Origin of the sequence: Geodermatophilus sp. DSM 45219 (genome assembly GCF_900104025.1) — a bacterium.
GTDB lineage: Bacteria > Actinomycetota > Actinomycetes > Mycobacteriales > Geodermatophilaceae > Geodermatophilus.
The window spans coordinates 281373-339043 of the sequence record NZ_FNIQ01000002.1; the positions used below are offsets into that span (position 1 = coordinate 281373).

Here is a 57671-nt window from a genome sequence, read left to right on the forward strand (position 1 = left end):
GCCCGGGCGACGATCGAGGACAGCACCCCGCGCAGCTCCGCCCGGCGGTCCTCCCCGGTCAGCTCCAGGGACAGCGCGAGGTCCCCGGGGCCGACGTACACCCCGTCCAGCCCCTCGACGGCGAGGACCGCGTCGAGGTCGTCGAGAGCGGTCGCGGTCTCCACCATGACGACGACGAGCGGCCGGTCGGCCCCGCCGGAGAGCCGCCCGATCGACCGGCTCCCGGCCGGGGCGTACCGGGTGGCGGCGACGACCTCCCGGGCGTGCGCGGCGTCGCGCACGTTGGGCACGACCACCCCGCGGGCGCCGAGGTCGAGCGGTCGGCCGACGTCGGCGAACTGCGGGCTGCGGGTCCTGACCAGCGGCACCGAGCCCGCCGCGGTGACCGCCGCGGCCACCCCGGGCAGGTCGGCCTCGGCCAGCGCGCCGTGCTGCAGGTCGAGGACGACGTAGTCCGCCCCCGTCCGCGCCAGCACCTCGCCGGTCACCGCGCCCGGCAGCAGGCTCCACAGGCCGTGGCACGGTCGCCGCTCCGACCACCGCCGCCGCAGGTCGACCTCGCTGACCGCCATCCCGGTTCCCCCGTCCCGCCCGGCGACGGCGGCGTCATCCGGACACCGCCCCCGGGACCTGACCGGGATCCTGCCGCACGGAGCGGACCGGGCGGCGGCGCGCCGGGCCCGGGCGGTCGGCGCGCAGCGCGTCCAGCGTGCGGCGGACACCGTCCTCGTAGGGGGTGGCGGTCAGCCCGAAGGCGCGGGCCGCCCGGCTGCCGTCGACCTCGAAGGGCTGCTCGAACTGGTAGACCATCTCGGCCCCCTCGCGGGCCAGCGGCACGAGCAGTCCGGCCGCGCGCACCTGGGCGGTGCCGTGCGGCCACAGCCGCAGGCGGGTGCCGGCCTGCCGGCAGGCCTCGGCGGCCAGGGCCCGGCCGGTGGTGCCGCCCGGGTGCGGCACGTGCCAGACGCCGGCGTCCGAGGGGTCCTCCCGGCCGACGACGGCCAGCGCCCGCGCGAAGTCGTCGACGAAGGTGGGCGTCAGCGGCAGGTCGGGGTCGCCGAGCCAGTGCACGGTCCGGCCGCGCAGCGCCGCGGCGAACACGTTGCCGGCGACGAGCGAGCGGACGCCGGGGCCGTAGAGCTCCCCCGCCCGGACGACGCTCACCCGCAGCCGCCCAGCCGCGGCCGCGTGCAGCAGGCGCTCGGCGATCCAGGCACGCAGCACGCCCTTGCTGCTGACCGGGCGCCACGGGGTGTCCTCGGTCATGGGGCCGCGCACCCGGCCGTACATCCAGGTGTCGTCGGCGTAGACCAGGCGGGCCCCGACGGTGCTCGCCGCGTCGACCAGCGCGTCGGTCACCACCGGGAACAGCTCGGTCCAGCGGGCGAGGACCGGCATCACGCAGTGGTGGACGACGGCCGCGCCCCGGCAGGCGCCGGTGAGGGCCTCCGGGTCGGTCGCGTCCGCCGCGACCGGCTCCGCGCCCGGTGTGCCGACGTCCCGCCCGTCCCGGGTCACCGCCCGGACCGGCAGCCCGGCCGCGGCCAGCAGCGCGACGAGCCGCCGGCCGACCGCTCCCCCGGCGCCGACGACGGCGTGCAGGTCCCCGGTCGACGGCGGACGGGTCATCGGGCACCTCCCGGCGGCGAACGGCGGGGCCCAGCGTGCCCGGGATCCGGCGTCCGGTGCAGGTCCTCGCGCGCCCGCCGTGCGGCGGGCCGGGTCAGGAGGCGGGGATGACGGCGCCCTCGTAGGTGTCCTCGATGAACTGGCGGACCTCGTCGGAGTGCAGCAGCTCCTCCAGCTGCTGGATCCGCTCGTCGCCCTCGTCGCCGGTGCGCACGACGAGCAGGTTGGCGTTGGGGTTGCCCTCGGCCTCCTCCAGCGCGAGGGCGTCCTCGGCCGGCACCAGGTCGGCCTCGATGGCGTAGTTGCCGTTGATCACGGCGATGTCCACGTCGGCGAGCGACCGGGGCACCTGGGCGGCCTCCACCTCGGAGATCTGCAGGTCCTTCGGGTTGCCCTGGACGTCCAGCGACGTCGGCGCGGCGTCGCCGGTGTCGGCCAGCGTGATCAGGCCGTTGGCCTCCAGCAGCCGCAGCGCCCGGGCGGCGTTGGTCGGGTCGTTCGGGATCGCCACGGTCGCGCCGTCCGGGAGGGCGGCGAGGTCGGTCAGCGTGCTGGAGTAGATGCCCAGCGGCTCGATGTGCACCGGCGCCAGCGGCGTGAAGTCGTACCCGGCGCTGGCCTCCTGCTCCTCCAGGTACGGGACGGTCTGGAAGTAGTTGGCGTCCAGCGAGCCGTCGTCGAGGGCGACGTTGGGCTGCACGTAGTCGGTGAACTCGACGATCTCGAGGTCCAGCCCGGCGTCGGCGGCGAGCTCGTCGTCGATGTGCCGCAGGATCTCGGCGTGCGGGACCGGGGACGCGCCGACCCGCAGCGGCTCGTCGGCCGCGGACAGCTGCGCCTCGCCGCCGCCGCACGCGGTGAGCAGAGCGGTCGCGGCGGTGGCGGCCAGGAGCAGGGTGGGGCGGGAGCGCATGGCGGGAGTTCTCCTTCGAGGGTGGTGCCGGTGGCCGGGCGGCCGCCGGGGTGCGGGGATCAGACGTGCGCGAGCCGGCGCGCCCAGCGGTCGCCGGCCCACTGCAGGGCCTGGACGAGCACGAGCAGCGCGACGACGGTCAGCAGGGTGATGTCGGTGCGGAACTGCTGGTAGCCGAAGCGGATGGCGAAGTCGCCGAGGCCGCCGCCGCCGACGGCGCCGGCCATCGCCGAGTAGCTGACCAGCGCGACGACGGTGACGGTGACACCGGCGACGAGCGAGGGCCGCGCCTCCGGCAGCAGCACGGTGCGGACGACGTCCCGGCGGCGGGCGCCCATGGCCATCGCCGCCTCGACCTTGCCGGCGGCGACCTCGCGGAGGCTGGTCTCCACCAGCCGGGCGAGGAACGGGATGGCGCCGATCGTCAGCGGGACGATGGCCGCGGTGGACCCGATGGTGGTCCCGACGATGCCCCGGGTGACCGGGGCGACGAGGACCAGCAGGATGATGAACGGCAGCGCGCGGCCCAGGTTGACCCCCAGCCCGAGCGCGCGGTTCAGCAGCGGCCGCGGCGCCAGGCCGCCGGGTGCGGTGACGGTGAGCAGCACCCCCAGCGGGACGCCGAGCAGCACGGTGACCAGTGCCGCGACCCCCACCATGTAGAGGGTCTCGCCGGTCGCCTCGAGCAGCTGCGGCCACACGCGGTCCCAGTCGCTCACCGGTCCACCCCCGCTCCCGCGGCGACGCCGCCGTGCACGGGCACCCGCTCGACGAGGACGCCGTCGTCCCGCAGCCGGCCGACGGCGGCGTCCAGCTCCCCTCCTCCTCCGGTGACCCGCAGCAGCAGCCGGCCGTACCGCCCGCCCGCCACCGTCTCCACCGAACCGCCGGCGACCTCGACGGCCAGCCCGAGCTCCCCGACCAGGGTCTGCAGCACGACGGTCTCGGGGGCGCGGTCGGTGACCGTCACCCGGAGCAGGGCCCCGCCGTGCCCGGCGCCGGCATCGGCGACCGGGGCGGGCAGCAGCGCGTCGGCGAGCGGGGAGTGCTCCCGGGTCAGCACCTCCGACAGCCGGCCGCGGTCGACCACCCGGCCCCGGTCGAGCATCACCGCGCTGTCGCAGACGGCCTTGACCACCGCCATCTCGTGGGTGATGAGCAGCACGGTCAGGCCGAGCTCGGACCGGACCCGGCGCAGCAGCTCCAGCACGCTGGTCGTGCTGGCCTGGTCCAGGGCCGAGGTGGCCTCGTCGCAGAGCAGCACCTTCGGCCGGGCGGCCAGCGCGCGGGCGATGGCCACCCGCTGCTTCTGCCCACCGGACAGCTGCGCGGGACGGGCCTCGGCCCGCTCCCCCAGCCCGACCAGGTCCAGCAGCTCGGTGGCCCGGCGGCGGCGCTCGGCCCGGCCGACCCCGGCCAGCTCGAGCGGGTGCTCGACGTTGCCCGCGGCGGTCCGCGAGTCCAGCAGCTCGAAGTGCTGGAACACCATCCCGATCGACCGGCGGGCCTCGCGGACCCGGTCGTCGGGCAGCTCGGTGAGCACCTGCCCGTCCACGGTCACCGAGCCCGAGGTGGGCCGCTCCAGCAGGTTCACCAGCCGGACCAGCGTGCTCTTGCCCGACCCGCTGGGCCCGACGACGCCGGCGAACTCCCCGGCCTCCACGTGCAGGCTGACCCCGTCGACGGCGACCACCTCCCCGGCGCGTCTCCGGGCGGGGAAGACCTTGCGGACGTCGTGCAGTTCGATCACGGAGTCGTGTCCTCGGGTGGGCAGGCGGGGCTGGGTGGAGGTGGGGGGACGCGCGGGAGCCCGCGCGCTTCGACGGGCCGACCCCCGGCTGGCGGTCTGCTCCGGTCCGGCGTCCCCGGCGGCGGGGCGCGGCGGCCGGTCGGGCCGCGGGGAGGGGACTACCCGGACGCGCGGGTGGCGAGCCGTGACGGACACAGGTCCGTCGCCGTCCGGCACAGGTCGACGTGCCGGCGAGCCCACGTGAGCCCTGCGTGCGTCACCGCGTCCTCCATCGGTCCTGGCAGTAGCACCCTCGTCCGCCGGGGCGGGGGGTTGCTGCGACGTCGACGAGCCAGGTCTCTCAGCCGCTCCGGATGGTCCTCCCGGTCGACTCTACGCAGTGCCCGGGACGCAGGACCGCGCCCGCCCTGCGACTCCGCCCACAGGCCGCGCCCCGGGATCAGACGACGGCGGTGCCGATGAGCCCCTTGCGGGTGACGAGGCCGGCGAGCTGCTCCTCCGGGAGGTCCTCGGTGCCCGCGGGACGGCGCGGCACCACCATGTAGCGCGACTCGGCGCTGGCGTCCCAGACCGAGATCCGCGTCCGGTCGGGCAGCTCGACCCCGAACTCCCGCAGCACGCCGCGCGGGTCGCGCACGACCCGCGAGCGGTAGGCCTCGCTCTTGTACCAGCCGGGCGAGGGCCCGAGCAGCGCGATCGGGTAGCAGGAGCACAGGGTGCAGACGACGACGTTGTGCTCGTCGACGGTGTTGGCGACCACCTTCAGCCGCTGCTCCTGCAGCCCGCCGGCCATCGTCAGCCCGAGCTCGCGGATCGCGCTGTTGGCGTCGGCCAGCAGGCGCTCGGCGAAGCCCGGGTCGACCCAGGCGCGGGCGGCGATCCGGGCGCCGTTGACCGGCGACCCGCCGGCGAGGAACTCGTCGATCCGGCGGTCGATCTCGCCGTCGTCGAGCAGGCCTCGGCTCTCCAGGAACGCCTCGACGGAGCGCACCCGCGCCGAGACGGCCGAGCTGGTGTGGTCCCCGCTCACGCGTCCTCCTCGATCGGGGTCAGGTAGTCGGCCCACAGCTCCACGGTCACCGTGTGGTCCCCCGCGCCGAACAGGTCGGCGGCGGCGAACCGCACGTGCCACACCGGCTGCGGCGCGCCGGCCCGGCCGCGGGCCCGGTCGTCGGCCAGCGGGTGCACGCCGGCCTCCTCCACGAGCACGCCGACGGCGCCCCGGGCGTACCGCGGCAGCCGGGTGTGCCCGTCGGGGTCGGTCGTGCGGGTGCGCACCCGCACCCCGGGGGCCAGCTCAGCCATGCGGGCTGTCCAGCTCGTCCGCCGTCGCCACGCCCTTGGCGACCAGCAGCGCGGTGATGGCGGTGAACCAGCGCTCGTAGTACGAGGCGGCGAGGTACTCCTCCGGCGGCATCCGCTCGATCGCGTCGCGGAACTCGTCGAGGTTGTAGACACCGCGCCGGATCAGCGCGCCGTTGAGGGCCAGCACGTGCGCCTCCCAGTCGGCGTGGAACGGCGGCTCGTCGGGCTCCTCGGCGATCGGCGGGAACCCCGACATCCCGCCGACGTCGTTGATGCGGCTCACCGCTCCTTCCTACCGTGCTCCCGGCGGTGTGGCGCGGTGCCCGTCACCGGCGGCCCGGGACGGACGGCGTCCCCGTGGGCCGCGTGCGGGTGAACCGCCAGCCCGCCCGCTCGAGCAGCGCGATGCACTGGTCGACGACGGCCTCGAGGTCGTACTCCTGCGGCACCTCCGGCGGCATGGCCCGGTCCAGTGCGTTGGCCAGCGCCACGTGGAAGTCGCTCCGCGCCATCGCCCCGCCTCCCGTCCCCGGCTGCGCACCTCCTCGACCACGCCCGGTGTGCCCGCCGGCGCCGTCCCGATGATGTCCCGCGCGACGCCGCACGGCAGCACGGTCCGTCCTCCGGCGTCGTCGGGCGGCTCCCCTGGTCCTCGGCCGCACCCGCTGCGAGGCTCCTCCCATGACCGGGCAGCTGCCGCGGCGGGCCCACACCGTGCTCGCGTCGGCCGACGACCGCGGGTTCTCCTCGTTGCGGCACAGCGGCCCGCCGCGCGCGGCCCGGTACGCGCTCGGCCGTGGGCTGCGCGGACGGGCACCACGGTCCGCGCTCGGGGACTGGGCTCCCGCACCGGACCGCCCGGACGTCGTCGACCAGGTGGTCCGCTCGCACGAGGGCCGGCTGGACTGGCTGGTCCCCGTGCGCGTCGGGCGGATGACCGCCTCCCCCTACGCCTACCTCCGCGGCGCGGCCAACGTGCACGCCGCGGACTTCGCCGCGCTGCCGGCCACCGGGATCACCCCGGTCGTGTGCGGCGACGCGCACCTGGGCAACTTCGGCTTCTACGCCTCCCCCGAGCGCGACCTGGTGTTCGACCTCAACGACTTCGACGAGGCCCACCCGGGCGCCTGGGAGTGGGACCTGCGCCGGCTCACCACCAGCGTCTGGGTGGCGGGCCGGGAGAACGGGACGTCGGAGACGGCGTGCGGCGAGGCGGTCGCGCGGTGCGTGAAGGAGTACCGGCAGCACATCGCGGCGCTGGCCGAACGGCCGCTGCTGGCCCGCTCGTACGAGCACCTGGACGTCGACCGGCTGCTGCGGACGGCGCCCGGCACGGGCCTGCGCCGCGAGATCGAGACGTCGGCCCGCCGGGCCCGCAGGCGGACCAGCGACCGGGCGCTACCCCGGATCACCGAGGAGCACGAGGGCGCGCGGCGGATCGTGGCCGAACCGCCGCTGCTCACCCGGCCGCGGCCGGCCGAGGCGGAGCAGCTGGCCGAGGCGCTGGACGCCTACCTGACCACCCTGCCGCCGCACTGGGCCCGGGTGGTGGGCGGCTACCGCGTCGTCGACGTCGCGCACAAGGTGGTCGGCGTCGGCTCGGTCGGGCTGCGCGCCTGGGTCGCCCTGTGCGAGGGCAGCAGCGCCGACGACGTGCTGTTCCTCCAGCTCAAGCAGGCCCGGCGCTCGGTGGTCGCACCGTTCGTGCACGGCGAGTCGGCGTGGCACGCCCACCAGGGCCAGCGGGTCGTGGAGTACCAGCAGGCGGTGCAGACGGTCAGCGACCCCCTCCTCGGCTGGACCGGCGTGGGCGACGTCCAGTACTACGTCCGCCAGTTCCGGGACATGAAGGGCGCGATCCCCCTGACCGGCGTCGACGCCCGCGCGCTCACGTCGTACGCGGGCATCTGCGGGTACCTGCTGGCCAAGGGGCACGCCCGCACCAGCGGGGCGTCGATGATCGCGGGCTACCTCGGCAGCGGCACGAAGGTGCGCGCGGCCCTCTGCCGGTTCGCCCGCGCCTACGCCGACCAGACCGAGCGCGACCACGCCGACCTGGTGCGCGCCGTCCAGCGGGGCGTGCTGCCGGCCGAGACCGGCATCTGAGCGCGGGGAAGACGTGCGGGTCGTCGTCATCGGTGCCGGGATCGGGGGCCTCGCCCTCGCCCAGGCCCTGCACCGCGCCGGCGTGGACGTGCGCGTCCACGACCGCGACGCCGCGGTCTCGGCCACCGGTGGCTACCGGCTGCACCTCGACGCGACCGCGTGCGCGGCACTGCGCCGCCACCTGCGACCGGCGCACTACCAGGCGGTCCTGGCCAGCTCCGCCGGATCGGGCGGCTTCCGCCAGTTCGCCGTCACCGACCACCGGCTGCGGCCGCTGCTGGTGGCGCCGCAGGACCCCGGCGAGGAGCGGCTGCTGATCGGCCGCGTGCCGTTGCGCCGGCTGCTGGCCCACGGCCTGGACGGGCGCCTGTTCCTCGGCCGGGAGTTCACCCACCACCGGGTGGACGGCGACGGGACCGTCACGGCCCACTTCGCCGACGGCAGCGTCGATTCCGCCGACCTGCTCGTGGGGGCCGACGGTGTCGGCTCGCGCGTGGCCCGGGCCCTGGCCGGCCGGCCGACCTCGGCGCCGGTCGGCATCAGCGGCATCGCCGGACGCACCCGGCTCGACCCGGGCACCGACCGGCGGGTCCCGGAGGTGCTCCGCGCCGGACCGGCCCTCGCGTTCGCGCCGGGCGGGGTGGGTGCCTTCCTGAGCCTGCACGACCCACTCCGCGCTCCGGCCGTCGACCCGGCCACCTGCCGGGAGGTGCCGGCGATCGTGGAGGCACCGCAGCTGGTGTGGGGGCTCATCGCACCCGACCGGCTGCTGCCCCGTGACCTGCGGGAGCGCTCGGGCGCCGCCCTCGCCGAGGTCGCCACCGACCTGCTCGCCGGCTGGTCCGGCGACGTGCGGTCCGTGGTCGGTGCGGCCGACCGGGACGACCTGGGCGCCTACCGCTTCCACGCCGCCGACCCCGACGCCGAGCTGACGCCCTGGCCGGCCGGCCCGGTCGTCTGCCTCGGCGACGCGGTGCACGCGATGCCGCCGACCGGCGGGATGGCCGCGGCCACCGCGATCCGGGACGCCGACCTGCTCGCCGGGCACCTCGCGGCGGTCCGCGCCGGCACCTCCTCCCTCGCGCTGGCCGTGCACGACCACCAGCGGCAGATGGCCACCTACGCGCCGGCCGCCGTCCGGGAGTCGCTGGCGCCGCTGCGGTGGATCCGGGCGGCCGGCTCGCCAGGCGGGCGGCTGGTCGCGCGCGGTCTGCTCCCCGTGGCCGCGCTCGCTGCGGGCACCCACCGGGCGCTGACCGGGCGCGGCCGGCCGGCCCCGACCGACGGCACGTCCGGCCCCTGAGGAGCTCGGGCGTGCTGCCGCGCCGGGGCCGCACCGATGACGCGGCCCCCTCGGGTCCTGCACCCGGCCGACTGCCGACTACGGTCGCCCCATGCCGCTGGTCTTCCACTGGGGCGGCCCCCGGCACGGTGAGGTCGACGAGGTGCCCGCCGAGTCGCTCGCGTCCTCGGTGCTGGTCTACGACGGGCCACGCTGGTTCGGCGTCTACCAGCGGTTCGAGCCCCGGCAGCTGCGGACCACCGCGCAGGGCCTGGCCGAGGTGTGGGTCGTCCGCGAGTAGCCGCGGCACCTCGTCGAGGGGCGTCGTCGTCAGGCGTCGGCACCCGGCTGGTGACCGGGCACCCCGACCTCGCGCAGGTCGGTGACCGCCAGGACCCGGCCGGCCGGGTAGAGATCGATCTGGGCGTCCTCGGTGAGGGCCGACACCACGGTCAGCCAGCCGGCGGGGCCGAAGCGGACGATCCTCCCCGGCAGCTCGACCGGGCGGGACGCATCCGACGGGTCCTCGACCACGACCCGGCCCTCGTACAGGTGGCGGTCGTTGACGGTGGTGATGTCCATCGGACCATCCTCCTGCTCGCGACGCCCGCCATCGGACGCTCATCGGCGAGGAGATCCACCCCTCATCGGGGGGACCGGGCCCTCGTCGCCGCCGGTGACCCGTACAGTCGGTCCCGGTCGCTGTTGTGCCTCTGCCTCGTTCTCGAACGTCCGCAGTCGTCTCTGCCTGACGTTCCTCTCGGTCCTGCCGGTCGGTGCGGCGACCCAGGACCGACGCCTGTCGGTCCTGACGCGACAGCACGGAGAGAAGACGACATGGCTCAGGGCACTGTGAAGTGGTTCAACGCGGAGAAGGGCTTCGGCTTCATCGAGCAGGACGGCGGCGGCGCCGACGTCTTCTGCCACTTCTCGGCCATCAGCGGCAGCGGCTACCGGTCGCTGGAAGAGGCGCAGCGCGTCGAGTTCGACATCACCCAGGGCCAGAAGGGTCCGCAGGCGGAGAACGTCCGCGCCCTGTGACCGACGGGTGAGGGGGCACGGCGCGACGCCGTGCCCCCTCACCCCGGGTGTGCCCGGCCCGAGGCGGCCGGTCCCGCCACGGAGCCGCTCAGGCTCCCGACGGACGAGCGCGCCGTGGCCGGCGGCTCCCCTCGACGCACGACGTCGACGGGGTCCGGCACGTCACTCGGAGAGGCGCGCGTCGAGCGCGCGGCCGACGGCACGGCCCGCAGCGGCTGACCCGCGACGAGGAGGTCTGGCGACTCCTCCCGCCGCTCGACCGGCCCCGCGGGCATGGATCGGACGCCCTCCGTGTTGGGTGGGTGACGGTCCGCCCACAGACGGGCGTCGACCTCCCCGACCCCAGACCATCGAAGGACGCTGCCTGCCCGTGACCTCCCCCCGACCCGACACCGCCCGGCGCCGGGAGCGCTCCGCCGTCCGCTCGGCGACGGCCCGGGACACCGACCGCAGCGCCGCGCGCGCGGAGAAGCGGGCCCAGCAGAGCTGGGTGGAGGGCGCGGCCCCCACGCTGCCCGTCCGGGCCACCCCGCCCGCCGAGGTCGTGTTCCACCTCGGTCCCACCAACTCCGGCAAGACCTACGAGTCCCTGCAGGCCCTGGCCGCGACCGGCTCCGGCGTGTACGCGGCGCCGCTGCGCCAGCTCGCCCACGAGGCGTACGAGAAGCTCTCGGCCCAGCTGCCCTCCGGCACGGTGGGCCTGTCCACCGGCGAGGAGGAGATCGACCCGTCGGCCCCGATCGTGTGCTGCACGGTCGAGAAGGCACCGATGCGCGGCGAGCTGCTCGTCCTCGACGAGTCGCACTGGGTCGCCGACCCCGACCGCGGCCACCACTGGGCCCGCCTGCTGCTCACCGGCGAGTACCGCGAGATGCACCTGATCTCCGCCGCCGAGGCCCACCCCCTGCTGGAGCCCCTGGTGTCCGACGCCGGGCGCGTGACGGTGGTCGACCACCGGCGGCTGTCGCGGCTGGACGTCCTGCGCGCCCCGGTGCAGCCTGCCGACGTCCGGCCGCAGACGCTCGTCGTCGCCTTCTCCCGCAAGACGGTCTACGCCGTCGCCGCGGAACTGAACCGGCACCGACCGGGCAAGGTCGGCGTGCTCTACGGCGCGCTGCCCCCGGCGACCCGCCGCGAGGTCATCGAGCGGTTCACCGCCGGGGAGACCGAGGTGCTGGTCACCACCGACGTCATCGGCCACGGCATCAACGTGCCGGCGACCACGGTGCTGTTCGCCGAGACCACCAAGTTCGACGGGCAGCGGGTGCGGCCGCTGCGCAGCTGGGAGACCGCCCAGATCGCCGGACGGGCCGGCCGGTACGGACTGACGGGTCACGGCCGGGTCGGCGTGCTGACCGGGGTGGCCGGGCTCCGGCCCGACCCCGGGCTGCTCGCCGCCGGCGCGGCGGTCGCCCGCGGCGACGCCGTCAGCGACCTGCCCAAGCGCGCACCCCGGCTGCGCCCGGAGCTGGCGGACCTCGGCGCCTTCGAGGCCGTCGACCTGCCCGAGGCGCTGACCCGGTGGATGGCGTGGGCCCAGGCGGCCACCCGCGACGAGGCGATGACCGCCGACGACGTCACCACCCTCGTGCTGCGGGTGCGCGCGCTGCTGCCGCTGCTGCGCGGCTCCCTCGGCGCTGCCGGCGACCTGGAGACCGTGTGGCGGCTGGTGGAGCTGGCCATCGACTACGACCCGCCGCGCCGCACCCGCTGGCTCACCCTGGCCGAGGCCGCTCTGCGGTCCGCCGTCGGCCTGCCCGTGCGGCCGGAGACCGTGCTGCCGGACGTCCCCCGCGGCGGCAGCGTCGAGGACTTCGAGCAGGCCGCCGCGGCCGCCCGCGACGCCCAGACGCTGCTCCGCCGGTTCCCCGGCGTCGCGGGGCTGACCAGCGACGACGCGGCGTGGGTCGAGGAGGAGTGCGCCGAGAGCATCTCCATCCTGCTGCCCGGCGCGATCTCGCTGGTCCGGTCCGCCCGGTGCGTGCAGTGCGGGACGGCCATCGCGCCCCGGTTCACCACCTGCCGGCCGTGCAGTGCGCCCGTCGGGCGCGGCGGCGGCGAGCGGGACCGCCGCCCTGCCGGCGGCCACCGGACGGCGGGCCGTGCCGCCGGCCGCGAGCTCGGTGCGCGGCGCGGTGGACCGAGGGGACGGGCCCGCCGGGGCTGACGCGCGGGAGGCGGGCTGCGCGGCCCGAGACGCGCCTCAGCGGTGTGCCGACCCCGACTCGGAGTCGGCCACCGCCCCGGTGACCCCGCAGCCGATCTCCCGGGCGTCGTCCATCCCGTCCCGGACGTGGATGGCGAGCCGGATCCGCGCGTCCACCACGTCGTCCAGCCAGGCGTCCGCGTCGTCGTAGTGCCGGGTCGCGTCCGTGACGTCGCTGCGGATCTCCAGGTCCAGCCGGCCGCGGCCGACGAGCTCCTCGAGGATCTCCGCGACGGCCGAGCTGACGCAGCCGTGGCCACCGGGGTTCTCCGGGTACAGCGGGGCCGGCCGCAACGGGGCCCATCCCGGGTCCGGGGTGGTGGCCGGGTTGCCGTCGCGGTCCGCCTGGTGGATCGCGCGGCGAACACCCGCGCCGTGTCCCCGATGTCCGTCCCGTGACGAGCGGCCCGGTCGCGCAGGGCGTCCTGGTACTGGCGCACGGGTCGTCGCTCCAGAACAGGGCGAGGTCGGTCTGCTCCGCCGTCCGGCTGGTGCTGGTCGCCGACCCCGTGGCCGCCACCTCGGCGACGTCGGCGGCGTACGCCTCGCTGTCCAGGGGGTCGGGCCCGTCGGTCGCGAACCGCTCGGGCGACTCGACGACGAGCGGCTCGACGAAGCCCAGCCACGGGGCCGGCATCTCGCCGGTACCGGTCGGCACCCACGTCCCCGCGGGCGGCTCGGCGGGCCGGGGGAGGGTGATCGGGGCGTCCCGGCCGTCGTCCGCGCGGTCGGCCAGGACGGCGACCGCGACGACCCCTCCGCGCGGTGCGGTTCCTGGTCACGGTCTGCCTCCCGGCCTGCCACGTCCTCCTCCGTGGTGCCTGGCAACGAGGGGACGCTGGACCCGGGCAGGGGCGGCGGACAGGGCACTGCGACCCGGTCGGGGACCGGATCGCGCGGCCGGTAGCCTCCGCCCGGTGCCCGACGTCACGCTCCAGCGCGACACCCGGCGGCGCCTCGACGCCCTCACGTTCGGGCTGTTCACCGTCGCCCTGGGCACCAACATCCCCACCCCGCTGCTGCTGGTCTACCGGCAGACGCTGGACCTGTCCGACGCCGACCTCACCGCCGTCTTCGGCTGCTACGCGATCGGCCTGATCGCGGCGCTGACCGTCTCCGGCGGGCTGTCGGACCGGTTCGGCCGGCGGTCGCTGGTGCTGCCGTTCGCCGTCCTCGCCGGGGTCGTGTCGCTGCTGTTCCTCCCCGCCGTGGAGAACCTGCCGCTGCTCTACCTGGGCCGGCTGCTGCAGGGGGTCGTGTCCGGGGTGGTGTTCTCGGTCGCCAACGCGTGGCTGCAGGAGCTCGCCGGTCCCGGCGGTCAGCAGTCGGCGGCCACCCGCGGCGCGGTGTCGACGTCCCTCGGCTTCGCCGTCGCCCCGGCGATGAGCGGCGTGCTCGCCCAGTACGGCCCGGCACCCACGACCCTGCCGTACCTGGTGCACGTCGCCGTCCTCGTGGTCGGGATCGGCGCGCTGCTCACCGTCCCGGAGACCGTGCACGTCCGGCGGCCGGGCCGGCTGATGGAGCTGGGCCTGCCCCCGGAGGCGCGGCGGCCGTTCTGGGCGGTGCTCGCGCCCACCGCGTCCGGCGTGTTCGCCTTCCCGACCGTCGCGGCCACGCTGCTGCCGCTGCTCGTGGTCGCCGACGGTGTCGGCGTCGCCTACGCCGGCCTGATCGCGGGGCTGTCCCTGGCGGCCAGCGCGGTCGCGGCCCGGGTCGGGCGCCGGGCGGACAGAGGAGCCGGGCCGCTGGGGATGGTGTTCGGCGCGCTCGGCCTCGCGATCGGCGTGGCCGCGATCGTGGCCGGTTCCGAGCCGCTGCTGCTGCCGGCGTCGGTGCTGATGGGCGCCGGCGGCGGGCTCTGCCTCACCGCCGGGCTCACCCTGACCGCCCGGCTGGCGCCGCCGCAGGCGCGCGGGGCGATGAACAGCGCCTTCTACGCCTTCGCCTACGCCGGCTTCGGCACCCCGCTGTTCCTCGCCTGGCTGGGCTCCGCGATCGGCACCGTCCTCGCGATGTCGGCCTTCGTCGCCGTCCCGGTCGCGCTGGCCGCCTGGCTGTCGTGGGAGCTGCGCCGGGCGCCCTGACGGGGACGCCTCAGCGGCGCAGCGGGTCGAGCGAGGGGATGCGCCACAGCCACAGGGCGAGCAGCCCGCTGAGCACGAGCAGTGCCGACGCCAGCGCGACGACGGCGGGCCACGCCCCCGCGGTCCAGGCGGTCCCGGCCAGGCTGCCGAACACCGACGACCCGAGGTAGTAGGCGAACAGGTAGAACGAGGCGGCCTGTCCCGCGGCGACGCCGCCGGCCCGGGCGCGCGCGGGCACCCACCCGCTGGCCACCCCGTGGACGGCGAAGAAGCCGGCGGTCAGGACGGCCAGGCCGGCTACGAGGAGCGGCAGCGACGCCGGCAGCGTGAGCAGCACGCCGGCGACGGCGGCCAGGCAGCCGACCGGCACGACGGCGCGGCGGGAGAACCGGCCGGCCAGCCGCCCCGCCAGCGCCGAGCTCACCGACCCGACCGGGTAGACGAGGAACACCAGGCCGGCCGCGGCGAGCCCCAGCGAGAACGGCGCGGCGGTCAGCCGGAAGCCCACCGCGTTGAAGACCGCGACGAGCGCGCCGGCCGAGCAGGCACCGACGGCGTACAGCGTGAGCAGTCCCCGGTCGGCGAGCGCGCGCCGCGCCATCGTGGCCAGCACGCCGAGCCGGGCCGGGGCGGGCACGAACCCGCGCGAGGGCGGCAGCAGCAGCCACACGGCGAGGGCGCAGAGCGCGACGACGACGCCGACGGCGGCCAGCGCCCAGCGCCAGCCCGCGACGTCGGCGACCGCGCCGGTCACCAGGCGTCCGGTCATCCCGCCGAGCGCGGTGCCCCCGATGTAGAGGCCGGCCGCCCGGGCGTGCGTGTCGCGGTGCAGCTCCTCGTGCAGGTAGGCGGTGGCCACCGCGGGCAGCCCGGCCAGCGTCACCCCCTCCAGCAGCCGCAGGACCAGGAGCACCTCCCAGGTGGGCGCGACCGCGCAGGCGAGGGCCACCACGGCGGACGACGTCAGCGACAGGTGGATCAGCCGCGTGCGGCCCACCACCTCCGACAGCGGTCCCGCGACGAGCAGCGCTCCGCCCAGCCCCACGGTCGTGAGCGACAGGGACAGCGTGCTCTGGGCCGCGGACACCGAGAAGGACCGCGCGAGCTCGGGCAGCAGCGCCTGGGTGCTGTACAGCAGCGCGAACGTCGCGATGCCGGCGGCCACCAGCGAGGCCGTGACCCGGCGGTAGCCGGCCTCGCCCGCGCGGTGGCCGACGTGGGTCCCGGCAGCCGGGCGGGCGACGCCGCTGCTCCCGTCCTGGCGGACCGGCATCAGGACGCGACCCGCCACCGGTCGCCGTCCACCCAGGGGACGACGTCGGTGACCGGCTGCCACGTCGCGGGCGCGTCCGCGCACCCCGGGCAGTGCCCGCCGTGCGGGATCCCGGCCACCTCGGCGCCCTCGCGGTGCACGCCGGCGACGGCGACGGCGCACCGCGCGTCCCGCACCTCCACCACCAGGTCGCTGCGCCTCTCCGTGCGGGAGCCGATCGGACCTCCCCAGTATGTGCCGTCCGGCGGGCACCGGTGACGCGGCTCCCCGCTCCGGCCGCGCCGCCGGGCGGCTGCACGTGCTCCGCCCCCGCCGAGCCGGGGCCGTCGATGCCCCCGGACGCCGGGAGGGCGGCGGGGCCCTGGTCAGACCTCCGGGGGCGGTCGCCGAGGTGGTCCGATCCCGGGGAGTGCCGCTACGGTCCAGCGTGTGTGACCCAGCTCACAAGGAGATCCCGTGACGACGACACCTCCACGCCCGCGCTCGTCCGCCCGCCCGCGCGCCGCGGCAGCGGACCCGGCCCCGCCCGAGGAACCGGTCGCGCCGGTCGAGGGCGGCGAGCCCGTCGGGCTCCCCTCTCCGCGGGGCATGGTCCGGGGCGTGGCCACGGTCCTCACCCAGCCGGGACCGCTGGCCCGGGAGGCCGTCCGGCTCGGGAGGGACGCCGCGCGCATCCTCCGGGGCAGCACCGAGATCGCCCCCTCGCCGAAGGACCGGCGCTTCGCCGACCCGGCCTGGTCGCTGCACCCCGGCTACCGCCGGCTGGCCCAGTCCTACCTCGCGACGACGGCGTCGCTGGACCGCCTGGTCGACGACTTCGCCGCCGAGGGGGCCCACTGGCGCGAGGTCGAGCAGGTGCGGTTCGTGTTCAACGCGCTGACCAGCGCGATGGCGCCCACGAACACCCTGATGGGCAACCCGGCGGCGCTGAAGCGGGCGTTCGACACCGCCGGGCTCAGCCTGGCCCGCGGCCTGCGCAACGCCCTGTCCGACCTGGTGCGCAACGGCGGGATGCCCTCGCAGGTCGACCGCAGCGCCTTCACGGTCGGCGAGGACCTCGGCATCACCCCGGGCGCCGTCGTCCACCGCGACGAGGTCGTCGAGGTCATCCAGTACTCGCCGTCGACGCCCACGGTCCGCTCGCGCCCGCTGGTGATCGTCCCGCCGCCCATCGGCCGCTTCTACTTCCTCGACCTGCGACCGGGCCGCAGCCTGGTCGAGTACGCGGTCAGCCGGGGCCTGCAGGTCTTCATGATCAGCTGGCGCAACCCGACGCGGGAGCAGTCCGAGTGGGGCCTCGACGAGTACTCGCAGGGCGTCGTCACCGCCGTCGACGTCGCCCGCGAGGTCACCGGCTCGCCGGACGTCACCACGCTCGGCCTGTGCGCCGGCGGACAGATCATGACGACGGCGCTGAACCACCTGGCCGCGACCGGCGACGACCGCGTGCACGCCGCCGGGTACGCGGTGACCCTGCTCGACTTCTCCACCCGGGCACCGCTCGGCGCCTTCTCCGGCCCGCGGGTGCTCGAGGTGGCCCGGCGCAACTCCCGCCGCCGCGGCGTCATCTCCGCCCGGCAGATGGGCTCGATGTTCACCTGGATGCGCCCGGACGACCTGATCTTCAACTACCTGGTGAACCAGTGGCTCATGGGTGAGGACCCGCCCGCGTTCGACATCCTCGCCTGGAACGCCGACGGCACGAACCTGCCCGCCCGCCTGCACGAGCAGTTCCTCGACGTCTTCGCGCACAACGCCCTGGTCAAGCCCGGGGCGCTGCGGGTGCTGGGGACGCCGGTGCACCTGAGCCGGATCACCGTGCCCACCTTCGTCACCGGAGCGCTCACCGACCACATCACCCCGTGGGACGGCTGCTACCGCACCACCCAGCTGCTCTCCGGGCCGAGCACCTTCGTGCTCAGCTACAGCGGCCACATCCAGAGCCTGGTCAACCCGCCCGGCAATCCCAAGGCCAGCTACTGGACCGGCGGGGAGCCCGGGCCGGACCCGCACGCCTGGCGCGCCGCCGCCGAGCAGCACACCGGCAGCTGGTGGGAGCCGTGGTCGGAGTGGGCGCTGGAGCGCTCCGGCGACGAGGTCCCGGCACCGGAGAGCCTGGGCAGCGCGGACCACCCGCCCCTGGAGCCGGCGCCGGGCTCCTACGTCCGGGACCGCGTCCCCGGCTGACGCGCCCGGGCACCCGCACCGCTCCCGCCGACCGCCCCGGGTACCCGCTCGGGGTCCGACCGGTGCGCGGCCCACCCGGGTCGGCGTCCGGTCGCCACCGCGAGGCCGACCCGTCGGGGGCTGCGCGCGGCAGACCTCCCGGACGACCGCGAGGGCCATCTGCTTAGGTGAGGCTGCCCTTAGATGACCGTGCGGGTCGGTGCGGTGCGCCTGCGCGCCACCGGTCGCCCCGTTCCCGCGGCGTGCGCCGCGGACTGCCGGAAGGACGTGCACCCCCGTGCGCCTGCGAACCCTCACCACCGCCGTCGTCGCCGCGACGGCCCTCAGCGCCTGCGGCTCCTCCGCCGGGGACGCCGAGGAGGCCTCCGCCCAGGAGCCCGGCCCGGCGGAGACCCGGTCGGTCGCCCACGTCCTGGGGACCACGGAGGTGCCGACCGACCCCCAGCGGGTCGTCACCCTCGACACCCCGCACCTCGACACCGCGCTGTCCCTGGACGTCACTCCGGTCGGCTCGGTGCAGTCCGACGTCGCCGCGGGTCTCCCCGAGTACCTGGGTGACCGGACCCAGGGCATCGAGGTCGTGGGGACGATCGAGGAGCCCGACCTCGAGGCGATCACGGCCCTGGAGCCGGACCTGATCCTCTCCTCGAGCGTCCGCCACGAGGCGATCTACGACCAGCTCAGCCAGATCGCCCCGACCGTCTTCACCGACTACACGGACGGCTGGCGGGCGATGTTCACGACCACCGCGGACGCCCTGGGCCGGGCCGAGGAGGGCGAGGAGGCGCTGGCCGGCTACGACGCGCGGGTCGACGAGGTCGGCGAGGCCGTCGGCGCCGAGGGGGCGACCGCCTCGATCGTCCGCTTCCTGCCCGAGGAGACGCGGATCTACGGGCCCGAGACCTTTTCCGGGAGCGTGCTGGCCGACGTCGGGTTCACCCTGCCGCAGCTCTCCTACGACGAGTACTCCATGGCCTACGTCAGCGCGGAGCAGATCGACCAGGCCGACGCCGACGTCGTCTTCTCGACCACCTACGGCGAGCCGGGCGCGACCACCAAGGGGACCGTCACGGCCGTGTGGGACTTCCTCGAGGCCGTCCCCGACTGCGCCTTCGAGGTCGACGACGACGAGTGGATGCTCGGCATCGGCCTGCTCGGCGCCGAGGTCGTCCTCGACGACGTCGAGACCGCCCTGGCCGGGTCCGGCTGCCTCTGACCGCACCCCGGACCACCACGACGCCACCCGCTCCGGCGCACCGCGGTGCGCCGGAGCGGGTGGCGCCGCCACGCCCGGCGACACCCCCCGCACGTCACCCCCTGCACCTCGGCGACCGTCACGCGACGGTGCCCCGCTTGCACATCGCGTAACCAGTCGGACTAAGGTGAGCCTTACCTAACTGGCTCTCCTGGAGGTCCGTTGCTGTCCCCTCCCTCGGCCGCCGGCAGCGGCTGCGCACACGCTCTGCCGCCCACCGTCCTCCCGCCCGGGATCCCCGACCTGCTGCGCGCCTCCGCCCGCACCGGGACGGTCAGCGGCTACGTCTACGACCCGCTGGTCGCCGCCGGCCGCGCCCGCGCGCTCCGCGCGGTCCTCCCCGCGTGGGCGTCGCTCTTCTTCGCGGCGAAGGCCAACGGCTTCCCGGCGGTGCTCGCCGCGCTGGCCGGCCCCGGCGGCGTGGACGGCTTCGAGGTCGCCTCCCGTGCCGAGGCCGACGCCGCCCGGGCCGCGCTCCTCGCCGCCGGCCGGTCCCCCCGGCTGCTGGCCGCCGGACCGGCGAAGACCCCGGCCCTGCTCGGCGCGCTGCTGGACGCCGGGACCGAGGTCGTGCACGCCGAGAGCCCGCTCGAGCTGGCCCGGCTGTCCGCGCTGGCCGAGGCCCGGAGCCGGACCGTGCGCGTCGGCCTGCGGGTGAACCCCGCAGCGGTCGGGGTGCGCGGCACCCTGGCCATGGGCGGGCGCCCGGCTCCGTTCGGCGTCCCCGAGCCCGACGTCCCGGAGGTCCTCGCCCTCGCCCGCTCGCTGCCGGGCCTGGACGTCGTCGGCTTCCACGTGCACGCCGTCTGCGGCAACCGCGACGCGCGGGCGCACGCCGCCTACGTCGCGTGGTGCCTGGACTGGGCGGCACGGACCGCCCGGGAGCACCGGGTGGACCTGCGCTGGGTCGACGTCGGTGGCGGGCTCGGCGTCGCCTACGGCGGGGAGGCGCCGCTGGACCTCGACCTGCTCGGCGAGGAGCTGCACCGGCTCGCTCCCCCGGCCGGCGTCGAGGTCGCCCTCGAACCCGGCCGCTGGCTGGCCGCCGACTGCGGCTGGTACGCCGCCGAGGTCGTCGACGTCAAGCGCTCCTACGGCACGGCCTACGTCCTCGTGCGCGGCGGCATCGGCGGCTTCGCGCTGCCCGGCACCGAGGACTTCCCCTTCCCCCTCACCGTGCTCCCGGTCGAGGACTGGCCGTCCGGCCTGCCGCGTCCGGAGCTCCGCGACGTCCCCGTGACGGTCGTCGGGGAGCTGTGCACGCCGGAGGACGTCCTGGTCCGCGACGTCGTCGTCGACCGGGTCCGGGCCGGCGACCTGGTGGTCGTCCCGCAGGCCGGCGCCTACGGCTGGGAGTTCGCCCTGCAGTCCTTCCTCGGCCACCCGCCGGCCACCCGCGACGTCGTCCCCGCGCCGGGAGCCGACGTCCCTCCTGCCCCGCCCGTCCTCGTTCCCGACCTGGAGGTCGTCCCGTGAGCACCGCACTCGGCACCACCGCCGTCGACCGCACCGCCCGTGACCGCACCGCGCCGCCCGACCCCGCCGGCGTGCTCGCCCGGCAGGCGGCCCGCGAGTCCGCCGCCCGCACCTACGCCCGGACCTTCCGCATCGTGCCGGTGCACGCCCGGGGGATGACGGTGACCGGCGCCGACGGCCGCCGCTACCTCGACTGCCTGTCCGGCGCCGGGACACTGGCCCTCGGCCACAACCACCCGGTCGTCGTCGAGGCGGTGCAGCGCGTCATCGAGCGGGGCGCACCGTGGCACGCCCTGGACATCGCCACCCCGGAGAAGGACGAGTTCACCGACGCGCTCTTCGCCGCGCTCCCGCCCGGGCTGGCCGGGCACGCCAAGGTGCACTTCTGCGGGCCGGCCGGCACCGACGCCGTCGAGGCCGCGCTCAAGCTGGCCCGCACCGCCACCGGGCGCAGCGGCGTGGCGGCGTTCACCGGCGCCTACCACGGGATGACCGCCGGCGCCCTGGCCGCCTCCGGCGGGGTGGCGGTCAAGGAGCCGATGACCGGCGTCGCCGCCGAGGCCGCCCGGCTGCCCTACCCCCACGCCTACCGCTGCCCGTTCGGGCTCGGGGACGCCTCCGGTGAGGTGTCGGCGCGGTACGTCGAGCGGCTGCTCGACGACCCCAACGGCGGCATCGTGCCGCCCGCGGCGATGATCCTGGAGGCGGTGCAGGGCGAGGGCGGCGTCATCCCCGCGCCGCTGCCCTGGCTGCGGGAGATGCGGCGGATCACCGCCGAGCGGGGCATCCCGCTCGTCGTCGACGAGGTGCAGACCGGCGTGGGCCGCACCGGCACCATGTGGGCGATCGACGCCGCCGGGGTGGAGCCCGACGTCATGGTCCTGTCCAAGGCGATCGGCGGGAGCCTGCCCCTGGCCGTGGTGGTCTACGCCGACCACCTCGACTCGTGGGCGCCCGGCGCCCACACCGGCACCTTCCGCGGCACCACCCTGGCGATGGCCGCCGGTGCCGCCACGCTGCGGCACGTGCTCGCCGAGCGGCTGCCCGAGCGGGCCGACGCACTGGGCCGGCGCCTGCGGGCGGGGCTCACGACCCTGGCGAGCGCGCACCCCTCGATCGGCGAGGTGCGCGGCCGGGGGCTGATGAACGGCATCGAGCTGGTCGAGCCGGACGCCGCGCCCGACGCCTGCGGCGCCCGGCCGGCCGCTCCGGGGCTGGCCGTGGCGGTCCGCGCCGAGTGCCTGCGCCGCGGGCTGATCGTCGAGCTGGGCGGGCGGCACGACAGCGTCGTCCGGTTGCTGCCGCCGCTGGTGATGACCGACGAGGAGGCCGGCGCCGTCCTCGACCGCCTCGACGCCGCCCTCACCGCCGCGGAGCGGGAGCACCGGGCATGACCGCCGTCGTCCCCGGCCGGCCGGCCACCGGCGGGCTCCGGGGCTCCACCGAGCGCGACCTGACCGACCTGGTGGCGCTCTCGCTCGACGCGCTGGCCGCCGGACGGGAGGCACGGGGTGGGCCGGTCCCCGCCGGCGACCCCCGGCAGGTGACCGCCGACGTCGACGCCGCGCTGACCGGTGGTGTCCTGCCGCAGGACGGGATCGGTGAGCGGGCCGCCCTCGTCGGGCTGGTGAGCACCGTCGCCGCGGGCGCCGCCGACCCGGCCGACCCGCGGTGCGCGGCCCACCTGCACTGCCCGCCGCTGCCCGTCGCGGTCGCGGCCGACCTGGCCGCCAGCGCGCTGAACCAGTCGCTGGACAGCTGGGACCAGGCGCCCGCCGCCACGGTGCTCGAGGAGCGGGTCGTCGCCGCGCTCGCCGAGCTGGCCGGTCTGCCCGGTGGCGGCGGGGTGGTGACCACCGGCGGGACGGGGTCGACCTACACCGCGCTGCTGCTGGCACGGGACGCCGCACCCGGACCGGTGCGGCTCTACGCGGGTACGGCCGCGCACTTCTCCGTGGAACGGGCCGCACACCTGCTGGGACTGCCACCGGTCGTCGCGGTGCCGCCGTCGGCCGACCGGGCTCTGGACCCCGCCGCGCTGGCCGCCCTGCTGCGCGACGCACCGGTGGGCGAGCGCCCCGTCGTGGTGGCCACGGCCGGCACCACCGACCTGGGGACGATCGACCCGCTCCCGGCCGTGGCCGCGGTGGTCCGCCGCCACGGCGGGTGGCTGCACGTCGACGCCGCCTTCGGCGGGGGCCTGCTGTTCTCCGACCGGCGCCGGCACCTGCTGGCCGGCCTCGGGGACGCCGACAGCGTCTCCCTCGACCTGCACAAGTTCGGCTGGCAACCGGCCGCCGCGGGGGTGCTGCTCACCCGGGAGGCGGCCGCCTTCGCCCCGCTGGACCGGCGGGCTGCCTACCTGAACCCGGCGGACGACGAGGCGGCCGGGTACCCCAGCCTGCTCGGCCGGTCGCTGCGCACCACCCGCCGCGCCGACGTGCTGAAGATCGCCGTCACGCTGCGGGCCCTGGGGCGGGCCGGTCTCGGCGCGCTGGTGGACACCTGCTGCGACCTGGCCGCGTACGCCGCCACGCGGGTGCAGGCCGAAGCCCGGCTCGAGCTCGCCGCGGCGCCGGTGCTCAGCACCGTGGTGTTCCGCCACCGCGGCGGCGACGCGGTCAACGCCGGCCTGCGTCGCCGGCTGCTGCGCGAGGGGCGCGCGGTCGTGGGCCGGACCGAGCTGGACGGGCGGGTGCACCTCAAGCTCACCCTCCTCAACCCGGCGGCCACCCCGGCCGACGTCGACGCGCTGCTGGACCTGGTCCTGGCCGCCGGCGCCGCCGAGGAGGCCGCCGCGTGACCGCCGTCCCGACCCTGGTGTCCCCCGCCCGGCAGGCCCGGGCCGAGGCCCTCGACGTGCTGGTGCGCTGCTGGCTGCGGGAGACCGGCACCCCGGTGCCCGGTCCGGGCCCGGTCCGCGTGGACCTCCCGGCCACCGGGCGGGCCCTCGTGGTGGACGTCGTCCGCCGCTCCCCCAGCGGACGGCACGACCTGGGCGCGGTCACCACGCCCGACGGCGCCGCCCTCGACGTCGACGCCGTCGCCGGGTGGCTCACCGCCGAGGCCGCCGCCCGCGCCGGCCTGCCCGCCGGCCACGGCGAGGACGCCCGGGCCCGGATCACCGAGTCCGCCGACCGGGCCGCGGGCTACGCGGTGCTCCGGGCCGCCGAGCCCGAGCCGCCGAAGGGCCTGCCGCCGTGGCTGGCGGCCGAGCAGGGGCTGCTCGCCGGGCACCCCTGGCACCCGATGACCAAGAGCCGTGACGGCCTGCCCGACGCCGAGGACGCCACCTACGCCCCCGAGGCCCGGGGGCACTTCCCGCTGCACTGGTTCGCCGCCCGGCGGGAGGTCGTCGCCACCGGCAGCGCCGCCGGCGACGTCCCCGCGCTGCTCCACCGGCTGGCCGGCGACCTCGAGGTCCCCCGGGGGTTCCTCCCGGTCCCCGCCCACCCGTGGCAGGCGGCCCGGCTCGCGGCCCGCCCCGGCGCGGCGGCCCTGCTGGAGCGCGGCGACCTGGTCGACCTGGGGCCCGCGGGGCCGCCGTGGTGGGCCACCTCCTCGCTGCGCACCGTCGCCCGCCCGGACGTGGCGGTGATGCTCAAGCTCAGCCTGGGGCTGCGGGTGACCAACAGCCGCCGGGAGAACCTGCGCGGTGAGCTGCGGCTCGGCGTGCGCACCGCCGAGCTGGTCGACGCCGGCCTCGGCGCCGCGCTGGCCGCCGCGCACCCGCACTTCGGGCTGGTCCGCGACCCGGCCTGGGTGGGGGTCGACGGACCGGAGGGCCCGGTCGGGCTGGACACGGTGGTCCGCGACCAGCCGTTCCGGGCGGCCGACCGGGTGGCTTGCGCCGGCGCCGTCGTCGACGCCCGCCCCGACCGGGGCCGCCCGCCGGCCGCCGACCTGGTGCACGCGCTCGCGTCGCGGACCGGCCTGCCGGTGCCGCGGGCCGCGGCGCTCTGGTACCGCCGGTGGCTCCACGCCGTCGCCGTCCCCCTGCTGTGGCTGCACGGCCGCTGGGGCATCGGCCTGGAGGCGCACCTGCAGAACGTGCTCGTCGGGCTGGACGGCGACGGGCTGCCCGACCGCGGCTGGTACCGCGACAACCAGGGCTGGTACGCCGCCGCCTCCCGGGTCCCGCAGCTGCGGACCCTGCTGCCCGGGATCGGCGGGGACACGGGCCTGGTGTTCGACGACGCGCTGGTCACCGACCGGGTCGTCTACTACCTGGGGGTCAACAACCTGATCGGCTGCGCCGCCGCCCTCGCCGGCGCGGGGCTGGCCGACGAGGCGGACCTGCTCGGCGTGCTCGCCGACGTGCTGCGCGACCACCTGGCCGGACCCACCCCGTCCCCGGCCGCCGCGCTGCTGCTGGAGGCCGACCGGCTGCCGGTCAAGGCCAACCTGCTCACCGGGGTCGACGGCCGCGACGAGCTCGACGGCCCGGTCGCCGCCCAGTCCGTGTACGTGCAGATCCCCAACCCGCTCCGAGAGGTGCTCCCGTGACCACGCACGACCTGCTCGGGATCGGCCTGGGGCCCTTCGGCCTGTCGCTGGCCGCCCTCGCCGACGGGGTCGACGACCTCGACGCCGTCTTCCTCGACCAACGGCCGGCCATGTCGTGGCACCCGGGGCTGCTGCTGGAGGGCGCGACGCTGCAGGTGCCGTTCCTCGCCGACCTGGTCACCCTGGTGGACCCGACCAGCCCGTGGTCCTACCTGGCCTACCTCCGGGCCCACGGCCGGCTGTTCCGCTTCTACCTCGCCGAGCGGTTCCAGGTGCCGCGCGCGGAGTACGACGACTACCTGCGCTGGGTCGCCGAGTCGCTGCCCAGCTGCCGGTTCGGCCGGCGGGTGGACGCGGTGGAGTGGGACGGCGGGGGTACCGACGGCGGGGCCTTCGTCGCCACGGTCACCGACACCGCCACGTCCCGCCGCAGCACCGTGCGCGCCCGCACCGTCGTCCTCGGCGTGGGCACCGAGCCGGTCGTCCCCGCGCCGTTCGCGGACCTGCTGGGCAAGCGGGTGGTGCACGCCGGCCAGTACCTCGACGCCCGGCCGGCCCTGCTCGAGGCCGGCTCGGTGACCGTGGTGGGGTCCGGGCAGTCCGGCGCGGAGGTCTTCCTCGACCTGCTGCGCGCCCAGCCGGGGACGGGGGCGCGGCTGCGCTGGCTGACCCGCACGCCGTCCTTCGCGCCCATGGAGTACTCCAAGCTCGGCCTGGAGCACTTCACGCCGGACTACACCGCCTACTTCCACGGGCTGCCCGAGCCGGCGCGGGACACGCTCCTGCCGGCGCAGTGGCAGCTGTACAAGGGCATCAGCGCCACCACGATCGCCGAGCTCTACGATCTGCTGTACGAGCGCACCGTGGGGGGCCGGCAGGCCGACGCGGTCCTGCAGCCGGCCGTCGCCGTGGAGTCGGCCCGCGCCGAGGGGGACGGCTACGTCCTGGACTGCCGTCAGGTGCAGCAGGACCGCACCTTCTCCGTGCCCACCGAGGCGGTCGTGCTGGCGACCGGCTACGCCGCCCGGCGGCCGGCGCTGCTCGATCCGCTGCTGCCGCTGCTGGACCTCGACGGTCGGGGCCGCTACCGGGTCGACGCCGACCACCGGGTGGCCCTGCGCTGCCCCGGCGGGCTCTACGTGCAGAACGCCGAGACGCACACCCACGGCGTCGGCGCCCCCGACCTCGGGCTGGGCGCCTGGCGCAGCGCGACCATCCTCGGCGCCGTCACGGGCCGGCCGCTGGTCGACGTCCCGCAGCAAGGCGCGTTCACCACCTTCGGCGCGCCGTGAGGGCCCGGGTCGTCCTGGCGCTGGTCGTCGCCCTCCAGCTGGTCGCCGAGACCGCGCTGACGCCGTACTGGCCGCTGCTGCTGCGCACCCTCTTCGGCGTCGAGGAGCTCGCCGCCACCGGCACCTACCTCACCGTCTGCCGGGTCGCCGGGCTGGCGGCGCTGCCGCTGTGGGGGCTGGCGGCCCGCCGCTGGTCGCTGCCGCACCTGCTCGTCGCCGGGCTGCTCGGCTCGGCGGTGTTCGACCTCGGCCTCGCGCTCGCGCCGTCGCTGGCGGTGTTCACGGCCCTGTCCGCGGGGGTGGTGGCCACCGGCAGCGCCATGGTGCTGGCCTACCCGGCACTCGTGGCGGTGGCCGACCGCGGCCGGGGCGGCGACCGGCTGTCGGGGGTCGTCGTCTACGCGGCGGTCTTCCACGCCGCGTCGGTCCTCGCCACGGTGGTCGGCGCCGGTGTGGTGGCGCTGCCGCAGCCCCGGCTGGGGCTGGCGGCCTTCGCGGTCGCCGACCTGCTGCTCGCCGTCGCGGTCTGGCGGGTGGTCGCGAGGCGCCGGGCCGCGGTGCCCCTCCCGGTCGACGGGGCCGGCACCGGACCCGCGGCGGGCAGCGTCCGGCGGCGGCTGCCGGCCGGGGCGCTGCTCGGCGTGGCCGCGCTGGCCGTCCTGGTCGACCTCGGCACCGCCGTCCCCCGGCCCTTCTTCACCGAGCTCGTGCTCCGCGGCGGGGGCTCGCTGACCGCGGCCGCCGTCCTGTTCCTGCTGCCGGCCCTGGCCGGCCTCGCCGTCCTGCCGGCGGCCCGGCCGCTGGCCCGGCGGTGGGGCTCCCGGCTGCTGCCGGCCAGCGCGGTGCTGGCGGCCGGCGGGCTCGGTCTGCAGGCGCTCAGCGCCACCCTCGGCCCGGCCGGGCTGACCGCGCTCACCGCCGGCCGGGTGGTCCTGGGTCTCGGCCTGGGGCTCCTCGCGGTCGCCGTCGACCTGCGGGTGTTCGCCGCGGTCGGCACCGACGGGCCCGGCTTCACCGCCGTGGAGACCGCCCGCTCGGGCGCCCTGCTGGCCGCGCCGCTGCTGGCCACGGCCACGGCCGCCGTCGCGCTGCCCGCCCCGCTGGCCGCCGCCGCGGTCCTCATGGCGGCGGCCGCCCTGGTGTCCCCGCTGCTGCGGGACACCGTCGAGCCGCCCGCCGCCCCCTCCCCCGTTCCCGTCGCACCCGTCCCCGTCCCCGTCCCGGAGGTCCGAGATGTTCCCGCCCGCTGACGTCGCCGACCCGACCTGGCAGGACGCCGGCCGGCGCCTGGTGGCCAAGGCGCTGGCCGAGCTGTCCTACGAGCAGCTGATCACGCCGGTCCCCGACGGACCGGGGAGCTGGCGACTGGAGCTGCCCGGGGCGCCGGTCCACCGCTTCCGGGCCCGCCGGGGCGGCTTCGGCACCTGGCGGGTCGACCCCGGCAGCGTCGTCCGGGGCGACCGGCCGGCGCTCGACCCGGTGCGGTTCCTGCTCGACGCCCGCCCGGTGCTCGGCCTCGACGGCCCGACCACCGCCGAGGTGGTGCGCGAGCTGACCGCGACGCACACCGCCGAGGCGCGGTTGCTCGCCGACGGCCGGCCGGCCGCGGCGCTGGCCGACCTGCCCTACGCCGAGCTGGAGCAGCACCTGACCGGCCACCCGGTGCTGCTGCTCAACAAGGGCCGGCTGGGGTTCGACGCGGCCGACCTGGACCGGTACGCCCCCGAGTCCCGCGGCACCGTCCGGCTCCGGTGGTACGCCGCGCACCGCTCGGTCGCCGGCTTCCAGGCGGTGCCCGGGCTCGACCAGGCGCGGCTGCTGGCCGAGGAGCTCGACCCGGCCACCCGGCAGGCGTTCGCCGCCGCGCTCGCCGGCCGCGTCGCCGACCCCGCCGCCTACGTCTGGCTGCCCGTGCACCCGTACCAGGACGAGGCCGTCGTGCGCACCCTGTTCGCCCGGTACCTGGCCGACCGGCGGCTGGTGCCGCTCGGCGAGGGCCCGGCGGACTACCGGCCGGTCCAGTCGGTGCGCACGCTGGTGGCCCCCGGCCACCGGGACGTCAAGACGCCGCTGCTGATGCGCAACACGCTGGTGTGGCGAGGCCTGGGGACCCGCGCGACCGCGGCCGCCCCGGACGTCAGCGCCTGGCTGGCGACCCTCCCGGCCGGGGACCCCGAGTTGCGGGCCACCGGGCTGGGGCTGCTCGGCGAGGTCGCCAGCGTGGTGGTCTCCCACGACCTGTTCGACGAGGTGCACGACGTGCCCTACCGCTATCGGGAGCTGCTCGGCGCGGTGTGGCGCGAGCCGGTCGCCGCGCACCTGCGGCCGGGGGAACGCGCGCGGTCGCTCGCGGCCCTGCTGCACGTCGACCCCGCGGGCCGGGCGGTCCTGACCGAGCTCGTCGCCCGCTCCGGCCTCCCCCCGCGGGACTGGCTGGCCCGGCTGTGCGAGGCGCTGCTGCCGGGGCTGCTGATCTGCCTCACCCGCCACGGCGTGGCCTTCTGCCCGCACGGGGAGAACACCGTGGTCGTCCACGACACCGGCGACGTGCCGGTGCGGGTCCTGGTGAAGGACTTCGCCGAGGACGTCACGCTGCTGCCCGGTCGCGACTACCCGGGGCTGTCCGAGCGGGCGGACCGGGTGCTGGTGCGCTGGCCGGCGGCGGAGATGGCGCACAGCATCACCAGCGCCGTCCTCGCCGGGCACTTCCGCTTCCTGGCCGGCGTCGCCGAGGACCACCTCGGCGTTCCGGAGGGGACCTTCTGGGCGCTGGTGCGCGAGACCCTGCTGACCTGGCGGGCCGGCCACCCCGACCTCGCCGCGGCCTTCGACGACCTGGGGCTGCTCGCCCCCGAGGTCGAGCGGGTCGCCCTCAACCGGGAGCACCTGACCGGCGGCGGGTTCCACGACCGCGCCGACCGCGACGCCGCCCCCGACGTCGTCCACGGCTGCGCGCCGAACCCGCTGGCCGCCGTCCCCGCGGAGGTGCCGGCGTGACCACCCTCGAGGAGCTGCGCGCCGACGTCGACGCCGGCCGGGTCGACGAGGTCGTGCTGGCACTGCCCGACCTCGCCGGCCGGCTGCAGGGCACCCGGCTGTCGGCGCGGCACTTCCTGGACAGCACCGTGGCCGACGGGCTCGGTGCCTGCACCTACCTGCTGACCACGGACGTCGACATGGCGGTCACCGCCCGCTCGACCGAGCTCGACCCGGAGGGCACCGGCTACGGCGACATGGTCCTCGCCCCGGACCTGGCCACGCTGCGGCCGCTGCCGTGGGACCCCGGCACCGTCCTGGTGCTGGCCGACGCCCGCCATCCCGACGGGAGGCCGGTGCAGGTGGCACCGCGGCAGGTGCTGCGCAGGCAGGTCGAGGCGCTCGCCGAGCTCGGCCTGGTCCCGCTGGCCGGTGTCGAGCTGGAGTTCCGGGTCTTCACCGAGTCCTACGCAGCGGCGGAGACGGCCGGCTGGTCCCGGCTCACCCCCGCCACCCGCACCGGGGTGGACTACGCCCTGGTGGGGCTCGAGCGCATGGACGCGCTCACCCGCCGGCTGCGCCGGGAGACCGTCGCCGCCGGGCTGCGCCTGGAGTCGGCCCGCGGTGAGTGCGCCCCCGGCCAGTACGAGATCGTCTTCCGGTACGAGGAGGCGCTGGCCGCGGCCGACGCCGCGGCGTTCTACAAGACGGCCGCCAAGCAGATCGCCGCGCAGGAGGGCATGGCCCTGACGTTCATGCCCAAGTACGACGCCGCCGAGGGGAACTCCTGCCACCTGCACGTCAGCCTCCGAGGGCCGGACGGCACCCCGGTCCTCGCCGGGGACGGCGCGTACGGGGAGTCGGCGCTGCTCCGCCGGGTCCTCGCCGGCCAGCTCGCCTGCCTGCGGGAGCTGACCCTGCTGTTCGCCCCCACGGTCAACGCCTACAAGCGGCTGAGCCCGGGCGCCTTCGCCCCCACCGCGGTGGCGTGGGGGCCGGACAACCGGCTGGCCGCCCTGCGGCTGGCCGGCTCCGGGTCCTCGCTCCGGTTCGAGCACCGCGTCCCGGGTGGGGACGCCGATCCCCACCTCGCCCTGGCCGCCGTGCTCCTCGCCGCCCGGCACGGCATCGAGGCGGACCTGCCGCTGCCCGCCCCGGTGCGGGGCGCGCCCGGGACGGAGGCGCCGACCCTGCCGGCCTCGCTGTCCGAGGCCGCCGACCTCCTCGACGGCAGCGGGATCGCCCGCAAGGGCCTCGGCGACGGGGTCGTCGACGCCCTGGTCGCGGCCGCGCGCGCCGAGTGGGCCGCGTACTCGCGGGCGGTGTCCGAGTGGGAGCGTGCCCGCGGCTTCGAGCGGCGGTGACCCCCGACGCCTACGTCGGGGGCCGCGTGCGGGGCTGACGCCCTTCGCGGGCGACGAGGCCCTGCAGCTCCTCGCGCATCACCTCGGGGTACTGCAGCGGCACGAAGTGCGTGCCGGCGAGCGTGCGCAGCCGCGCACCGGGCACCGACCGCGCCGCCGCCCGGACGTCGGCCAGGTCGACCAGGGTGTCGTGCCGGCCGGCCACGAACGCGACCGGGCAGCGCACGCTCGCGACGTCCAGCGGTGCGTGCTCCGCGACCGCCAGCGCCAGGTGCCGGTACCAGCGCCAGTCGTGCCGCGAGAACTCGTGCAGCACGCGCTGGAGCGCGGCCGGGTGGGTGGCCTCCCGCGCGGGGCCCGCGACCCCCGCCGGGGTCAGCAGCTCGTGCCACGGCGGCAGGCTGGCCACCACCACCGGCAGCAGCGGCCCGAACACCGGCAGCAGCCGGCTGCTCAGCCGCCCCACCGGGGCACGCAGCCGCCGCGGCACGCCGTAGGGGGCGAACATCGCGGAGAAGCTCCCGCCCGGCACACCCGCCACCGCCAGCAGCGACCGGACCCGGGACCGCTGCTCGAGCGCGAGCTCGAACGCCACGTTGACGCCCAGCGACCAGCCGACCACCGTGGCCGAGGGCAGGTCGTAGGCGTCGAGGACCGCGCGGGCGTCGTCGGCGTGGTCCTCGACCCGCACCCGGCTCCGGTCGGCGGGCCGCTCGGAGCCGGACAGGCCGCGGTGCGCCCAGGTGACCACGCGGAAGCCGCTGTCCCGGCCGGTGATCCCCGGCCAGGCCGCGGGCGGCGCGCCCAGCCCGTTGCAGAGCAGGACCGGGACGCCGTCCCCGCCGTTGCTCCAGGCGCGCAGCCGGGTCCCGTCCGCGCCGCGCACCGTCGTGTGGCCTCCCTGCGGGGTCCCGCCGTGAGCCCGCGAGTGGCGGGACCCCGCAGGGAGGTCCTCCATCAGCCGAACGCCTCCCGCATCTCCTCCGAGGCCGACCCGGATCCGGCCGACGGCGCGGGCACCGGCGCCTCGCCACCGGCCTCGTGCGGCACGGACGGCGCCTGGACGGCGACCACCGCGGGGTCGACCCGCATCACGGTGTACCCGGCGACGGCGCCCGCGCCGAACCCGGGCGCGAAGACCCGCAGCGGCTCGGTGATCACCCCGTCGCGCACCGCGTCGTGGATGGCCAGCGGGATGCTCGCCGAGGAGGTGTTGCCGACCTGCTCGATGTTGAAGTAGAGCTGGTCAGCAGTCAGCCCGGCGCGCTCGGCCAGCCCGATCACCATCGTCTTGTTCGCCTGGTGCGGCACGATCAGGTCGATCGCGTCCATCAGCGACCCGTCCCGGCCCTCCGGCGCGGGCAGCTGGCCGAGCTCGTCGATCATCTGCGACAGGTAGCGGCCGGCCAGCGCCTTCACCTGCGGACCGAAGACCGTGATGTTGTTGTCGAACTCGGGGTTGGGCCAGAGGATCGAGTTCACCTCGCTGGCCGGGCCGCTGGCGTAGGTCTTCATGTAGTCGATGTCGCCGTCGGTGCCCTCGGGCGCCGGGCCGACGACCAGCGCCGCCGCACCGTCGCCGAAGATCATCCGCGAGGTGCGGACGTTGCCGATCTTGTCGGAGAACTTCTCGACGCAGACGACGAGGACCGGCCGCTCGACCTCCTGCAGCATCCGGACGGCGTCGGCGACGCCGTAGGGCATGCCGGCGCAGGCGGCGATGATGTCGTAGGCCGCGTAGACCTGGTGCATCCCGAGCTGGCCGCAGAGGTAGGTGGCCAGCGACGGGATGAGCCGGGAGCTGGTGCAGGTGCAGACCAGCACGCCGCCGATCTCCTCCGGCTGCCGGCCCGCCTTGTCCAGCGCCGCCTCGGCGGCCTGCAGGGCGAGCTCCTCCAGCGGCAGCGAGCTGTACTCCCGCTGCTCGATGCCGGTCTTGGCCGCGATCTCGTCGGCGCTCATCGGCGACCAGTTGTAGGCCGTGTTGCGGATCAGGTCGTCGTTGCTGCACACCTGGTCGCCGTGCACCGCGGCCAGCGCCTCGATCCGCGGCTGCACCGAGAAGCGCTGCCGCACGTCGAGCTCGGGGTAGGGCCGCACCGGCGGCCGGGACTCCCGCGGCACGGCGGCCTGCCGGGGCTGCGCACCGGCGCGCAACCGGCGCAGGAACGCCCGCACCTCCTTGTCCCGCGGGTGGAAGGCGACCACGTAGTCGTCGTCCTTGAGGTCGCCGGCCTCGGCCAGCTCCATCTTCGACCGCTCCCAGGGGTACTGGTTGTGCAGCACCATCGCCCAGCGGTGCAGCGCCTCGAGCTCCGGCACGTCCTCGGAGACGTCGAGGATGTCGGTGTAGTCGTAGACCGGGTAGTCCGGGTCGTAGTCCGGCAGCCGGAAGGTCAGGTTCCCCGGCTGCTCCAGGAACTCCGCGACGGTCGGCTTGAGCGCCGGCAGCGTCGTCGCGTGGTGCCGGCGGTTGGCGAAGACGTCGAACAGGATGTCGAAGATGCGGTCCTCGCAGCCCTCGTCCCACCGCGAGGGCAGCTGCGGGTATGCCTGCTGGACGCCGCTGACCTTGGCCTCGCCCTCCTCCCACGGCTCCAGCACGGGCAGGAAGACGTCGGGGCGGGTCCGGGGGACGTCGGCCCAGCGGGTGGGCCGCTTGTCGTACATGGTGATCGAGAAGCGGTTGGCCCAGAACAGGTTCAGCGCGAGGTCGCGCATCAGGTCGTACCGGGTGGCGTAGCCGCCGGTCTGCACCCGCTCGAGGATCTCGGTGCCGCTCGGGGCCTTGGTCTCGAAGTCCCGGCGGATGACGCTGTCGAGCTGCTCCAGCGTCTCCATGGTGGAGAAGTCCAGCTCGGGCATGATGTTCGAGGGGAACACCATGCGGCCGTGCTGGTTCAGGACGAAGGCGTTCACGGGGGTCCTCTCGGTCGGGCGGTTCAGCTCCGGACAGCCCGCTCCATGCCGCGCTCGACGGCGGCGATGAGACGGGGCCGCAGTTCGGCGGCGGGGATGATGGCGTGCACCGAGCCCGTCCGGCGGGCGCGCTCGATGTCGTGGACGGCCTCGAACTCGGCGGCGACCTCGCCCAGCTTCTCCGAGCGGACGGCGCTGCGCACGCCGGCGAGCTCGGCGCGCAGGTGGGCCTGCTCGACGGGGTCGGCCGAGGCGATCGTGGCCTCCAGCTCGCGCACCCGGGGGGCGGCGCCGGTGCGCTTGTCCACCTCGCGGGAGAACACGACGGCCGCGGCCGGGGCGCCGCCGATCACCGAGGCGTAGGAGCCCTCGACGGCGAGGACCTCCATGTTGTCGTTGAGGACGCCGGAGAAGACGACGAAGGCGCCGCCGTGGTAGCGGGAGACGACGCAGAAGACGATCGGGCCGTCGAAGTTGGTGATCGCCCGGCCGATCTCCGCGCCGTACTCCAGCTGGATGTTCCGCAGCGACTCCGGTGACCCGTCGAAGCCCGACAGGTTGGCGAGCACGACCAGCGGCCGGTTGCCGCTGGCGGCGTTGATCGCCCGCGCGGTCTTCTTCGAGGAGCGGGGGAACAGCGTCCCCGCCGTCCACTGGTCCGGGCCGTCGGCCGGGTGGCTGCCGCGCCGCGGGATCGGCCGGGACTCCACCCCCAGGACGGTCACCGGGTGCCCGCCGAGGTGGGCGTCCAGCACGACGGCGGTGTCGGCGTCGGCCATGCCGGCCCACCGCTCGAGGACCGCGTGGTCCTGGTCGGTGACCGCCCGCATCACGGTCCGGATGTCGAACGCCTTCTTGCGCTCGGGGTTCTTCTCCGCGGAGAAGACGTCGCCGACCGTGGTGAACTCGCTCGCCGGGTGCTCGTGCGGGAAGGAGCGCACGTCGCGGTCCCGCGGGTCGGTGGTGTCGGCCGGCCGCGGCCAGCGCTCCCCCGGCGCGCGGTAGGCGTGGTCGTAGTGCCGGAACAGCACGTCCAGCGCGCCGTTGAGGTCCGGCGCCCAGTACTGCGCCTGCCCATTGGGTCCCATCACGCGGTCGTAGCCGCCGATGCCGAAGTTGTCCTCCGCCGACACCCCGCCGGAGTAGTCCAGCGAGTGCTTGCCGGTGAGCACCATCGCGCTGTCCGGCGTCATGACCAGGATGCCCTTGGTGTGCATGAGCATCGTGGCCTCGGCGTTCCAGTACGGCTGGGCGCCGACGTTGATGCCGGTGACGACGACGTTGATCTCCCCGCCGGCCTGCGTGTACTCGATGATCCGGCGCAGCGCCCGGGAGACCCAGTCCATGTTCTCGGTGCCGCTGTCCATCGAGATGCGCGCGCCCGAGGACAGCGCGAACCACTCGACCGGGATCCCCCGCTCCTCGGCCAGGTCCAGCGCCGCGACCACCCGGGCGCACTCCGGCTCGGCGACGGTGCCCAGCGCCTTGGTCGGGTCCCCGAACAGGGCCACCCGGGTCATCCCCTCCGGGTAGCGCGGCGTCGGCGTCGTCACCAGCCCGGCGACGATGCCCGCCCGGTTCTGCCCCGGCGGGCGCTCGACCGGGGCGAGCCGTCCGTCGGCGTCCAGGTCGAGCTCGACGAACGAGCCGCCCGGGCCGGCGAGGATGCCGCTGAGCTCGTACGGGTACGGGGCTCCGCGGGCGCGCGAGCTGAGCACCTTCTCCGTGTACTCGTCGAGCGGCCGCATGGGCTCGGTGGGGCGGTCGGTCACCTCGACGCGGACGCCGGCGCCGGGCCGGTAGGTGAACCGGAGGGCCACGTCGCGCGGTGACCGGCCCTCCTCCTCCTGCAGCCGGGCCAGCAGCACGATCTGGTCCAGCCCGGCGCCGATCGTCAGCGGCGCCGAGGTGCGCGCGAAGGTCGCCACCTGGGACAGCGGCACCTCGATCGACGGCCAGGCGTAGAGGTAGATGCGGTTGTGCTCCAGCGGCCGCCGCGACCGGCGCAGCGGCTGGGCCCGCCGCAGGCCGTCCAGGCAGGAGGTGAGCTGGCGCTCGACGGTCGGGAAGCCGACGACCTCGCCCGCCTCGTCGCGCAGCGGGGTCAGGTCGCGGACCTCGGCCATGGCGATGAACCGCTCGTCGTTCGGGTTCTCCTTCGCCGTGACGTGCAGCAGGTAGGTGTCCTCGGGCGAGGGCACGCGTTCGCCGTCGAACGCCTTGAGCCGCCAGATCTGGAACCGCTGCGCGGTCAGCGGGTGCAGCCCGCGGATGATCCGCTCCTCGGCGAGCCCGCCGTCCTCGGCCGGGCGGTAGGTCAGCGTCTCGACCTCACCGTCCGGGGTGCAGACCGTGACGGTGACCCGGCGGCCGGTGCGCAGCGCCGGGACGTCGTCCAGCACCCCGCGCAGCTGCTCGGACAGCTCGTCGGCGTCGGCCGGCCGGTCCGGCCAGTTCACGTAGAGGTCCACGACCACCTGCGTGGGGTCGGCGACGTCGGCCAGCCGCCCGGCCAGCGACTCCAGGGCCGCCGGCAGGCGGGTCCGGTCGGCCATCAGGGCGACCAGGTGCAGCCGCTGGCCGTTGAGGTCGTACTCGGCGGTGACGCAGGTGTCCACGTCGAGCAGGGTCGACCGGACGTCCTCCAGGCTGCGGCTGCGGTAGTAGCGGCGGGTGAGCACCTCCAGGACCGGGTCCGGGACCGCCGTCGGGCGGTCGAACCGCTGCGCCAGCAGCCGCACCAGCGGCTCGGGGCTGGCGACCAGCGCCTCCATCCGCCGGATGCTCTCCGAGGTGTCCCCGCGGGACGCCGCCTCGTCGAGCTCGTCGAGCAACCGCGCGGCCCGGTCGAGGACCTCCTGCCGGGCAGCCCGGACCACCGGCTCCTCGAAGTGCCGGTAGCGGACGGCGCGGGCCAGGTCGCCCACCGCCGGGTAGCGCAGCTGGGTGGCGACCACCAGCCGGTCGAGCACCTCCCCGACCTCTCCGCGCGCCGGCCCCTCGGGCAGCCGGTCGGCGGTCAGCCAGCGGTCCAGCAGCGCCGAGACCGCGGGCAGCTGCTCGGCGACGCGCTGCTGGGCCAGGAAGACCCGGTGCACCGCCTCGGTCAGCTCCGCGCTGGGCTCGAGGTCCTCGACGCCGTAGTGCGCCAGCGCCCGCCGCAGCCGGGCACGGAAGGCCTCCGGCAGCGCCTCCTGCTCGACGTCGAGGGAGTGCAGGTAGGCGTGGAAGTACTCCCGGGGGCTGTGGACCTGGGTGTCGGCCTCCTCCTCCGCGCTGGCCGGCCGGTTGCGCGTGAGCTCGGAGACGTCGGCGAAGGTGACCAGGACGTCGAGCTCGGCGTGCACCAGTTGCGCGTCGTCCACGGGGAGCTCGTCGCGGGCGGCCGCGTACTCGGCGACCAGCCGCTTCGCGTGCCCGCCGCTGACGTCGTAGCCGGTGACCAGCGCCCGCAGCGCCGCCAGCCGGGCCAGCGCCCGGGCCCGCGGGTCGCCGTCGGGCGTCTCCTCCCCGCCCGGCAGGGCCACGCGGTCGCCGCTGGCCTCCTCGACCTCGCCGCCGGTGCGGTCGAGGCTGAGCAGCGGGGCGCCGGCGTCGACCTGGCTGTTCACCGCGGCCCGCACCTCGCGGACCCGGCCGGCGAACGGGGCCCGCACCGCCGTCTCCATCTTCATGCTCTCGAGGACGACGATCGGCTGGCCGGCCTCGACCTCGTCGCCGGGCGCGACGCGGACCGCGACGACCACGGCCGGGGCGGGGGCGCGGACGATCCCCCCGACGTCCCGGCCCACCCGGTGGGTCTCGCCGTCGACCTCGACCAGCGTGGACCCGGGGGCCTCGACCGCGACCACCGCGTACCGCCGTCCGCCGATGGTGAGCCGGCTCTCCAGCCGGCCGAGCCGGTCCACCTCGACGTCGACGAGCCGGCCGTCGAGCCCGACCCGGTGCCGGTCGCGGTCCACCGTGGCGACGGTCAGCCGGTAGACCTGCCCGCGCATGCCCAGCTCGACGGTGCGGCCGACCTCGTGCGGCGCCCGGGGCCGGCCGCCGCGGGCCGACGCCAGGAACGCCAGCCGCTCCTGCTCCTCCTCGGCCTCGGCCAGGTCGACCGCGACCTGCACGAGCGCCACCCACGCGTGGCCGGCGGGCCGGGCGCCGTCGCCGGTGCCGGCCCGGTCCAGCCACCCGGTGTCGACCGTGCCCGCCACGACCTCCGGACGGTCCAGCAGGTCCAGCAGGAAGGACTTGGTGGTGGCGCCGCCGCGCAGGACGACGGTGGTCTCCTGCAGGGCGCAGCGCAGCCGGGCGAGCGCCTCGGGGCGGTCGCGGCCCCAGGCGATCACCTTGGCGATCATCGAGTCGTACTGCGGGGGGATGACGTCGCCGACGCCGATCCCGGTGTCCACCCGGACGCCGGGCCCGGTCGGCAGCCGCAGCAGCTCGACGCGGCCGGGCGCCGGCGCGAAGCCCTGCTCGGCGTCCTCGGCGGTGAGCCGCGCCTCGACGGCGTGCCCGGTGGCCGCGGGCGGGTCGCCCTCGAGCCGGCCGCCCGCCGCGACGTGCAGCTGCAGCTTCACCAGGTCCAGCCCGGTGGTCGCCTCGGTCACCGGGTGCTCGACCTGCAGCCGGGTGTTGACCTCGAGGAACGTGGTGAGCTGCTCCTCCGGCTGGTACAGGAACTCGACGGTGCCCGCGCCGACGTAGCCGGCGGCCCGGACCAGCGCGATCGCGGACTCGCGCAGGGCGGCGTCCTGCTCCGGGGTGAGGGCCGGTGAGCTGGACTCCTCGATCACCTTCTGGTTGCGCCGCTGCACCGAGCAGTCGCGCACGCCGGGCGCCCAGACCGTCCCGTGCCGGTCGGCGATCACCTGCACCTCGACGTGCCGGCCGCCCTCGACCAGCCGCTCCATGAACACGACCGGGTCGCCGAAGCTCTTCGCCGCCTCCGACGCGGTGCGCGCCAGCGCCTCGTCCAGCTCGGACTCCGAGCGCACGACCCGGATGCCGCGGCCCCCACCGCCGCTGCGCGCCTTGACGATGAGCGGGTAGCCGATGGCCTCGGCGTGCCGCCGGCCGTCGTCAGGGCCCTCGACCGGGCCGTGGCTCCACGGCGCGACCGGGACCCCGGTCTTCTCGGCGAGGACCTTGGCCTCGATCTTGGCGCCGAGCAGGCGCATCGCCTCCGGCGACGGGCCGACGAAGGTCACGCCGAGGTCGGCGCACAGCTCGGCGAAGGCGGGGTCCTCGGCGACGAATCCCCAGCCCACCCAGACCGCGTCGGCGCCGCTGGCCCGCAGCGCGCGGCCCAGCTCGGCGTGGTCGAGGTACGGGGACCCGTTGCCGGTCTCGTGCAGGAGCACCGCCTCGTCGGCGGCCCGCACGAACGTCGCCCGGCGCTCGGCCTCGGTGTGCAGGGCGACGACCCGGGTGCGGGTGCCGTGCTCGGCGTTGAGCTCCCGCACCGCGCGGATCAGCCGCAGCGCGGGCTCCCCTCGGTTGACGACGGCGATGCGGTCGAACACCCGGACACCTCTTCCTCTCGCTGGACTGGGGACGTCGTCTCGTCGGCTACATGTCGAGGCCGCCGTTGACCCCCCAGACCTGCCCGGTGATGTAGCCGGAGGCGTCCGCGGCGAGGAAGTGCACGACGCGGGCGACCTCCTCCGGCTCGCCCAGCCGGCCGATCGGGGTCTTGGCCCTGAGCTGGTCGAGGACCTTGTCCGGCACCGTCCCGAGCATCTCGGTGGCGGTGTAGCCCGGCGTCACGGCGTTGACGGTGATGCCCAGCCCGTCGGCCTTGCCCGAGCGCTGCACCTGCATCGCGGCCTCCCGGGCCAGCGTCTTGGTCAGCCCCAGCAGCCCGGCCTTGGCCGAGGAGTAGTTCGACTGGCCGATGCCGCCCATCTCGCCGATGACCGAGGAGATCATCACGATCCGCCCGGTGCCGCGCTCGAGCATGTGCTTCAGCGCGGCCTGCGACAGGTAGAAGGCGCCCGACAGGTTGACGTCGATGACCCGGCGCCAGTCGTCGTCGGTCATCTTCAGCACGGTGCGGTCGGCGGTGATGCCGGCGTTGTTGACCAGGATGTCGAGGCGACCGTGCTCCGCGATGACCTCGGCGACGGTGCGCCGGCAGTCGTCGGGGTTGGCGATGTCGCCCTTGTGCACGGAGAAACCCTGGTCGGGGAAGTCGTCGCAGAACTGCTTGCGGAAGCTCTCGGCGGCCTCGTCGTTGCCGCTGTAGCCGGCGGCGACGTCGGCGCCCTGGGCGGCCATGCTGCGGCAGATGGCCGCGCCGATCCCGCGGGTGCCACCGGTCACGAAGGCCGTGCGGCCCTGGAGCTTCTCGCCGGTCCTGCTCGTACGGGCCTGGGTCGCTGTCACCGGCTCCTCCTGGGGACTCGGGTGCGCATCTGGTGCCTGGACCGGACCGGATCGTGACCGGGGTCACGTGTCCGGCATCCCGGTACGGGCAGCATGGTGCCGACCGGGAGGCACGGCAAGGGCAGACCCGGCAGGGCGCCCGGTGACCGCTGTGTCCTGGCCGGGAGGTCGCGGCCGGGGGGCGGTCGCGCGGCCCCGGTCAGTACGGTCTGGTCCCCACCGTCCCGACGGAGGTGCCCGTGTCCGACGAGCCCGCTCTCCCCGCGAGCTGGTCGCTGCGCGCCGTCGCGGCCGCCCACCGCGTCAAGACCGGCGTCAACCGGGCGCTGTCCGGCCTCGCCCGCCGCCGCGGCTGGACGACCGCCGCCCTGGGCTACCCCGGCTACGCCGCGCAGGGCCGGGCGCGGGTGCGCGGCCGGCTGCTGCTCGCCCCTCCGGGCACCGACCCGGACGCCCGACTCGACATCCCGGTCTGGCGCCGGCTGCTGACGCTGGAGCAGCCGCACGGCGAGATCGACGTGACCGTCGGCGGCACCCGCACCCGCGCCCGCGCCGACGAGGCCGGCCTCATCGACCTCACCGTGCCCGCCGAGCTCCGGCCCGGCCGGGCCGCCGCACTGCTGCACGCCGAGGGCCGCCCGCCGGCCACGGCGCCGGTCCACGTGGCCTCCCCCGACGCGACCCGCGGCGTCGTCTGCGACATCGACGACACCGTCTGGATCACCGGCATCCGGCACCCGCTGCGGGCGGCGTGGCGCACGTTCGCGGGCAACGGCTCGACCCGCCGTCCGGTGGCCGGCATGGCCGCGCTGCTGAACCGGCTCGTCGAGGGTCTCCCGCACCCGCCCGTCGTCTACGTCAGCAACGGGCCGTGGAACCTGGCCGGCCCGATCACGCACTTCCTGGAGCGGCACGACTTCCCCGCCGGCGCGCTGTCCCTCACCGACTGGGGCATCAGCCCGCGCGCCTGGTTCCGCAGCGGCCGCGCCCACAAGCGCGGCGCCCTGGAGCGGCTGGCCGCGGACCTGCCCGGCGTGCGGTGGGTGCTGGTCGGGGACGACGGCGAGCACGACCCGGCGATCTACGCCGACTTCGCCCGGTCGCACCCCGACCGGGTCGTCGCGATCGCGCTGCGCACCGTCGCCCCGATCGGCACCGAGCCGCCGCAGACCGAGGAGCGGGTCGGCGCCGTCCCCGTCGTCCGCGCCGGCGACGGCCGGGCCCTGGCCGACCTCCTGCACCGCAGCGGCGTGCTGGACACCGCCCGCCTCTAGGGCGCGTCTGACGGATCCATGCCGACGGAAGCGCCGGACAGGCGGATGCTCCGCACGGCCGAGGGGTCGCTGGATACCGGGGTCGTGTCCAGCGACCCCTCGAACGCGGCGGAGCGCCGCGTGGGCGTTGCTATCGAGGCTGGAGGTCCGTCAGACACGCCCTGGGCCGGGTGCGTCACCGCGGCGTCGCCGCGACGTCGCCGCGACGGGCGGCGGGGACACCGAGCCCCTCGACCAGGCGTTCCATCTGCCCGGTGGGCGCGACCCCCAGCTCGTCGGCCAGCAGGGCCCGGAACTGGGCGTAGGCCCGCAGCGCCTCGGAGACGTTGCCCTCCGCCCGGTGCACCGACACCAGCGTGCGGTGCGCGCTCTCCCGCAGCGGCTCGGCCCGCACCACCGCGTACGCGGCCTGCACCGCGTCGCCGTACCGGCCGGCCCCGGCGAACCGCTGCGCGACCTGCTCGAGAGCGTGCATCCGCAGCTGGCGCAGCCGCTCGCGCTCGAGCAGCACCCAGTCGTCGTACCAGCCGGGGAGCAGCTCGCCGAGGAGGCCGGCCTCGGGCACCTCGACCTCGGTGAGGCAGGACCGGGGGTCGCGGACCCGGCGGGCCCAGTCGTCGAGCTCCCGGACGTCGACCCGCACGCCGTCGGCCAGCGCCAGGCAGCCGGCCGACGCCTCCACGAGGCCGGGCACGGTCTTCTGCAGCCGCCACAGGGTCGACCGGAGGCTGCCGTGGGCGTGCTCCTCGGGGACGTCGGGCCACAGGTGCCCGGCGATGGCCGACCGCGGCGGCCGCCCGGTCAGGCAGATGTGCGCGACGAGGCGCTGCACGCCCCGCGGGAGGTCGTCGAGCCGACGGCCGTCAGCCGCGTCGGGCAGGTGCAGGCAGAACCCGTCGAGCAGTGTGACGTGCGGAGCCGGGGCGAGAGTCACAGGAGCACCCCCTCGGGCACCTGCGGGGAAGGACTGCAGCAGTCAGGGGCCTCGGTGGCGGGATGCTCGGAGGTCGCCCGCCCGGTGTCAATCCGTCGTCGACCGGGACCCGGTGAAGTCGTCGAGCCAACCACGCACCGCATCGAGCACCTCACGGGGCGATGAGGCGACGGCGACGGTGCGGTCCTCGTCGGGCGCGTCCGAGGCGACCGCGGACACCCGCGCACGGAAGTGCTCCGTCCCGCCCTCCAGCCACACGCGCACCAGCAGGGTCCCGCTCCGGTCCTCGCTCACGGGCACCTTCCGCCGCAGGTCGCCACTCAGGGTGGCCCCGGCGGACCCTGGTGGGCGTGGTCGACCGGCGGGCCCATGGTCCCTCGTCACCGTGGGTGAGCGCATTCCCCCGGGCGGATGACCCGGGCCGGCGACGGGCCGGACGTGACCCGGTCACGCCGCGCGGACCTCCAGCGGCAGCCGGGAGACGGCCACCATCGTCCACGGGTTGCGCTGCTCGACCGGCTCGTCGGCGGCCACCGCGATGTCCCGGTAGCGCTCCAGCAGCAGGCGCAGGGCCACCCGGGCCTCCAGCCGGGCCAGCGGGGCGCCGAGGCAGAAGTGGACGCCGTGCCCGAAGGTCAGGTGCGGGTTGGGCCGGCGGCGGACCTCGAACCGGTCCGGGTCGGTGAAGACCCGCCCGTCCCGGTTGGCGGCGGCCAGCCAGGGCAGCACCACCTGCCCGGCCGGGATCCGCACGCCGCCCACCTCGGCCTCGGTCGTGGTCAGCCGGGCCACGCGCGGGAACGGCGTCCGCAGCCGCAGCACCTCCTCGATGGCCACCGGGAGCAGCCCCGGGTCGGCGCGGACCTCGGCGGCGGCGTCGGGGGCGTCGGACAGGGCCAGCACGCTGTTGCCCAGCGTCGCGGTGGTCGTGACGTGGCCGGCGACCAGCAGCAGCCCGACGAAGCCGACGATCTCCTCGTACGCCAGCCGTTCGCCGTCCACCTCGGCCCGCACCAGCCGGCTGGTCAGGTCGTCGGCCGGGTGCAGCCGCCGGGACCGGATGTGGTCCAGGAAGTACGCGTTCATCTCCCGCACGACCGGCGCGACCGCGCCCACGGCCTGCTCGCCGGTCTCCAGCAGCGCCTGGTCCGGGTCGATCTCCTGGCCGAGCAGCACGTCGGCCCACCGTCGGAACAGGCCCCGGTCGGAGGTCGGCACCCCCAGCAGGTCGGCGATGACGATGACCGGCAGCGGGTAGGCGAGCGCGTCGACCAGGTCGAAGCGCTCCCCCGCCTCGTCCAGCAGCTGCCCGGTCAGCCGGGCGATCCGGGGCTCGAGGTCGGCGACCACCCGCGGGGTGAACGCCTGGCCGACCAGGGACCGCAGCGTCCGGTGCCGCGGCGGGTCCATCCGGACCAGGTTGCCGCGCTGGAAGAGCGCCAGGTCGTCCTGCTCGGGCTGCAGGGCGGTGAGGTCGGAGGAGAAGACGGCCGGGTCGGACAGGACGGCACCGGCCTCCGGGTGGCCCAGGACGTGCCAGCACTGCTGCTGGTCGTCGAAGTGGACCTGGCCCTGCTCCCGGCCGGCCTCCAGCCACGCGAGGAAGTCGTCGAACGTGGGGCGGGTGGTCGTCATGTCTCCCCACGGTGCTCGCGGCCGGAGCGCGGGACCAGGGACGACCGTCCCCGGTCCGCGACACGCCGGTCCGGCAGGCAACCCACAACTGGTGCCAGGACCCGTCGCCGGTTTCGTCCACGTTGTGCCAGTGCCTCGCTGGCCGCGGTTCCGTAACGTCACATACAGCAACGAGGCCGTACCGGTCCGTCACCCAGATGATCACTCCCCCTTCCCCGAGGAGCCCACCGTGTCCACTTCCGCCCGCCCGCACCTGACCCTGCTGACCGATGAGCACGCCCCGGCCTGGTACGCCCCGGCCGAGCAGCACGCGCACGCCACGTCGCCGTGGACGGACCTGTCCCCCGCGGGCGACGCCTCGTGGCGGCTGGAGGCGCTGTGCGCCGAGACCGACCCCGAGGCGTTCTTCCCCGAGAAGGGCGGCTCGACCCGCGACGCCAAGCGCGTGTGCACCGGCTGCACCGTGCGCGCCGAGTGCCTGGAGTTCGCGCTGGCCAACGACGAGCGCTTCGGCATCTGGGGCGGGCTGTCCGAGCGCGAGCGCCGCCGGCTGCGTCTGCAGCAGCGCAGCGACCTCAGCGCCTGACCGCGCTGCCGTCGGCGGGTACGGGGACGGGGACGCGACCGCTGACCCGCCCGTCGCGCGTGCTCGACCGTCGCGGCGGGCACCGGGAGGTAGCGTGGGCCCGGACCGAGGAGGCCCCATCGCCACACACCGTGGACGCTGCGCAGAAGCTCATCTCGGCTGCCCCTGCCGGGGCGACGAGACGATCCACGAGGAACGGTCCCGCGAGATCACCGAGGCCCGCGGACGGTCGGCGGAGTCCGTCGAGTGCCCGGAGTGCGGCTCGCCGACGACGCCGCTGGCGATCGTCTCGTGGGGGAACTGCCGGGCCTGCCGCACGGCCCAGTCCCGCGAGGTGAACCCGCTCCGCTGGTGAGCGGGCGCCGCTCCCCGCCGCTCAGCCGGGGCGCACCTTGCCCGGGTTCATCAGCCCGGCGGGGTCGAACAGCCGCTTGACGCCGCGCATGAGCTCCAGCTCCAGCCCGCTCTCGTAGTCGGCGACGACGTCCCGCTCGGCCTGTCCCAGCCCGTGCTCGGCGCTGATGCTGCCGTCGGACGCGGCCGTGGAGTCGTACACGATCCGGCTCAGGACCGCGGCCCGGGCCCGGAAGTCCCCGTCGTCGCCGCCCACCGGCCCGCTCAGGTCGTAGTGCAGGTTGCTGTCGCCGACGTGGCCGTACGTGACCAGGCGGACGCCGGGCAGCGCGTCGGCCAGCGCCCGGTCGGTGGCGGCCACGAACCCGGGGATCGCGCTGACCGGCACGGTGACGTCGTGCTCGAGGTTCGGTTCCTCGCGGTCCTGCGCCTCCGAGACGCCCTCGTGCCCCGTGGGTCAGCACGAACCGCACGCTCTGCCGCGACATGAGCTCGACGGCGGTCAGCCGGTCGCCGGCCAGCCCGCGGACGACGCCGATGAGGTCGACCGCCGCCTGCGGGTCCGGCAGGGCCACCCACGCCGTCGCCCGGCTGCGGACGGCCGGGAACAGCTCGAGGACGGCGGCGGTGATCACCCCGAGCGTCCCCTCGGCGTCGATGAACAGCTGCTCGAGGTCGTAGCCGGTGTTGTCCTTGCGCAGGCCGCGCAGCCCGTCCCACACCCGGCCGTCGGGCAGCACGACCTCCAGGCCGAGCGTGAGGTCGCGCATCGAGCCGTAGCGCAGCACGCCGGTGCCGCCGGCGTTGGTGGCCAGGTTGCCGCCGATCGTGCAGCTGCCCTCGGCGCCGAGGGACAGCGGGAACGGCCGCCCGGCGGCCGCCGCGGCCTCCTGGACCGTCCGCAGCACCACCCCGGCCTCGACGGTCACCGTCGAGTCGGCGGCGTCGAGCTCGCGGATCCGCCGCATCCGGGTCAGCGACAGCACCACCTGGCGCCCGGAGGCGTCCGGCACCGCCCCGCCGCACAGCCCGGTGTTGCCGCCCTGCGGCACGACGGACACACCGGCCGCCCGGCACAGCGCGACGACGGCGGCGACCTCCTCGGTGCTGCCGGGGCGGACGACGGCCGCGGCGCGCCCGGAGTACGCGCCCCGCCAGTCGGTGAGGAACCCGGCCGGGTCGTCGACCAGCCCGGCGGGGCCGACGACGTCCCGCAGCCGGGCGGTCAGGTCCGTGCTCACGGCGCGACCGCCGGGCGCACCGGCGCCAGCCCGAGCACCCGGCGGGCTCGCGCGACCTCCTCCGGCGTCGGCGGGGGCACCAACCCCGCCAGCCGCGGGCGCCACTCGTCGGCCTGCGCCGGGAAGCAGGCGGCGAGCACGTCGAGCATCGCCGCGACGGCGGTCGAGGCACCCGGCGAGGCGCCGAGCAGCCCCGCCAGCGACCCGCCCGCGGAGGTGACCACCTCGGTGCCGAAGCCGACGAGCGTGCCGCGGCCGCCGGTCTCCTTGAGCACCTGCACCCGCTGCCCGGCCGCGACCAGGGTCCAGTCCTCGTCGCGCGCGGTGGGGACGAACCGGCGCAGTGCCGCCATCCGGGTCGACGGCGGGGCGGTGACCTGGCGCACCAGGTGGGCGATCAGCGACCGGTTGTCCCGCGCCGAGGCCAGCAGCACGGGCAGGTTCCCCAGCCGCACCGACCGCGCGAGGTCGCTGCGCCGGCCGCGGGTGAGGAACCGGGGCGAGAACGCCGCGAACGGGCCGAACAGCAGCGACTCCCGCCCGTCGACGACCCGCAGGTCCAGGTGCGGGACGGAGATCGGCGGCGCTCCGGGCGCGGCGGAGCCGTAGGCCTTGGCCCGGTGTGCCGCCACCAGCTCCGGGCGCTCGGTGCGCAGGAACCGGCCGCTGATCGGGAAGCCGCCGTACCGGCGGACCTCCGGTACCCGCGCCGACTGCAGCAGCGGCAGCGTCCCGCCGCCCGCGCCGACGAAGACCCACCGCGCCCGCAGCCGCCGGCGTCCGCCGGAGGCCCGGTCCCGGACGGCCAGTTCCCAGCGCCCGTCCCGCCGCCGAAGCGAGGTCACCTCGGTGCGCAGCCGCACCTCGCCGCCGCGCTCGCGCAGGGCGGCCAGCAGCCGCCGGGTGAGGACGCCGTAGTCGACGTCGGTGCCCTGGGCCGCCCGGGTGGCCGCGACCGGCTCGCCGTCGGTGCGACCGGCGAGGACGAGCGGCAGCCAGGAGGCGAGGACGCCGGGATCGTCGCTGAACTCGAGGTCGGCGAAGAGCGGGTGGCCGCGCAGCGCCTCGAACCGGGCCCGCAGGTAGGCCACGCCGTCCGTCCCCTGGCCCAGGCCGACGTGCGGCACCGAGCGGACGAACGCCTCGGGCGGGCCGAGCACGCCCCGCTCGACGAGCCGCCCCCAGAAGACCAGGGAGGCGGCGAACTGCTCGGCGACCCGCACCGCGCCGGCCGGGTCGACCGTGCCGTCGGGCCGCTGCGGCGTGTAGTTGAACTCGCAGAGCCCGGCGTGCCCGGTGCCGGCGTTGTTCCAGCCGGCCGAGCTCTCCTGCCCGGCGTCGTCCAGCCGCTCGAGGACGGCGATCCGCCAGTCCGGCCGCACCTCGGCCAGCAGCACCGCGAGCGTCGCGCTCATGACCCCGCCGCCCACGAGGACGGCGTCCCACTCCCCGACCGGCACGGCGCCCACGCTAGGAACGGCGGCGACCGCTGTCCACGACCGCGGCTGCATCACGCCATGCCCGGCGGGCACGGGAGCACCGATGACTTCCGCCGGGCCCGGGCGTCTCCCCTCCGACGGCGGGACCGGGCGTCCGCGAGCGAGCGGACCGGCGAGAGGTGGCACACCGGATGACGGAGACGACCGACGACGTGGACCGGCGGGTACGCCGCGAGCGGGCCCGGCTGCTCACCGTGCTGGAGGGGCTGGACGCCGACGGGTGGCGGACGCCGAGCCTGTGCGCCGGCTGGACGGTGCGCGACCTCGCCGTCCACCTGCTCATGCCCTACGAGCTGTCGGTGCCCCGGTTCCTCGCCCTGATGGTGCGCGCCGGGTTCCGCTTCGACCGGGCCGCGGACCGCTGGGTCCGGCGCGACCGCCGCTCCCCCGCGGAGGTCGTGGCGGCGCTGCGGGACACCGAGCACCGCCGGTTCGAGGCCGGGCCCGGTGCCCCGGCCGAGGCACCGCTGTCCCACCTGGTGATCCACGCCCAGGACGTCTACCGCCCGCTCGGGATCCCGTCGCCGACCGACCCGGAGGACGCCGCCATCGCCCTGGGCCAGCTGACCGGCCGGCGCGCGCTGGCCCCCGGCCTCCTCGACGGGCTGGCGTTCTCGGCCACCGACGCGGGGTGGCGCCACGGCACCGGCCTCCCGGTGACCGGCCCGGCGACCGCGCTGCTCACCACGCTCGCCGGCCGCCCGGCGGCAGTCGACGAGCTCACCGGCGACGGGGTCCCCGAGGTGCGGGCCCGGCTGCGGGCCGCCGCGGGCCCCGTCTAGGCACCGCCCCGAGCCCCGACGGCCCCCGTGCAGGAGGAGGACGGGTGTCCTCCGTCAGCCGAGCAGCAGCGCGATCCCGAGGAGCACGGGGACCGACAGGACCGTGCTCAGCAGGACGACGTCCCGGACGAGCAGCGTGCCGCGGTCGTACGTCGAGGCGTAGACGAACACGTTCTGCGCCGTCGGCAGCGCCGAGGTCACCGTGACCGCGAGCAGCTCCACGCCGTCGAGGCCGGCGACCCAGCGGCCGAGGGCGTAGGCCAGCGCCGGCTGCGCGAGCGTCTTGAGCGCCACCGCCAGCCACACCCGGCCCGCGCCCTCGCCGGACGCCGGCCGCGGCGCGCCGTGCAGGCTCATCCCGTAGGCGAGCAGCGCGGCGGGCACAGCCAGGCCGGCGGTGAGCTCGACCGGCTCCAGCACCAGCGCCGGCAGCTGCACGCCGGTCGCGGCCACCAGCACGCCGAGGGCGCAGCCGACCACCACCGGGGTGGTGAGCGGCTGCAGCACCAGCTGCCAGCGGGGCCGGGCCGCGGCGCGCGAGCCGGCCAGCACGGCCAGCCCGACCGGGGCGAGCACCAGCACCTGGAACAGCAGCACCGGCGCGACGAACGAGGCGTCGTCCAGCACGTACACGGCGATCGGGACGCCGAGGTTGCCGGCGTTGACGTAGGACGCGGCCAGCCCGCCGGCGGCCAGCTCGGCCGGCCGCAGCCGCCAGCGCCACCGGGCCAGGGCGGTGAACAGCAGCGCGCACAGCACCGCGCTGCCGGCCGTGGCCACCAGGGCCGGTGACACCAGCACCCCCGGGTCGGCGCCGGCGAGGGTGAGCAGCAGCAGCGCCGGCGTCGCGACGAAGTACGACACCCGCGACAGCGCGGCGGCGGCGTCCCGCCCGACGGCGCCGGTGCGGGCCACCAGCCAGCCCACGGCGATGACCGTGGCGAGGGCGGCGAAGCCGCCCACCACCCCGTTCACCCGATCGCGTCCCCGACCGCGCGGGCGAACCGGGTCAGCGCCTCCGGCGGGGCCTGCGGCAGGAACAGGCTGGGCTCGGTGAGCTCCAGCTCCAGCACCACCGGCGCCCCGGCGGCGTCGGCGACCAGGTCGATCCGCGCGTACAGCAGCGGCGCGGCGCCGGGCACCAGCGACGGGACGGCGTCGAACACCGCCTGCGCCACCTCCCGCTGCCCGGGTGTCGCGACGACCGGCCGCAGGTCGCCGCGGCTGTCGCGGTCCTGGCGGACGCCCTCGCCCCGGCCCAGCAGCGGGCCCTTGCGCACCGCGTGCGAGAACTCCCCGCCGAGGAAGAGCATCGCGGTCTCCCCGGCGTCGTCCACGCTGGCCAGGTAGGGCTGCACCATCGCCGTCCGCCCGGCTCCGCGCAGCCCGGCGGCGTGCGCGAGCACGTCGGCCGGGTCGGTCCACCGCGCGGTGTCCCGGGAGCCGGCCGACACCGACGGCTTGACCACCCACTCCCCCGCGTCCGGCAGCCCGGCTTCGTCGGTGGGGTCCCAGACCGTGGGCACGACCGGCAGGCCGGCGCGCGCCAGGTCGCGCAGGTGCGTCTTGTCGGTGTTCCAGCGCAGCACCGCAGCGTCGTTGCGCAGCCGCGGGACGGCGCCGGCCCAGGCCAGGAACTCCTCCCGCCGCCAGGCGTAGTCCCAGCAGGAGCGCACGACGGCCAGGTCGTAGCCGGCCCAGTCGACCGCCGGGTCGTCCCAGCGCACGCAGTCGACCGCGACCCCGCCCTCCCGCAGCGCCGGCGCGGCGAGCGGGAGGTCGGGGTCCACGCGCAGCCCGCGCTCGGAGCTGACCAGGGCGACCCGGGAGGTCACCGCGGCAGCTCCAGCACGCCGTCGATGCGCCGCGGGATGCCGCGGAAGTCGTCGGTGAGCTCGGGCGGGAGCACCTCCTGCGGCGCGCCCTGCCAGGTGACCGGGCGCAGGAACCGGCGGACGGCCGTCGTCCCCACCGAGGTGTGCTGGGAGTTCGTCGACGGCCACGGGCCGCCGTGGTGCTGGGCCCAGGACACGGCCACGCCGGTCGGGTAGGCGTCGTAGACCAGCCGGCCGGCGCGGGTGCGCAGCTGCTCCGAGACCGCAAGAGGCAGGTCGGTCTCCCCGGCGCCGCGCAGCACGGTGGCGGTCAGCGACGACGGCATCCGGTCCAGCGCGGCGGACAGCTCGGCCTCGCCGTCGTAGCGGGCCACCACCGACACCGGCCCGAAGCACTCCTCGGTCACCTGCTCGGGCAGCGCGGCGGCCGTCGTCTGCAGCAGCCGGGGCACGGCCTCAAAGCCGCGGCCCGAGGGCTCCCCGCCGCGGGCGATCTCCTCGACGCCGGGTGCGGCGGCCAGCCCGTCGGAGATCCGGCCGTAGGAGGCGGCGATGCCCTCGTTGAGCAGCACCGGCGCACCCGTGCCGCGCACGGCCTCGGCCATGGCCTCGACGACGGCGTCCCCCTCCGGTCCGGCCGGCACGAACGCCAGACCCGGCTTGGTGCAGAACTGGCCGCCGCCGAGGGTGGCGGAGCCGACCAGCTCCGTGCCGATCGTCGTCCCGCGCTCGGCGGCGGCCGTCGGGGTCACGACCACCGGGTTGAGGCTGGACAGCTCGCCGAAGAACGGCACCGGGTCCCGCCGCCGCTCGATGATCTCCAGCAGGGCGCGGCCGCCGTTCACCGAGCCGGTGAAGCCGACGGCGCGGATCGCGGGGTGGGCGACCAGGTCGGCGCCGCCCTGCAGGCCGTGCACGATGCCCAGCGTGCCGTCGGGCGCGCCGGCCTTGCGGGCGGCGGCGTCCAGGACGTCGAAGACCAGCTGCGAGGTCGCCGGGTGCGAGCCGTGCGCCTTGACGACGACGGGGCAGCCGGCCGCGAGCGCCGAGGCGGTGTCGCCGCCGGGCACGGAGAAGGCCAGCGGGAAGTTGCTCGCACCGAAGACCGCGACCGGGCCGATCGGGACCAGCATCCGGCGCAGGTCCGGGCGCGGGCCCATCGGGGTGTCCCCGGGGTGGTCGATGGCCGCCTCGAGGTAGCTGCCCTCGTCCAGCACCTCGGCGAACAGCCGCAGCTGGTAGCAGGTGCGGGTGAGCTCGCCGTTCAGCCGGGTCGGGCCCAGGGCGGTCTCGCGGTCGGCGACGGCGACCACGTCGCCCCGCCGGGCCTCCAGCGCGTCGGCCAGGGCACGCAGCAGCGCGGCCCGCCCGGCGCGGCCGAGGGCGTCCAGGCCGGGGGCCGCGGCGAGGGCGGCGGCGCAGAGCCGGTCGACCTCCTCGGTGGTGGTCTCCCGGGCGACCACCTCGACGGCCTCGCCGGTGCGGGGGTCGGTGCTGACGACGTCAGCCATGGTGGTTCCTCCAGTGGTGGGGCGACGGATCAGCGGATCGCGCCGACGGTGACGCGGTCGACCGTCCAGGCGCGGGCCTGGTCGCTGAGCGTGATGCCCAGTCCCGGCCGGTCGGAGATGTACATGCGCCCGTCGCGGGTCTCCAGGCGCTCGTTGAACAGCGGGTGCAGCCAGTCGAAGTGCTCCACCCACGGCTCGCGAGGGTAGGCCGCCGCCAGGTGGGCGTGGATCTCCATGGCGAAGTGCGGCGCGAGCTGCAGGTTCGCGACGTCGGCGAGGGTGGCCAGCCTGAGGAACTGGGTGATGCCGCCGATGCGCGGGGCGTCGGGCTGGATGACGTCGACCGCACCGTGCCGGATCAGCTCGGCGTGCTCGGCCACGCTGGTCAGCATCTCCCCGGTGGCGATCGCGGTGTCCAGCGACCGGGCGAGCTGGGCGTGGCCATCGGCGTCGTAGGCGTCCAGCGGCTCCTCGATCCAGACCAGGTCGAACTCCTCCAGCCGGCGGCCGACCCGCATGGCGGTCGGCCGGTCCCACTGCTGGTTGGCGTCGACCATGAGCGGCACGCCGTCCCCGATGTGCTCGCGCACGCCGCGGACCCGGCGCAGGTCCTCCGCCGAGTCGGGCAGCCCGACCTTGATCTTGATGCCGCCGATGCCCTGCTCGAGGGTGCGGGTGGCGTTGTCCGCCACCTGCTCGAGCGACTCGTGCAGGAAGCCGCCGGAGGTGTTGTAGCAGCGCACCGAGTCGCGGTGCGCGCCGAGCAGCTTGGCCAGCGGCAGGCCGGCGCGCTTGGCCTTGAGGTCCCACAGCGCGACGTCGACCGCGGCGATGGCCTGCGTGGAGGCGCCGCTGCGGCCCACCGAGGCGCCGGCCCACACGAGCTTGGTCCACAGCCGGCCGATGTCACTGGGGTCCTCGCCGACCAGGTCCGGCGCGACCTCGCTCGCGTGCGCGAACTGCGCCGGGCCGCCGGCCCGCTTGGCGTAGCTGAACCCGACGCCCTCGTGCCCGCCCTCGGTGGTGACCTCGGCGAACAGGAAGGCCACCTCGGTCATCGGCCGCTGCCGGCCGGTGAAGACCTTGGCGTCGCTGATCGGGTTCGGCAGCGGCAGGGTGACCGAGGACAGGGTCACCGACTCGATGCGGTCCAGCACCGCCGGTGCGGTGGTGGGCGCGGTGGGGGCCGTGGTGGTCACGTGTCTCCTCGGTTCGTCAGCGGACCAGGCAGGGCCGCTTGGGGTCGAACGCCCAGCCGGGCACGAGGTACTGCATGGCCACGGCGTCGTCGCGCGCGCCGAGGCCGTGCTCGAGGTACAGCTCGTGCGCGGCGGCCAGGGCGTCGCGGTCCAGTTCCACCCCCAGGCCGGGCGCGGTGGGGACGGCGATGGCGCCGTCGCGGATCTGCAGCGGCTCGCGGGTGAGCGCCTGACCGTCCTGCCAGATCCAGTGCGTGTCCAGGGCGGTGATCTGCCCCGGCGCGGCGGCGCCGACCTGGGTGAACATCGCCAGCGAGACGTCGAAGTGGTTGTTCGAGTGCGAGCCCCAGGTCAGCCCGAAGTCGCTGCACAGCTGGGCGACGCGGACCGAGCCGCGCATGGTCCAGAAGTGCGGGTCGGCCAGCGGGATGTCCACGGCGTTCGAGCGGACGGCGTGCGCCATCTGCCGCCAGTCGGTGGCGATCATGTTGGTCGCGGTCGGCAGACCGGTGGCCCGGCGGAACTCGGCCATGGTCTCGCGGCCGGACCAGCCGCCCTCGGCGCCGACCGGGTCCTCGGCGTAGGCGAGCACCCCGTGCAGGTCGCGGCACAGCTCGACCGCCTCGGCGAGCAGCCAGCCGCCGTTGGGGTCCAGGGTGATCCGGGCGTCGGGGAACCGCTGCGCCAGCGCACGGACGGCGGCGACCTCCTCGCTCCCGGCGAGCACGCCGCCCTTGAGCTTGAAGTCGGTGAACCCGTAGCGGGCCTGCGCGGCCTCGGCCAGCGCGACGACCGCCTCGGGGGTCAGCGCGGGCTCGCGGCGCAGCCGCTCCCAGTCGTCGGCGGGGTCGGCCTCGGCCAGGTACGGCAGGTCGGTGGCCCGCCGGTCCCCGACGTAGAAGAGGTAGCCCAGCATCGGCACGCTGTCGCGCTGCTGGCCCTCGCCGAGCAGCTCGGCCACCGGGACCTCCAGGTGCTGGCCCAGCAGGTCCAGCAGCGCGGACTCCAGCGCGGTGACCGCGTGGATCGTCGTCCGCAGGTCGAAGGTCTGCAGGCCGCGGCCGCCGGCGTCCCGGTCGGCGAAGGTGGCCGCGACCTGCCGCAGCAGTCGGCCGTACCGCGCGACCGGCTGCCCGGCGAGCAGCTCGCCGGCGTCGGCGATGGTGCGGCGGATCGCCTCGCCGCCGGGCACCTCGCCCAGGCCGACGCGGCCCTCGGAGTCGGTGACGACCGCGATGTTGCGCGTGAAGAAGGGCCCGTGCGCGCCGCTGAGGTTGAGCAGCATGCTGTCGTGCCCGGCGACGGGCACCACCTCGACGCGGGCCACGGTGGGCGTGCGGCCGGTCACGACGTCCTCCATCGGGTTCACCACCGGGGGCTCTCCGCGACGTACGAGGGGTCGACCCGCTGCATGTAGCCGGTGTCGTCCCGCTCGCGGAGGCCGCAGTCGAGGTACTGCTGGTGCAGCCGGGCCAGGCCGTCGGGGTCGAGCTCGATCCCGAGCCCGGGTGCGGTGGGCACCGCGACCGCGCCGCCCTCGAACCGCAGGGCACCCGGGACGACGACGTCCTCGGCCGGGTCCTTCCAGGGCCAGTGCGTGTCGCAGGCGTAGTCGAGGTTCGGCGTGGCCGCGGCCAGGTGGGTCATCGCGGCGAGGCTGATGCCGAGGTGGGAGTTGGAGTGCATGGACAGCCCCATGCCGAAGGTCTCGCACACGGCGGCCAGCGACTGGGACCGCCGCAGCCCGCCCCAGAAGTGGTGGTCGGAGAGGACCACCTGGACGGCGTCCTGGCGGACCGCGGGCGGCAGGTGCTCGAAGGCGACGACGCACATGTTGGTGGCCAGCGGCATCGGCACCTCGCGCGCGACCGCGGCCATGCCCTCGATGGTCGGCGTGGGGTCCTCCAGGTACTCGAGCACCCCGTCCAGCGCCTGCCCGACGCCGATGGAGGTCTCGACGGTCCAGGCGGCGTTGGGGTCCAGGCGCAGCGGGTGCTCCGGGAACTCCGCGCGCAGCGCCTCGATCGCGGCGACCTCCTCCTCGGGCGGCAGCACGCCGCCCTTGAGCTTGATCGCGGTGAAGCCGAAGTCGTCGACCATGCGCCGGGCCTGCGCGACGAGGCCGTCGGGGTCGAGGGCGGCGCCCCACTCGTCCTCGGGGGCACCGGGGTGGCCGGCCCACTTGTAGAACAGGTAGGCGCTGTACGGCACGGCCGGGCGCACCGCCCCGCCGAGCAGGTCGCTCACCGGGCGGCCGAGGAGCCTGCCCTGCAGGTCGAGCGCCGCGACCTCGAACGGGGAGGACACCCGCTCGGCGGTGGCCGACCCGGTCACCATGCCGCTCATCCCGTGCCCGCCGCGGCCGTCGTCGGCCGAGAGGGCGGGCAGCACGCGCTGCCGGAGCCCCGGGAGGTCGAAGACGTCGACCCCGACGAGTTCCTCGGCCGCGCGCCGGAGCCGGGCCAGGTGCGGCAGGTCGCCGTAGGACTCGCCGAGGCCGGTGACGCCCGCGTCGGTGTGCACCTGCACCACCGAGCGCAGCGCGTACGGCTCGTGGACGCCGACCGCGTTGAGCAGCGGCGGGTCGCGGAAGGCGACCGGGGTGATCTCCACCCGGGTGACCCGGGCACCGTCGGTCGGCTGGGGGGAGGCGGGCATCAGGAGACCTTGTCGACCAGGGCGGTCAGCTCGGCCAGCTCGGCCTCGGTCAGGTCCGACAGCGGCGGGCGGACCCGCCCGCCGTCCCGGCCGACGGCGGTCAGGCCCGCCTTGACGATGGAGACGGCGTAGCCCTTGGCCCGGTCGCGGATGTCGAGGTAGGGGATCACGAAGTCGTTGAGCATCTGGTAGACGGCGGTGCGGTCCTGGGCGCGGACGGCGGCGTAGAAGCGCAGTGCGAACTCGGGCAAGAAGTTGTAGAGCGCCGACGAGTACGTGGTGACGCCGAGTTGCAGGAGCGGCAGCGCGAAGGTCTCCGCCGTGGGCAGCCCGCCGACGTAGATCAGCCGGTCGCCGACGCGGGCGTAGGTGCGGGTCATCTGCTCGATGTCGCCCACGCCGTCCTTGAGGCCGATCAGGTTGGGGTTGCGCTCGGCCACCTCGGCCACCGTCGCGTCGGTGAGCACGGCGTTCGCCCGGCTGTAGACGATGACGCCCAGGTCGGTGGCGCGGCACACGGCGCCGATGTGCTCGACCAGGCCCCGCTGGCTGGCCTCGGTGAGGTAGGGCGGGAACAGCAGGAGACCCGAGGCACCCGCCGCCTGCGCCGCCTGGGCCTGGGCGACGGAGACGGCCGTGCCGCCGGTGGCGGGAGCGATGACCGGCACCCGGTCGGCGACCTCGTCGACGGCGACGCGCACCACGCGGTCCATCTCCGCCGAGGTCAGCGAGAAGCCCTCGCCCGTCCCGCCAGCGGCGAAGAGACCGGCCACGTCGAACCCCGACTGCCAGGCCAGGTGCTCGCGGTAGCGGGCCTCGTCGAACTGCAACTCGGCGTCGAAGTGGGTCACCGGGAAGGAGAGCAGGCCGGACTTCAGCCGGTCAGCGAGGGCGTCCGGGGGCAGCAGCGTCACGGGGATCGTGTCCTTGGTCCGACGGGTCCGCGCCGGGTCGTCCGGGGCGCGGGCTGTGGTCGCGGCCACCGTAGGAAGACTGATCGATGCCCGTCCAATCGTCTTTGCGCATCGCTCGATGCCATACCGGTATCAGGATCGGCCGGTCCGCCGCTCCAGCACCGCGAGCGCCCGCCACAGCGCCGGGTTCTTCGAGTCCTTCGCCCAGAGCAGGTGCAGCTCCACCGGCTCGGGCACCGGGGTCTCCAGCCGGACGAACCCGACACCCTCGATCGGCAGCCGCGCGGCGGACTCCGGCACGAAGGCCACCCCGCGACCGGCCGCGACGAGCCAGAGCATCGTGAGCACCTGGCTCACCGTGTGCACGGTGTTCTCCGCGGCGATCGGCACGACACCGGCCACCAGGTCGTAGAAGTACTTCGCCTTGGTGGGCGAGTGCATGACCACCGGCGTGGACGCGAGGTCGGCGGCCCGCGCGGGGCGCCCCAGCCCCAGCAGCCGGTGACCCACCGGGGCGGCGACGAGCAGCGCCTCGCGGTGCAGCAGCCGGTGCCCGAAGGCCTCCTCGTCGAAGGGCGGCCGCCCCAGTCCCAGGTCGACCTCCTCGTTGAGCAGCCCGGCGACCTGCTCGCGGGTCACCATCTCGGCGAGGTCGACGTCGACGTCGGGCAGCTCCCGCGCCAGGTCGTTGAGCAGCTGCCCGAGCGTCCCGTAGGTCGAGGCGGCGGTGAAGCCGATCCGCACCACGCCGCTGGCGCCCGACGACACCCGGCGGGCGAGCTCGGGGGCGGAGTCGGCCAGGCCGAGGAGCCGCCGGGCCTCGACCAGGAAGACCTGGCCGGCGGCGGTGAGGGTGACCCGGCGGTTGTCCCGCTCGAGCAGCTGGGCGCCCACGACACGCTCCAGCTTCTGGATCTGGCGGCTCAACGGCGGTTGGGTCATCTTCAGCCGCGCGGCCGCCCGGCCGAAGTGCAGCTCGTCAGCGACGGCAACGAAACCGCGGAGCTGCTCGAGGGTGAACGCCATGCCCGCAAGGTATCAACCAATGCCGCAATGGATTTGGACAGGCATGAGCCGGTCTTCTTAGGCTCGCCGACGACCAGGCGTCCGTGACGCCACTCACACCGCCCGCGGCCCGGCCACGGCTGCTCTCCGAGGGGAACTCTCATGACCACGATCAACCGCGCGCGCCGATGGGCGACGGCCGGTACCGGCCTGGCCCTGACCCTGTCGCTGGCCGCCTGCGGCGGCAACGTCGGCGGCGGGGGCTCCGATGCGGCCGAGTACCCCGACGGCCC

General features: G+C 76.1%; 51 protein-coding genes and 1 pseudogene (2 of these 52 cut by a window edge). 21 read left to right on the plus strand and 31 right to left on the minus strand.

All coding sequences use genetic code 11. The annotated features are described in order from the left end of the window. The 9 genes from BLR12_RS06325 to BLR12_RS06365 form a co-directional block, all read right to left on the minus strand. Positions 1-572, minus strand: the 5' portion of a protein-coding gene (locus BLR12_RS06325) for an HpcH/HpaI aldolase family protein (protein ID WP_091375051.1). It extends 169 nt beyond the left edge of the window; only the first 572 of its 741 coding nucleotides appear in the window; the start codon lies at positions 570-572; its stop codon lies off the left edge, out of view. Between the two features lie 34 nt (positions 573-606). Then, positions 607-1629 (minus strand): NAD-dependent epimerase/dehydratase family protein, encoded by a 1023-nt coding sequence (locus BLR12_RS06330; RefSeq protein WP_091375054.1) that lies wholly within the window; start codon positions 1627-1629, stop codon positions 607-609. A gap of 94 nt (positions 1630-1723) precedes the next feature. Then, a complete protein-coding gene (locus BLR12_RS06335; RefSeq protein WP_091375057.1) occupies positions 1724-2542 on the minus strand; it encodes a MetQ/NlpA family ABC transporter substrate-binding protein in 819 nt (272 codons plus the stop codon). 59 nt (positions 2543-2601) lie between these two features. After that, entirely contained in the window at positions 2602-3261 is a 660-nt protein-coding gene (locus BLR12_RS06340) for a methionine ABC transporter permease (protein WP_091375060.1), read from the minus strand. Continuing rightward, complete coding sequence (locus BLR12_RS06345; RefSeq protein ID WP_091375063.1) at positions 3258-4292, minus strand: methionine ABC transporter ATP-binding protein; 1035 nt, start codon at positions 4290-4292, stop codon at positions 3258-3260. Before BLR12_RS06345 ends, BLR12_RS06340 begins: the two co-directional genes overlap by 4 nt. A gap of 439 nt (positions 4293-4731) precedes the next feature. Next, complete coding sequence (locus BLR12_RS06350; protein WP_091375066.1) at positions 4732-5322, minus strand: nitrile hydratase subunit alpha; 591 nt, start codon at positions 5320-5322, stop codon at positions 4732-4734. Next, positions 5319-5597 carry an SH3-like domain-containing protein gene (locus BLR12_RS06355; protein WP_091375069.1) on the minus strand — a complete coding sequence of 93 codons (279 nt, stop codon included), beginning with the start codon at positions 5595-5597 and terminating at the stop codon, positions 5319-5321. The genes BLR12_RS06350 and BLR12_RS06355 overlap by 4 nt, the downstream gene beginning before the upstream one ends. Then, on the minus strand, positions 5590-5880 hold the full coding sequence (locus BLR12_RS06360) for an SH3-like domain-containing protein (protein WP_091375072.1): 291 nt from the start codon (positions 5878-5880) through the stop codon (positions 5590-5592). The genes BLR12_RS06355 and BLR12_RS06360 overlap by 8 nt, the downstream gene beginning before the upstream one ends. A 43-nt stretch (positions 5881-5923) precedes the next feature. After that, entirely contained in the window at positions 5924-6109 is a 186-nt protein-coding gene (locus BLR12_RS06365; RefSeq protein ID WP_091375075.1) for a hypothetical protein, read from the minus strand. Between the two features lie 169 nt (positions 6110-6278). Here BLR12_RS06365 and BLR12_RS06370 point away from each other — a divergent pair, with 169 nt between their 5' ends. The 3 genes from BLR12_RS06370 (at position 6279) to BLR12_RS06380 (ending at position 9286) form a co-directional block, all read left to right on the plus strand. Beyond that, on the plus strand, positions 6279-7703 hold the full coding sequence (locus BLR12_RS06370) for a DUF2252 domain-containing protein (RefSeq protein ID WP_091375079.1): 1425 nt from the start codon (positions 6279-6281) through the stop codon (positions 7701-7703). Between the two features lie 13 nt (positions 7704-7716). Further along, positions 7717-9006, plus strand: coding sequence for an FAD-dependent oxidoreductase (locus tag BLR12_RS06375; protein ID WP_091375083.1), 1290 nt, complete (start codon positions 7717-7719; stop codon positions 9004-9006). 91 nt (positions 9007-9097) lie between these two features. Continuing rightward, a complete protein-coding gene (locus tag BLR12_RS06380) occupies positions 9098-9286 on the plus strand; it encodes a hypothetical protein (RefSeq protein WP_091375089.1) in 189 nt (62 codons plus the stop codon). A 29-nt stretch (positions 9287-9315) separates the two neighbouring features. Here the strand turns inward: BLR12_RS06380 and BLR12_RS06385 are convergent, their stop codons facing one another. Continuing rightward, positions 9316-9567 (minus strand): hypothetical protein, encoded by a 252-nt coding sequence (locus tag BLR12_RS06385; RefSeq protein ID WP_091375094.1) that lies wholly within the window; start codon positions 9565-9567, stop codon positions 9316-9318. Between the two features lie 255 nt (positions 9568-9822). Between BLR12_RS06385 and BLR12_RS06390 the strand changes: the two genes are divergently transcribed. Next, positions 9823-10026 (plus strand): cold-shock protein, encoded by a 204-nt coding sequence (locus BLR12_RS06390; RefSeq protein ID WP_091375097.1) that lies wholly within the window; start codon positions 9823-9825, stop codon positions 10024-10026. A 370-nt stretch (positions 10027-10396) separates the two neighbouring features. Then, on the plus strand, positions 10397-12193 hold the full coding sequence (locus tag BLR12_RS06395) for a helicase-related protein (protein ID WP_091375099.1): 1797 nt from the start codon (positions 10397-10399) through the stop codon (positions 12191-12193). Between the two features lie 36 nt (positions 12194-12229). Here BLR12_RS06395 and BLR12_RS06400 read toward each other — a convergent pair whose 3' ends face one another. After that, positions 12230-12526 carry a phosphatase PAP2 family protein gene (locus tag BLR12_RS06400; RefSeq protein ID WP_091375101.1) on the minus strand — a complete coding sequence of 99 codons (297 nt, stop codon included), beginning with the start codon at positions 12524-12526 and terminating at the stop codon, positions 12230-12232. 623 nt (positions 12527-13149) lie between these two features. On the opposite strand from BLR12_RS06400, the gene BLR12_RS06405 reads away from it, so the two are divergent. Further along, complete coding sequence (locus tag BLR12_RS06405; protein ID WP_176832381.1) at positions 13150-14319, plus strand: MFS transporter; 1170 nt, start codon at positions 13150-13152, stop codon at positions 14317-14319. A 10-nt stretch (positions 14320-14329) separates the two neighbouring features. On the opposite strand, the gene BLR12_RS06410 is transcribed toward BLR12_RS06405, so the two are convergent. Together BLR12_RS06410 and BLR12_RS24340 are read right to left on the minus strand one after the other, a co-directional pair. Further along, complete coding sequence (locus BLR12_RS06410) at positions 14330-15610, minus strand: MFS transporter (protein ID WP_255363338.1); 1281 nt, start codon at positions 15608-15610, stop codon at positions 14330-14332. After that, positions 15592-15768 (minus strand): hypothetical protein, encoded by a 177-nt coding sequence (locus BLR12_RS24340; RefSeq protein WP_176832382.1) that lies wholly within the window; start codon positions 15766-15768, stop codon positions 15592-15594. Before BLR12_RS24340 ends, BLR12_RS06410 begins: the two co-directional genes overlap by 19 nt. Before the next feature lie 424 nt (positions 15769-16192). Here BLR12_RS24340 and BLR12_RS06420 point away from each other — a divergent pair, with 424 nt between their 5' ends. The 10 genes from BLR12_RS06420 to BLR12_RS06465 all read left to right on the plus strand — a co-directional run bounded on the left by BLR12_RS06420 (position 16193) and on the right by BLR12_RS06465 (position 30648). Beyond that, positions 16193-17779 carry a PHA/PHB synthase family protein gene (locus BLR12_RS06420; RefSeq protein WP_255363339.1) on the plus strand — a complete coding sequence of 529 codons (1587 nt, stop codon included), beginning with the start codon at positions 16193-16195 and terminating at the stop codon, positions 17777-17779. A gap of 277 nt (positions 17780-18056) precedes the next feature. After that, a complete protein-coding gene (locus tag BLR12_RS06425; RefSeq protein ID WP_091375111.1) occupies positions 18057-18995 on the plus strand; it encodes an ABC transporter substrate-binding protein in 939 nt (312 codons plus the stop codon). Positions 18996-19196: 201 nt separating this feature from the next. Beyond that, complete coding sequence (locus BLR12_RS06430; protein ID WP_218120568.1) at positions 19197-20510, plus strand: alanine racemase; 1314 nt, start codon at positions 19197-19199, stop codon at positions 20508-20510. Continuing rightward, positions 20507-21904 carry a diaminobutyrate--2-oxoglutarate transaminase family protein gene (locus tag BLR12_RS06435; RefSeq protein ID WP_091375114.1) on the plus strand — a complete coding sequence of 466 codons (1398 nt, stop codon included), beginning with the start codon at positions 20507-20509 and terminating at the stop codon, positions 21902-21904. The genes BLR12_RS06430 and BLR12_RS06435 overlap by 4 nt, the downstream gene beginning before the upstream one ends. Beyond that, a complete protein-coding gene (locus tag BLR12_RS06440; RefSeq protein ID WP_091375118.1) occupies positions 21901-23313 on the plus strand; it encodes a pyridoxal phosphate-dependent decarboxylase family protein in 1413 nt (470 codons plus the stop codon). The genes BLR12_RS06435 and BLR12_RS06440 overlap by 4 nt, the downstream gene beginning before the upstream one ends. Continuing rightward, complete coding sequence (locus BLR12_RS25485) at positions 23310-25016, plus strand: IucA/IucC family protein (RefSeq protein ID WP_218120569.1); 1707 nt, start codon at positions 23310-23312, stop codon at positions 25014-25016. Before BLR12_RS06440 ends, BLR12_RS25485 begins: the two co-directional genes overlap by 4 nt. Then, positions 25013-26308 (plus strand): lysine N(6)-hydroxylase/L-ornithine N(5)-oxygenase family protein, encoded by a 1296-nt coding sequence (locus tag BLR12_RS06450; RefSeq protein ID WP_091375121.1) that lies wholly within the window; start codon positions 25013-25015, stop codon positions 26306-26308. The genes BLR12_RS25485 and BLR12_RS06450 overlap by 4 nt, the downstream gene beginning before the upstream one ends. After that, the gene (locus BLR12_RS06455; protein WP_091375124.1) at positions 26305-27558 is read left to right on the plus strand and encodes an MFS transporter; all 1254 of its coding nucleotides are present in this window, start codon (positions 26305-26307) and stop codon (positions 27556-27558) included. Before BLR12_RS06450 ends, BLR12_RS06455 begins: the two co-directional genes overlap by 4 nt. Then, a complete protein-coding gene (locus BLR12_RS06460; protein ID WP_091375127.1) occupies positions 27542-29305 on the plus strand; it encodes an IucA/IucC family protein in 1764 nt (587 codons plus the stop codon). Before BLR12_RS06455 ends, BLR12_RS06460 begins: the two co-directional genes overlap by 17 nt. Then, the gene (locus tag BLR12_RS06465) at positions 29302-30648 is read left to right on the plus strand and encodes a glutamine synthetase family protein (RefSeq protein WP_091375132.1); all 1347 of its coding nucleotides are present in this window, start codon (positions 29302-29304) and stop codon (positions 30646-30648) included. Before BLR12_RS06460 ends, BLR12_RS06465 begins: the two co-directional genes overlap by 4 nt. A 10-nt stretch (positions 30649-30658) precedes the next feature. Here BLR12_RS06465 and BLR12_RS06470 read toward each other — a convergent pair whose 3' ends face one another. From BLR12_RS06470 to BLR12_RS06485, 4 genes are all read right to left on the minus strand, one after another. Then, positions 30659-31534 (minus strand): alpha/beta fold hydrolase, encoded by an 876-nt coding sequence (locus BLR12_RS06470; RefSeq protein ID WP_255363340.1) that lies wholly within the window; start codon positions 31532-31534, stop codon positions 30659-30661. Positions 31535-31605: 71 nt separating this feature from the next. Then, on the minus strand, positions 31606-33567 hold the full coding sequence (locus tag BLR12_RS06475) for a 3-oxoacyl-ACP synthase III family protein (RefSeq protein ID WP_091375139.1): 1962 nt from the start codon (positions 33565-33567) through the stop codon (positions 31606-31608). Positions 33568-33590: 23 nt separating this feature from the next. Continuing rightward, complete coding sequence (locus tag BLR12_RS25490) at positions 33591-39089, minus strand: ATP-binding protein (protein WP_091375143.1); 5499 nt, start codon at positions 39087-39089, stop codon at positions 33591-33593. Between the two features lie 46 nt (positions 39090-39135). Beyond that, positions 39136-39951, minus strand: coding sequence for a 3-oxoacyl-ACP reductase family protein (locus tag BLR12_RS06485; protein ID WP_091375147.1), 816 nt, complete (start codon positions 39949-39951; stop codon positions 39136-39138). A 239-nt stretch (positions 39952-40190) separates the two neighbouring features. On the opposite strand from BLR12_RS06485, the gene BLR12_RS06490 reads away from it, so the two are divergent. Then, the gene (locus BLR12_RS06490; protein WP_091375150.1) at positions 40191-41225 is read left to right on the plus strand and encodes an App1 family protein; all 1035 of its coding nucleotides are present in this window, start codon (positions 40191-40193) and stop codon (positions 41223-41225) included. 175 nt (positions 41226-41400) lie between these two features. Here the strand turns inward: BLR12_RS06490 and BLR12_RS06495 are convergent, their stop codons facing one another. From BLR12_RS06495 to BLR12_RS06505, 3 genes are all read right to left on the minus strand, one after another. Further along, entirely contained in the window at positions 41401-42159 is a 759-nt protein-coding gene (locus tag BLR12_RS06495; protein ID WP_091375153.1) for an AfsR/SARP family transcriptional regulator, read from the minus strand. Between the two features lie 87 nt (positions 42160-42246). Next, on the minus strand, positions 42247-42453 hold the full coding sequence (locus BLR12_RS06500) for a hypothetical protein (RefSeq protein WP_091375156.1): 207 nt from the start codon (positions 42451-42453) through the stop codon (positions 42247-42249). 153 nt (positions 42454-42606) lie between these two features. Beyond that, on the minus strand, positions 42607-43794 hold the full coding sequence (locus BLR12_RS06505; protein ID WP_091375159.1) for a cytochrome P450: 1188 nt from the start codon (positions 43792-43794) through the stop codon (positions 42607-42609). A gap of 337 nt (positions 43795-44131) precedes the next feature. Between BLR12_RS06505 and BLR12_RS06510 the strand changes: the two genes are divergently transcribed. Next, entirely contained in the window at positions 44132-44380 is a 249-nt protein-coding gene (locus BLR12_RS06510; RefSeq protein WP_176832427.1) for a WhiB family transcriptional regulator, read from the plus strand. Positions 44381-44756: 376 nt separating this feature from the next. Here BLR12_RS06510 and BLR12_RS25080 read toward each other — a convergent pair whose 3' ends face one another. Then, positions 44757-45122, minus strand: coding sequence for an FAD-binding oxidoreductase (locus tag BLR12_RS25080; protein WP_255363341.1), 366 nt, complete (start codon positions 45120-45122; stop codon positions 44757-44759). A 98-nt stretch (positions 45123-45220) separates the two neighbouring features. Here BLR12_RS25080 and BLR12_RS25085 point away from each other — a divergent pair, with 98 nt between their 5' ends. Next, complete coding sequence (locus BLR12_RS25085) at positions 45221-45415, plus strand: hypothetical protein (protein WP_255363342.1); 195 nt, start codon at positions 45221-45223, stop codon at positions 45413-45415. Positions 45416-45510: 95 nt separating this feature from the next. Here BLR12_RS25085 and BLR12_RS25090 read toward each other — a convergent pair. Beyond that, positions 45511-46080 (minus strand): annotated as a pseudogene (locus tag BLR12_RS25090) (FAD-binding oxidoreductase); the annotation flags it as partial. After that, the gene (gene mqo, locus BLR12_RS06520) at positions 45972-47435 is read right to left on the minus strand and encodes a malate dehydrogenase (quinone) (RefSeq protein WP_255363343.1); all 1464 of its coding nucleotides are present in this window, start codon (positions 47433-47435) and stop codon (positions 45972-45974) included. The pseudogene BLR12_RS25090 and the gene mqo, both read right to left, overlap by 109 nt. A gap of 170 nt (positions 47436-47605) precedes the next feature. On the opposite strand from mqo, the gene BLR12_RS06525 reads away from it, so the two are divergent. Continuing rightward, positions 47606-48256 carry a maleylpyruvate isomerase family mycothiol-dependent enzyme gene (locus tag BLR12_RS06525; protein WP_091375169.1) on the plus strand — a complete coding sequence of 217 codons (651 nt, stop codon included), beginning with the start codon at positions 47606-47608 and terminating at the stop codon, positions 48254-48256. Positions 48257-48310: 54 nt separating this feature from the next. On the opposite strand, the gene BLR12_RS06530 is transcribed toward BLR12_RS06525, so the two are convergent. The 8 genes from BLR12_RS06530 to BLR12_RS06565 form a co-directional block, all read right to left on the minus strand. Continuing rightward, positions 48311-49231 (minus strand): AEC family transporter, encoded by a 921-nt coding sequence (locus BLR12_RS06530; protein ID WP_091375173.1) that lies wholly within the window; start codon positions 49229-49231, stop codon positions 48311-48313. Then, the gene (locus BLR12_RS06535; protein ID WP_091375176.1) at positions 49228-50091 is read right to left on the minus strand and encodes an ATP-grasp domain-containing protein; all 864 of its coding nucleotides are present in this window, start codon (positions 50089-50091) and stop codon (positions 49228-49230) included. Before BLR12_RS06535 ends, BLR12_RS06530 begins: the two co-directional genes overlap by 4 nt. Next, positions 50088-51602 (minus strand): aldehyde dehydrogenase (NADP(+)), encoded by a 1515-nt coding sequence (locus tag BLR12_RS06540; protein ID WP_091375179.1) that lies wholly within the window; start codon positions 51600-51602, stop codon positions 50088-50090. Before BLR12_RS06540 ends, BLR12_RS06535 begins: the two co-directional genes overlap by 4 nt. A gap of 29 nt (positions 51603-51631) precedes the next feature. Continuing rightward, complete coding sequence (locus tag BLR12_RS06545) at positions 51632-52801, minus strand: L-talarate/galactarate dehydratase (protein ID WP_091375183.1); 1170 nt, start codon at positions 52799-52801, stop codon at positions 51632-51634. 16 nt (positions 52802-52817) lie between these two features. Further along, positions 52818-54161: an enolase C-terminal domain-like protein gene (locus tag BLR12_RS06550; protein ID WP_091376529.1), complete on the minus strand. Its 1344-nt coding sequence runs from the start codon at positions 54159-54161 to the stop codon at positions 52818-52820. Positions 54162-54166: 5 nt separating this feature from the next. After that, a complete protein-coding gene (locus BLR12_RS06555) occupies positions 54167-55459 on the minus strand; it encodes a glucarate dehydratase family protein (protein ID WP_091375186.1) in 1293 nt (430 codons plus the stop codon). After that, the gene (gene kdgD, locus BLR12_RS06560; RefSeq protein ID WP_255363344.1) at positions 55459-56442 is read right to left on the minus strand and encodes a 5-dehydro-4-deoxyglucarate dehydratase; all 984 of its coding nucleotides are present in this window, start codon (positions 56440-56442) and stop codon (positions 55459-55461) included. Before kdgD ends, BLR12_RS06555 begins: the two co-directional genes overlap by 1 nt. 63 nt (positions 56443-56505) lie before the next feature. Further along, positions 56506-57399 (minus strand): LysR substrate-binding domain-containing protein, encoded by an 894-nt coding sequence (locus BLR12_RS06565; RefSeq protein ID WP_091375189.1) that lies wholly within the window; start codon positions 57397-57399, stop codon positions 56506-56508. A 141-nt stretch (positions 57400-57540) separates the two neighbouring features. On the opposite strand from BLR12_RS06565, the gene BLR12_RS06570 reads away from it, so the two are divergent. After that, a protein-coding gene (locus tag BLR12_RS06570) for a Bug family tripartite tricarboxylate transporter substrate binding protein (RefSeq protein WP_091375192.1) crosses the window boundary here: on the plus strand, positions 57541-57671 show its start. 877 nt of this gene lie beyond the right edge of the window; the window shows 131 of its 1008 coding nt (coding positions 1-131); the start codon lies at positions 57541-57543; the stop codon falls past the right edge of the window.

Bases quoted from the DNA above. Each gene is read 5' to 3' on its own strand.
- BLR12_RS06330 (WP_091375054.1), bottom strand. From the start codon at position 1,629: ATGACCCGTCCGCCGTCGACCGGGGACCTGCACGCCGTCGTCGGCGCC.
- BLR12_RS06335 (WP_091375057.1), bottom strand. From the start codon at position 2,542: ATGCGCTCCCGCCCCACCCTGCTCCTGGCCGCCACCGCCGCGACCGCT.
- BLR12_RS06355 (WP_091375069.1), bottom strand. From the start codon at position 5,597: ATGGCTGAGCTGGCCCCCGGGGTGCGGGTGCGCACCCGCACGACCGAC.
- BLR12_RS06365 (WP_091375075.1), bottom strand. From the start codon at position 6,109: ATGGCGCGGAGCGACTTCCACGTGGCGCTGGCCAACGCACTGGACCGG.
- BLR12_RS06370 (WP_091375079.1), top strand. From the start codon at position 6,279: ATGACCGGGCAGCTGCCGCGGCGGGCCCACACCGTGCTCGCGTCGGCC.
- BLR12_RS06380 (WP_091375089.1), top strand. From the start codon at position 9,098: ATGCCGCTGGTCTTCCACTGGGGCGGCCCCCGGCACGGTGAGGTCGAC.
- BLR12_RS06385 (WP_091375094.1), bottom strand. From the start codon at position 9,567: ATGGACATCACCACCGTCAACGACCGCCACCTGTACGAGGGCCGGGTC.
- BLR12_RS06390 (WP_091375097.1), top strand. From the start codon at position 9,823: ATGGCTCAGGGCACTGTGAAGTGGTTCAACGCGGAGAAGGGCTTCGGC.
- BLR12_RS06440 (WP_091375118.1), top strand. From the start codon at position 21,901: ATGACCGCCGTCGTCCCCGGCCGGCCGGCCACCGGCGGGCTCCGGGGC.
- BLR12_RS06460 (WP_091375127.1), top strand. From the start codon at position 27,542: ATGTTCCCGCCCGCTGACGTCGCCGACCCGACCTGGCAGGACGCCGGC.
- BLR12_RS06505 (WP_091375159.1), bottom strand. From the start codon at position 43,794: ATGACGACCACCCGCCCCACGTTCGACGACTTCCTCGCGTGGCTGGAG.
- BLR12_RS25085 (WP_255363342.1), top strand. From the start codon at position 45,221: ATGAGCTCGACGGCGGTCAGCCGGTCGCCGGCCAGCCCGCGGACGACG.
- BLR12_RS06525 (WP_091375169.1), top strand. From the start codon at position 47,606: ATGACGGAGACGACCGACGACGTGGACCGGCGGGTACGCCGCGAGCGG.
- BLR12_RS06540 (WP_091375179.1), bottom strand. From the start codon at position 51,602: ATGGCTGACGTCGTCAGCACCGACCCCCGCACCGGCGAGGCCGTCGAG.
- BLR12_RS06550 (WP_091376529.1), bottom strand. From the start codon at position 54,161: ATGGAGGACGTCGTGACCGGCCGCACGCCCACCGTGGCCCGCGTCGAG.
- BLR12_RS06555 (WP_091375186.1), bottom strand. From the start codon at position 55,459: ATGCCCGCCTCCCCCCAGCCGACCGACGGTGCCCGGGTCACCCGGGTG.
- BLR12_RS06565 (WP_091375189.1), bottom strand. From the start codon at position 57,399: ATGGCGTTCACCCTCGAGCAGCTCCGCGGTTTCGTTGCCGTCGCTGAC.